Genomic DNA, 54,931 nt, shown 5'->3' on the forward strand with positions numbered 1-54,931 from the left:
CTGCGGCCTCAGACTGGCCGGCTGTTTCACCGCTCGAAGTGCGTGTTGGGGGCACTCATTCGGACGGAGCTTTCCTCGCTACGACGCCGGCCGTTTGGTCGGCCCACTCGGTCGCGAGCACGCCGGTGACGAGCAGGTCGACCAAACGGCCGGCGTCGTAGCGGACGTCGTTGCCGGCGCCGATGCAGAGGTTGCCGATGCCGCGCATGAGCATGAACCCGGAGATCTGCTTCATGCCGGTGTCGCCGAGGGCCGCCAGCAGGAGGGCGTCACAGACGGGCACCAGCTGGTCGAGGAAGAACCTGTGCAAATCGTCCGCGCCGTCGACGTCGGCCCCCATGGCGCCGGCGAGCCCGTGCTTGGTGACCAGGAAGTCCACGAACTCGGCCACCCATCGCCGCAGCGCCGCGCTTGGTTCCCCTTCCTCCCGCAGCAGGGCAGGCCCGGCCTTGGCAAGTGCTTCGACCTGGTGACGGTAGACCGCCGCGATCAGGGCCGGGCGCGTCGGGAAGTGCCGGTAGATCGTCCCCATCCCCACACCCGCTTGCGACGCGATCAGCCGCACCGGCGCGTCGACCCCATGCGTGACAAATACGGCTGCCGCCGCATCGAGCAGGACCTGCTCGTTGCGACGGGCGTCGGTGCGCTTGCCGCGCGGCGTCGCGGCAGAGGCGTTCGGGTCGGCGGTCATCGGGGGCGCTTTCGTTCGGAGGATTTGAGAAACGGAACATCGTTCCGTATTATACGGAACGTCGCTCCGCTTTCATTGTGGGCGGCGTCCCCCTTAAACGCAAAGGATCAGGTGCCCCCATGAGCAGCACTCCCACAGCAACCGACACTCCGATCGTGCACGCGCTGGACGAGGTCGTCGGCGCCGGCCACCGGGTCGTCTCCGTCGCCCCCATCGCGCTGGACGCCCCCGGCCGAGCCGTCCCCCTGGCGGTGCGGGTCTCCGCACCCGTGAGCGGTGACAACCTGCCGATCCTGCTGTTCTCGCACGGCAACGGCTGGTCGCTGGACGGCTACGCTCCGCTGACCGCGTTCTGGGCGTCGCAGGGCTTCGTCGTCGTGCAGCCGACCCACCTCGACTCCCGCCGCAACGGCATCGGATTCGACGACCCCGCATTCGGGCAGATCTGGACCGAACGGCACGCGGACCTGGTACGTGTCCTCGACCAGTTCGACACCTTGGAAACAGCTGTACCGGGGCTCGCCGGGCGAGTGAACCGGGACCAGGTCGTCGCCGCCGGCCACTCCTGGGGCGCACAGACGGTCCAGATGCTGCTCGGCGCCCGCATCCTCGATGCATCCGGCCAGGCGGGCAGGGACTATGCGGACGGGCGGATCAAGGCCGGTGTGCTGCTGGCCGCGACCGGGATTGGCGGCGAGGAACTGCACCCGTTCGCCAAGGAGCACTTCCCGTTCATGAACCCCTCCTTCGCCGAACTCACCACCCCAACCCTCGTGGTCGCCGGCGACCACGACCAGTCCAGGATGTCCAGCCGCGGCCCGGACTGGTTCACCGACGCCTACACTCACAGCCCGGGAGCCACCGACCTGCTCACCCTGTTCGGCGCGGAACACTCCCTGGGCGGCATCCCGAACTGGGAAGCCGCGGAGACCACCGACGAGAACCCGGAGCGCGTCGCCGTCCTGCAACGCCTGACCATTGCATATCTGCGCAGCGCGCTGGATTCGTCCGACGCCGGATGGGCCAAGGCCATCTCCGCCCTCGCCGAGGCCGGAACGGCGATCGGCCGCATCGACAGCAAGTAACTCTCCCCCGGGCAGTGCCCCCGTTGCACCACCCGCCATCGGCGGCACTGACGTCGAGCACGGGACACCGGCTCCGTCGAGTGCGTCACCTGTATCACCGGCGGTGGCGTACGGATCAGCTGCTGCCACGTCTCCCGTAAGCCGACCACAGTCAAGGATCAACCGCGATGAACAATTCCAGCCTGCCCTCCGCGACCTCCACCGGCCCGCCGTCCTCGCGCACCCTGGTTGTTGTTGCCCATCCCGACCTGGCCTCCTCCCGCATCACCGCCCGCCTGGCCGAGGCCGTGAGTGACCTCACACACGTCACCGTCCATGAGATCGGTCCCGCCTATCCCGATGGCCGCTTCGACATCGCCCGTGACCAGCAACTGTTGCGCGACCATGACCGGATCGTGTGGCAGTTCCCCTGGTACTGGTACTCCGTCCCGGCAGTGCTCAAGGCATGGATCGACCAGGTCCTCACCCACGGCTTCGCCTACGGCAGCAGCGGCTCCGCACTGCGCGGCAAGACCCTCCAGTTGGTCACCTCAACAGGCGGGCCGGAAGAGTCGTACGCTTCCGTCGATCCCACCTCCCGTTTCACGCTGACTCAGCTGCTGGCACCCATCGAGGCCACCGCCCGTCTGATCGGCATGCGTCTTGCCGAGCCGCTGGTTCTGCACGGGGCCCGCACCGTCTCCGACGAGGACCTCGCCGTGCATGCCACGCGATACCGCGAGCTTCTCAATTCCACCCGACGGGCCGACTGAGCCTCGGACACAAGGCGGTCCGGGCCGGAGTCATAGGGGTGACACCGGCCCGGACTGCTTTCGACTGTACGGGCGCGCGGCTACTCGTCGGGTGAAGGCGTAGCGGCCCAAGAAGTTGACGTGGTCGTACTGGAGTGGGGAGAGGCGAGCGAGTAGTTCATAGGTGGACGGCTTGGTGGATGGGTCCGATGCACTGTGACAGGGGCAGGCCTGTGGCGCCGTGTGTGCGGGCGATGATCTCGGCAGCGATCGAGATCGCTGTCTCCTCGGGCGTGCGGGCGCCGAGATCGAGGCCGATGGGAGAGTGCAGGCGCACGAGCCGGTCCTCCGGAACCGCGGCGTCACGCAAGCGCTTCAGGCGTTCCTCATGGGTGCGCCGCGCCCCCAGCGCACCGACGTAGCCCACCGGGAGAGCAAGGGCCTGTTGGAGCAGGGGCACGTCAAACTTGGAGTCGTGGGTCAGGGTGCAGATCACCGTGCGCGTGTCGACCTCGGTGCGCTCCAGGTAGCGGTGAGGCCAGTCGACAACTACCTGGTCGGCGTAGGGGAAACGGGCGGGTGAGGTGAAAACCGGGCGGGCATCGCAGACAGTGACGTGGTATCCGAGAAAGTGGCCGACCTGGCTGAGGGCAGCTGCGAAGTCGACAGCGCCGAAGATCAGCATGCGGGGGCGGGTGACGTGAGTATGGACCAGGATGGTCAATCGCTGTGGGCAGGTGGAGGCGTCAGGGCCGATCTCCACACTTGCCGTGCGGCCTGCCCGGAGCAGCGCGCGGGCCCTCGACGCGACGGCCTCGTCCACGCGCGTGCCACCGAGGGTCCCGTCGTGTTCCTCGCTGTCGCCGGCCACTGCGAGGGTGCGGCCGAGGAGGTGCTGGGGGCCGTCCACTACCTGGGCCACCGCCGCGGACCGTCCCTTAAGGACGTGATCGAGTGCTGTGCCGAGGTGCTGTTCGGCGGCAGGGTCGACGCGCTGCACGAGAACGTCTATTTCTCCGCCGCACGTCAGGCCGACGGCGAAGGCGTCGTCGTCGGAATAGCCGAACCGAAGGCGGCCGGGAGCGCCGCCGGTGGCCAGCAGATCCCGGCACTGGTCGTACACGGCCCCATCGACGCAGCCGCCGGAGACATTACCGACGGCGTTGCCGTGCCTGTCCACCGCCAGCGCGGTGCCACGAGGCAGGGGGGCGCTGCCGCTGACGTCGACGACGGTGGCCAGGGCAAATGGGCTTGTTTCGCGGCACCATTGGCGCAGTGTGTCCGCGATATTGAGCATGACGGGCTCCCCGTGCGGTGAAATTGTTGAAGTGGCGGGCCAGCGGCATGCCCCTCGGGGAGATGTCCGTGGCGGCGGCCTTCATGCCCGGGGCCGAGCCGTCGGCCCCGGGCGCTGAGGAAATCGGGTTGACCCACGGGAGAGGCATCCCCCGGAGGGTCAGAGCAGGAGCTCGGGGGTGATGGGCAACTGCCGGATGCGTCGGCCCGTGGCGTTGAAGACGGCGTTGGAAATGGCCGGGGTGACACCGATGCAGACGATCTCGGCGAGTCCCTTCACACCGATCGGGTCGGCTACGAGATCCTGGCCGTCCGCCAGGTAGATCGCCCTGATGTCGGGGATGTCGGCATGCGAGGGGACAAGGTAGTCGGCGAAGTTGGCGTTGACGATCCGGCCGTCGCGATGGTCGGTGACCGTGTGTTCGAGCAGGGCCGCGCCCAGTCCCCCGATCATGGCCCCCAGTGCCTGGCTGTCGGCGAGCGCGGGACTGATGATCCTACCGGTGTCGTAGACGCCCAGCATGCGCCGGACCCGCACCAGGCCGAGCCGGGCGTGCACGGCGACCTCCGCGAACGTGGCCGCGTAGGCGAACAGGGAGTACCGAGCGGCTCCCTCCGGCGGAGCCCATGAGCCGAGCGCTTCGAGGCAGGTGCGCTTGTTGCGGGACAACAGGCGCTGGTAGGTCTCCCCCCGCGCCGGGTCATCGGTTACGAACAGCCGGCCGCCACGCACCTCTACATGGGCAGGGTCTGCTCCGTACAGCGGAGAGCCCTCGTCGTTGACGGCAAGGGCGATGGCCTCCTTACGCAGCTTGTCACAACCGTCCTGCACGGCGGATCCGACGCTCGCCATGGTCTGCGATCCGAAGTGTCCCGCGGCCGCAGGCATGGTCGAGTCGCCGAGCCGGAAGATCACGTGGCGCATGGTCAGGCCCAGAGCGTCAGCGGCGACCTGCGTCATGGAGGTGGCGGTGCCGGGCCCCATGTCGCTGGTCCCGGACTGAACCAGGGCCGTGCCGTCGACGTTCAGTCGCACGGAAGCCTGTGATGCGGCGCGCTGGGTGTCGTATACGCCGGCGGCCATACCCATGCCGACGTACCAGTCGCCGTCGCGGGTGGAGCCGGGTCTCACGTTCCGCCGTTTCCATTCGAATTCGCGGACGCCGGTGGTGTAGCACTCCCGCAGGCGGCGAGTGGAGAACGGCAGTCCATTGGACTGATCGTCGGCGGGTTCGTTGCGCAGACGCAGTTCGATCGGGTCGATGCCCAGCTCATGGGCGAGTTCGTCCATCGCCGACTCGAGGGGGTAGGCGCCGGTGGAGTATCCCGGGCCACGCATCCATGTCGGTGTGTTGACGTCCAGAGGGACGGACCGGTGGGTCTGCTCGACGTTCGGCGTGCTGTAGAGCATCCGCCCGGGGACGAGGGTGTCCTCCAGGTGTGTTTCGTAGGTGGATGTCTCGGAGTCGACATCGTGCACGGCGGCGGTCAGGTGGCCCCGCCGGTCGCTGCCCATCCGCAGCCCGTATGAGTACGCGGGCCGGTAGCCGATCCCGAAGTACAACTGCCTACGGGTGAGTACGAGTTTGACGGGGTGTTTCACCTGGCGTGCGGCAATGGCCGCGATGACGGAGTGGACCCAGGTGCGGAAGGCGTTGCCGAAGGCCCCGCCGACCACCGGCGAGATGACGTGAACGTTCTGCGGCGGTATGCCGAATTCGGCAGCCATGCTGAACTGACTGTACTGAACCGCTTGGCTCTTCTCCCAGATGGTGAGTTTGTCCCCGTCCCAGCGGGCGACGATGCCGGCTGGTTCCATCGCGTTGTGGTGCTGGCGGGCCATCTGGAAGGTCAGGTCCAGCTTGACGTCGGCGGAGCCCAGTGCCCGGTCCGCGTCGCCCCGTGCATAGGTCACGGGGTTGTCGGCGGGAGGCGCCGCTCTCAGGTCGGTCGAGGGGCGCTCCGCGTCATAGGAGACCTGCACCAGGCCCGCGGCGTGCTGGGCGACCTCGAGTGTCGTAGCCACCACGACCGCGACGGGTTGGCCGAAGAAGCGCACCTTGTCATCCTGGAAGGCCCGCAGTGGCGTGCCGGGAGGGTAGCCGTTGCTCTGGACGGGCGGAAGCTTGGGCGCGTTGAGGTGGCTGATGACGGTGAGGACACCGGGTTGGGCGAGGGCGGCGACCGCGTCGACGCCGGTGATGCGGCCGAGGCCGACTCTGCTGTCGACGATGACTGCGTGAACGACGCCGCCGGGATTGTTGTCGCCTGCGTACTTCGCTTTCCCGGTGACTCGCAGCCGGGCGTCAACCCGGGCCACGGACGCGCCGACGGCGGCTTGTGGCTGGCTCATGAGGTGCCTCCGACGGTGCGCAACTGCTGCTCGACGGTGCGTTTGAGCAGTTCGACCTTGAAACCGTTGTGCGTGAGGGGGCGTGCGCCGTCGGCCGCATGGCTGGCGGCCTTGGACCACAGCCGACCGGAAGGACGTTCACCGATGAGGGCCTGCTCGATGGCCGGCATTCTCCAGGGCACTGTGCCCGCACCACCGGCGGCGACTTTCGCATCGCGGATCACTCCGCTGCGGATGTGAAGGGCCACCGCAGCCGAGGTGAGCGCGAACTCGTAGGACTGGCGGTCACGGACCTTCAGGTAGCCCGACTTCAGCGGACGGGGCATGGCAGGGATCTCCACCGCCGTGATCAACTCACCTGGCTGCAGTGCCTGCTCACGCTCAGGCGTGCTGCCCGGCTGAAGCAGGAAGTCCGTGAAGGCGATGGTGCGCCTGCTCCCGTCCGGGGCCGTCAGGTGGACGCTCGCCTCCAGCGCGGCGAGGGCTACGGCCAGGTCGGACGGGTGTGTGGCCACACAATGGTCGGAGGTGCCGAGGATGGCGTGGCCGCGGTTGAAGCCGTTGAGGGCCGCGCAGCCGGAACCCGGCTCACGTTTGTTGCAGTCGGCGGTCACGTCCCGGAAGTAGGTGCAGCGAGTGCGCTGCATGATGTTCCCGCCGATGGTGGCCATGTTACGGAGCTGGGCGGAGGCGCTCAGCTCCAGTGCCTGGGAGATGACCGGGTAGAGGTCGCGTACGAGTGGGTGTGCTGCGGCTTCCGTCATGCGGACCAGGGCGCCGATGCGTAAGCCGCCGTCCTTGGTGAGGGCCGTGTCACGCAACGGCAGGGCGGTGATGTCGACCAGGAGGCCAGGGCGCTCCACGGTCTCACGCATCAAGTCGACGAGGGTGGTGCCGCCGGCTATGTACCGGCCGCCGCGCCCACCGGCCTCGAGGGCTTCCGTGGTGCCGGTTGCCTTGGTGAGGGTGAAGGGGTACATCGTTCACCTTACTTCTGGCCAGTGGCCTGCTCGACCGCGCGAACGATCTTGACGTAACAGCCGCAGCGGCAGAGGTTCCCGCTCATCCATTCCCGGATCTCGTCGGGCGTTCGGGTGTGGCCTTCCTTGATGCAGCCGACGCCGGACATGATCTGGCCCGACGTGCAGAAGCCGCACTGATAGGCGTCCTGATCGATGAACGCCTGCTGCAGCGGATGGAGGTGGTCGCCGTCGGCCAGCCCCTCGATGGTGGTGACCTCGGCGTCCTCCAGCCGAACGGCCAGGGTCAGACATGAGTTGACGCGGTGGCCGTCGACCAGCACGGTGCAGGCACCGCAGGCTCCGGCATTGCAGCCCTTCTTGGAACCGGTCAAATCGAGGTGCTCGCGCAACAGGTCGAGAAGAGAGACGCGGTTGTCGACAGTGGCGGTGTGCCGGACGCCGTTGATCGTCAGGGAAACGGTGCTGGCAGGAGGCCCCTCGGCGGCCGCCGCCTCCGTTCCGCCGAGTGCGGCCGGTGCCGTGGCAAGGCCGCCCGCGACGACGGCCCCTGAGACGGCCGTGGCTGTAGCGATGAACGTGCGCCGAGAAGGTGCCGGAACGGCCTCGGCAGTAGCTGATCTATCAGACTCGGGGTCTGCGACGGACATGCCCGCTCTCCTTCGCATGCAGGGTGAGAGTTGCTGGTCGTTCGATGTAGGCGCGGGGGGACGATGGCTATGGGTGCGGTAGCGGAGGGGCACAAGCACCTCAACGAACAATGTGGCCAAGCATCGAGACACGGAGTGCAGGCAGCTTGCCCGTGCCTACGCGGACGGCCGGACCACTCCAGGTTGCATTGCGCTGCCCGCCGATCCACTCGAGCTGCTGCTGGTCCTCACGTTGCGCGAGGCAGGGGATGTTCATGGCCGCTCCTGGGGATGTGTGGGCGACGGCGCCATCCTCCTGCCAGCAACCCTGCACCGCGCCATTGCCCGATCTCCATGTCCTGGAGTGCTCAGTGGGGCCCAACACTGCCCGCACCGTGCGCTCACGAGGTCACGACCTGGGTGTAGGCGTGCTGGAAGTCTGCACAGGGCGCCGGTGCGTTCGGTGTTGCTGATGTAGGGCTCCGGCTGGAGAGGTCGGCCATACCGGCTTCGCCATCGCGCCGGTAGCGGTCGGACCATCGCCGAGCTGTCGTGGGCGAGACCTGCAAGCGTTCGGCGCCCGGCGCACGAGGGCCTTTCGGTAGGCGTAGACGTCGCAATCCACACCGAGCCGGAAGACCCTCACCCGTTCAAGATCCCTCAGCCGCGACCTGGCTCACCCGTCCACAACCTCCCGAGATAGAACACCTAGCCCCTGAGCTGCGGCCGTCAGCTGTTGAGGCCTGCGCCCAGGGCGAGGACAGGCTTCAGTTCCGTCGGCGTCGGCGGCCGCGGTGAGCCGACGGTTGTAGGGTGCGCTGATGCGCCACGAACCGTGAGTGGTGGTCACCTCGACGAAGAGGCCGGCGAGCCGGCGTTCGGGCGCGGTCACGCGGTCTGTCCGAGGTGGTGGGCACCGCCAGCGGACGCCTCGGGGAGTGCGGGGTAGTCGGTGTAGCCGCGGTGGTCGCCGCCGTAGAAGGTCGCCGGGTCGGCCTCGTTGAGCGGTGCGCCCGAGCGGAGGCGGGCCGGGAGGTCGGGGTTGGCCAGCGCCGTCGTGCCGACGGTGATGACGTCGGCCAGGCCGGCGTCGAGGTCGGTGACGCGCGCGTCGATGTCGGCGCCCGCGCGGTTGAGGAACAGAGCCGTCGGCCATTCCTGCCGCAGTTCCCGCAACAGCTCCTCGTCGCCGCCGTGGATCACGTGCAGGTAGGCGAGGTCCAACGGCGCCACAGCCGCGAGCAGCGCCGTGTACAGGTCGCGGGTGTCGTGCTCGGCGATGTCGTTGAAGGGGTTGGCCGGGGAGATGCGCAGGCCGGTGCGTTCGGCGCCGATCTCATCGGCCACCGCGGACGCGACCTCGGTGGCGAAGCGGATGCGGTTGGCGATCGGGCCGCCGTAGCGGTCGGTGCGCTGATTGGTGTTGCCGGCGAGGAACTGGTGGACGAGGTAGCCGTTGGCGCCGTGGATCTCGACGCCGTCGAAGCCGGCGGCGACGGCCGCCGACGCCGCGTGCCGGAACTCTTCCACCACGCCTTCGACCTCTCCAGTGGTCAGTTCCCGTGGGGTGGGCATGTCCTGCAGGCCGGAGGCGGTGTACATGCCGCCCTTGGGCCGTATGGCCGAGGGGGCGACCGGCTGGCGGCCGTGCGGGGTGTTGTCGGGGTGTGAGATGCGGCCGGTGTGCATGAGCTGGACGACGATGCGGCCGCCTGCGGCGTGCACGGCGCTGGTGACCTCCTGCCAGCCGGCGATGTGCGCCTCGGTGTGGATGCCGGGCGTCAGCAGGTAACCCTGACCGTCGGCGGAGGGCTGGGTGCCCTCGGTGATGATGAGGGCCATGGAGGCGCGCTGACGGTAGTACTCGCGGTTGAGGTCAGTGGGGACACCGTCCGCCCGCGAGCGGTCACGGGTCATCGGTGCCATCGCGAGGCGATGCGGAAGCTCGATCTTGCCGACGGTGATGGGGGTCCAGAGGGTCATGGTGTTCTTTCCGTGCAGTGGGTGGCTGGGTGGTCGCGGTTCAGATCGACTTGAGCACCCGGACCCGATCGGCGATGGCACGCCGGGCGACGTCGGAGGTGAAGGCGATGGAGTCGAACTCGTGCGGGGCGCCGGGGTGCAGGTGGAATTCCACGGACACCCCGGCCCGGCTGAGCTTGGTCGCGTAGGCGGTGTCTTCGTCACGGAAGACGTCGAGCTGGCCGACCTCGATGTAGGCCGGGGGCAGTCCGGTGGCGTCCTCGAGGCGGGCCGGGGCCGCCGTGGCCGGGACGTCGGGCCCGCCGGCGGCTTCGCCGAGCAGAGCCGGCCAGGCGGTGCGGCTGTCGTCATAGGACCACAACACGTAGGGCGCGATGTGCGGGTCGGGGGTGGTGGTGCGGTCGTCGAGCATGGGCATGATGAGGATCTGGCGGGCGATGAGCGGGCCGCCGCGGTCGCGGGCGAGGATCGACACGGCCGCGGCCATGCCGCCGCCGGCACTGTCCCCCATCACACCGATCCGGCCGGGGTCGACGCCCAGCTCGGACGCGTGCTCGTGCAACCAGCGCAGCGCGGTGTATGCGTCCTCGAGCGGGGCCGGGAAGGCGTGTTCGGGAGCGCGGCGGTACTCGACCGACAGCATCGGCACGCCGCTGGCGGACACGTAGCGGGAGACCGGCCCGTCGAACAGGTCGATGTGGCCGAAGATGTATCCGCCGCCGTGGAAGAACAGCACGGCCGGGCCTGGTGCGGCGCCGTCCTTGACGTACCAGCGCATTCTTATGTGTGTGCCGTCGTCGGCGGTCGCGTGGTGCTCGCTGGTGGTCACATCAGCCGGGAGGGGCTGGGCGGTTCCCGCAGCGCCGATGATCGGCTCCCACAGGGCGCGGCGGCCCGCGATGTCGCCCACCGCCAGTGGTGGCGCGTCCGCCATCGCGCCGGCCATCGGGGCCAGTACCTCGGCGATCTCGGGATCCAGCGAAAGTGACATGGTCTTTCCTAACCGTCCTGCTCTGGACTGTTCTGATAGGGGGTGACGGGATGTCAGGCAGCGGGGAGACGATGATGATCTTGCCGAGCAACGCACCCTTGGCGGCCTGGGTATGGACGGCCGGCAGCTCGGCCAGCGGCGCCCGCTGCGCCACGTCGACGCGCAGTTCGCTGGAGTCGACCAGTGCCGACAACCGCGACAACTGGTCGGCGTCGCTGTAGACGAACAGCTCCAGTGATCAGGGGTGGGACGCGGCCCATCGGTTGATGAGGTGATTGGTCTGCGGAGGGTGTGGTGCAGTGCCGGGTCGCGCGCCGCGTCCTTGATGAGTAGGGCGTCGACGCTGGGGCCGCGCCGAAGGGCCCCTTCTGATCGGGCACGAATTCTTCCGGGTCGTCACCTGCGTACAGGTAGTCGTGATCGCCGACGGCGAAGTACGGGAACCCGGACCGAGCCGGCGAAGGCCCGGGGGATCAGTTCGGCGGCGAAGCCGGGAACCTTTGCGGCGGTCGTGGTCGCCTTGGCGGCTTCGTCGGCTGCCGGTGTCTCACAGCCGGTGTTGGGCCGGTACTAGAAGAACGTGCGTGAGTTCGGCGCCGTTGTCAGGTATCCCGGGCGCAGGGCCTTGCCGGCGAGCACGGGATCGGTGTCAGCGGGCACCAGCTCCGGGAAGCCCCTCCAGCCCCTGGCGCTCGTGGAACCCGGTGCGACGACGTCCGGGCACGGGGCATGGACGTGGATGTTGTTCCGTGCCAGTTCGGCGTTCACGATCTGCCCGGCGCCGCGGGCCGCCATGCCCGGCGCGATCCGGGCCCCGTCGGTGGCGGTCGCGTGGTGCTCGCTCGTTTTTACGTCCGCCGGGACCGGCTGGGCCGTTCCGGCCGCGCCGATGCTCGGCTCCCACACGGCACGGCACGGTAGCCGAGGTATCGCCTACGGCCAGCGGTGTGGCGCTCGCATCGCGCTGGCCTTCGGGGTCGGCGCGGTGGCGATTTGGGTGTCCACGCTGAGGGCCATGGCCTTTTCCCTCGGTGGGGGTGGGGCGTCAGGTGGCGGACGGGACGACGATGGCTTTGCCGTGTACTGCGCCTTCGGCGGCCCGGGTGTGCAGCGCCGGCAGTTCGGCCAGCGGTACCCGTTCGGCGACGGTGATGTGCAGTTCGCCGCGGTCGGTCAGTGCCACCAGTTGTGCCAGTTGGTCGGCGTCGCTGCGGACGAACAGGTCGATGCCGCGTACGCCGCGCTCTTCGTCGCTGGGTGCGGGCATCCACACTGTCGTGTTGACCAGGACGCCGCCCGGGCGGAGGAGGGTGAGGAGCGTGGCCAGTTCGGCCGGGTCGACCGGTGCGAGGTTGAGTGCGAGGTCGACCGGTTCGGTCACGGCCGCGGTCAGGCTGGTGGTGGTGTGGTCGATGACCTCGTCGGCGCCGGCGGAGGTGACCGCTTCGTTGCTGCGCGGGCCGGCCGTGGCGGTGACGTGGGCGCCGGCGTTCTTGGCCAGTTGTACGGCGTAGCTGCCGACCGCTCCGCCGGCGCCGTTGATCAGCACGCGTTGCCCGGCCGTGAGCTTGCCGTGGTCGAACAGCGCCTGGTACGCGGTGAGGCCCACGAGAGGCAGGGCGGCGGCGTCGGGCAGTGGGACGCTCTTGGGAGCCGGCGTCAGGACCTCGGCGGGCGCGATCACGTATTCCGCGGCGGCGCCGTTGCCGTCCATCGGCAGGAAGCCGATGACGTCGTCGCCGACCGCTATGCCGTCCACGCCCTCGCCCAGCGTGTCGACCGTGCCGGCGACGTCGATGCCTGGGGTGTGGGGCAGGTTCACCGGGATGGGGCCGCGCATGAAGCCGCCGCGGATGTTGCCGTCGACGGGGTTGAAGGACGTGGCGGCGACGCGGATGCGGACCTCACCGGCCCCGGGGACGGGCTGCTCCACGTCCTCGTGGCGCAGGACGTCGGGGGTGCCGTACTCGTGGAAACGTACTGCCTTCATTTCGGTTCTCACCTTCACTGCGATCCAAGCTGGCTCAGTTGCTTCGAATTCGAAGTAACTGTTGAGGACTGTACATCTGCTTCGAATTCGAAGCAAGTGCTGTCGGTCACTGCCGGGGCGAGCGCATCGCCGCGGCGAGTTCGGCGGCGGCTTGGTCGATGCAGGCGCGCAGCCGCGCCGCGTCGCTGCGGGCCGCGGTCTGCCAGTCGGCGGGACCGGCGATGACGACCGTGGGTCCGGGGTCGGCGTGCATGTCGGTCAGGCGCCTGCGCATCATCTGTGCGAGGTCGGGTGGCTGCCGGCGGGTGCTGCTGTCGAGCGCCAGCAGCACCGGCATGCCGGAGAGGACTCCGTGCCCGAGGACGGTGAGGAACGAGTCGAACACCTCGCCCGGGGATGTGGCGAGCACCGGGGTCGCCGCCACCAGCCCGTCGGCCGCGGCGACCGCCGTGATCGCCTCGCGCAGGTCGAGGCTGGCGCGGCCCTGGATGGAGTGCTGGGCGAGGTCGGCCGTCAGTCGGTGCAGCTCCAGCACCTCCACCTCGGCGCGCGCGCCGCCGGCCGCCAGTGACCGGCACACAGCCTCCGCGATCCAGTCCGCGAGCCGGCGAGTCGGACTCGGACGGACCACACCGGCGCTCACCACGGCCAAGGACACCGGGCTCCAAGCGACGGTGCTCATCGTGGCATCGCGTTCATGGCTTCCTCCCTGCGGCCGGGCACCTCGCCCTTGCTGACGTCGCGGCAGCCGACGATCAGATGCCCACCGGTCACCTCGGCGTCGAGCAGGACGCTGAAAACGCTCCCGCCGATCCACTCGAGCTGCTGCTGGTCCTCACGCTGTGCGAGGTAGGGGATGGTCATGGCCGGTCCTCGGGATCCGTGGGCGGCGGCGCCGTCCTCCTGCTCGTAACCCTGCGCTGCAGCATGGCCCGATCTCCATGTTCTGGAGTGCTCAGTGGGGCCCAACACTGCCCACACCGTGCGCTCGCCGGGGCACGACATCGGGCCCGTGAGACCCTCGCGTCCGGCTCACTTCACCCGGGATGGCACCGGCATGCGCGGAGGAGTTCAGTTCCAGCTCCGTCTGCGGTGGCTGGAACGGGGGCACGCCACACGGCACACCATATTCTTCGAATTCGAAGCAGTAGACTGCGGTCATGCCTGATTCACCGCCGTCGCTCGACCCCGTGCAGCTCGGCGCCTACTTCGACCTCGTCGAAGTGACCAGCCTGCTCCGGCATGCGGTCGAGCAGCAGCTGCGCGAGGCCGGTGATCTCAGTTATGTGCAGTTCCAGCTGCTGGCCCGCCTCGGGGACTCGCCGACGGGCAGCCACCGCATGACCGACCTGGCCGACGGCGTCGTCTACAGCCGCAGCGGCCTGACCTACCAGGTAGGTCTGCTCGAAAAGGAGGGCCTGGTCGTCCGCGCCCCCTCACAGGACGACGAGCGGAGCATCACCGTCACCCTCACCGAGGAGGGACGTGAGCTGCTCGCGAAGGTGCTGCCAGGTCACATCGAGGTGGTCAACAACCTTCTGTTCGAACCGCTTTCGCGCGACGACGTCACAGCTCTCGCCGGCCTGCTGGCGCCGGTGCGCGACCACATGCGCTCGACGCCGCCCCGCTCGGCCGCCTCCCGCCGCCGCAAAGGCGGAGCGTAAGGACTCGACGGGCGTCGGAGCCCCCCGGCGACCGCAGCGGATCAGGACGCGGCAAGACGCCGGGCCGCAGTCGCCGGTGAACGGGAACGTGGGCGGAGGCACTGAGTCGTCAGGCCGGTCGGCGTGCGAACTGCGCTGGTGTCGCTCGGTACTGCTTCTTGAATGCGCGGATGAAGTGGCTGCTGTCGGTGAAGTGCCAGCGCGCGGCGGCCTCGGACACAGTGAGCCGTGACCCGGAGGCGGTCAGTGCCGCGGCGGCTTCCTCCAGGCGTCGGCGGCGGATGTAGGCGCTGAACGACTCGTCCAGACTCGCGAAGGCCCGCTGCAGGGTGCGCACCGAGACGTGCAGGCGCGCGGCGATCGCGGCCGGCGATAACTCGGCGTCGGTGAGCCGGGCATCGGCCAGATCCTTGGCCGCTTGTGCCAGCGCCGGGATGAAGGCGGGCTCACTGTCGTCGAAGTCGTCCAGGACCAGCCCCTTGGCCAGTTCGAGCAGGGCGTTGCGGGCCGCGTGCACGCCCGCCTGGCCGAGGTCGCTCACGGTCCGCTGGACCATGCTGGTGTGTGCCATGAGGATCTGCGCCGCGGGCGAGGTGGCCTGCCCGGCGCGTGGTTTCCCGGCGACCAGGGACCGCAGAGCGTCACCGGGGAAGAAGAAGACGCGCCTGCCGATCTCGGGCGTGGTGTGGAAGTGGTTCTCCGTCACGACGTGGTGCATGAAATAGGTGCCGGCCGAGACGTACGCGTCACCGCCCTGATCGTGCGGGTCCCGCAGGGTCGTCGCACCTCGCAGCCCGACATACAGCCTGACCTGGTCGTGCTCATGCGTACCGACCGCCTGGGTGCGCACGGATGAGGAGCCCCAGGTCTCGTTGACGACCGTGTCCTGCATAGTCACCGAGCGCATGGTTCCCCGGAAGCCGCCGACCGCGGAAGCGCTGAACACCGACATGGGATACAGGTCGCCCATGCGGGCGGTCCAGGTGTCGACGAACAACTCCCACGTTCCCCGCCCCGTACGGGTGGAGTCGACGGTGAACGCGCCCACCTTGGCGCTCGGTCTGCTGCTCATCTGCCCTCCGCGCGCATGGAGTTGTCGCCGGGATCCCATCTCGTGTCGCAAACGTACACGCTTTCTTCGCACGGCCGTTCCTACCCTTGGCCTTAGTTCAACCGTTGACGATCTTCCGTCCGCGAGTGCCGCCGTCCACGCCGGCGCCGCCTCCGCGGGCGCACTGCCCGCTGACGAAGTCGTGGTCCCGCCGACCACTGATCCCCACCTGACCGACCTTCGAGGAGGCAACCGCGATGATTCCCGATGACGATCCGTCCCGGTCCCTGACCGTGGCGCACCCGGACGACCCCGGCACGACGTACGTCTCACTGGTGGGCAACACATACGCCATGCTGGTCACCGGCGAGCAGACCGACGGCCGGTACTGCCTGATCGACATGCGCGTGCCCGACGGCGGCGGCCCGCCCCCGCACCGGCACGACTTCGAGGAGATGTTCACGATCCTCGAGGGCGAGATCGAATTCACCTTCCGCGGCGAGAAGCACACCGTTGGGGCCGGATCCACGATCAACGTTCCGGCCAACGCGCCGCACAACTTCCGCAACGTCTCGGGTGCGCCGGCCCGCATGCTGTGCATGTGCACCCCGGCAGGCCAGGACGAGTACTTCCTGCGCATCGGCGACGTCGTCGAGGGCAAGGACGCGCCGCCGCCGCAGCTGTCGGAGGACGAACTCATGGAGCGCCGCCGCCTTGCGGCCGAACTGGCCGCGACCTACCGGAGCGAGTTCCTCTAGCCCCGGGGACGGCGAGCAGGGACGGCCTACCTCCGACGTGACCGGGGACACGGCCGGTCCCGGACCCGCTCCGGTCACGGATGCGGCCGTGCTGTGTGGTGTGATCGCGATGGGCGGTCCGGCGACGTGACCGCCGACAGGCTGACTGCTACTGCTAATTCCGAGGAGCGCAGATTGCAAGGGGTGGGACTGGCGGACCGGCTGGCCTCGGCACGGGCCGGTGCGTTGGTGGGCAGGGAGCCGGAGCGAGCGGTGCTAGACCGGATGCTGTCGGGGGCGCCGGACGCTCCGCTCGTGGTGTACCTGCACGGTCCCGGCGGCATCGGCAAGTCCTCGCTGGTGCGCTACGCCGCCCGGCAGGCCGAACTCGCGGGCCGCCGCGTGGTGCACGTGGACGGACGGTTCCTCGACGCCGACCCGCGCAGGCTGGAGGAAGCCGCCGCCCCGGCGTGCACCGAACCCGGCGCGGTGCTGCTCATCGACACCTTCGAGCAGTGCCAGCCCCTTGAGGCGTGGCTGCGCGAGACCTTCCTGCCGCGGCTCGCCGACCATGCAATCGTGGTGGTGGCCGGCAGGACCGCCCCCGATGCCGAATGGTCACTGGACCCCGGGTGGGCGCAGCTGTTCACCGAACTGCCGATACGGCCGCTCGATCCCGCCGAGTCCGACGCCCTGCTCGCCGCCCGGGGTGTCCCCGCCGAGCAGCGCGGCGCCTTCGTCGCCTTCGCCGGAGGCAGCCCGCTCGCCCTCTCGCTGGCCGCCTCCGTGCCTCCGGCGGCACCCGGCGCACTGTGGGAGCCGACCGGCGACATCCTGACGACCCTGGTCAAGCGGCTGGTCGGTGACCTGCCCAGCGCCGTCCACCGACGCGCCCTCGAGGTCGTCGCGCAGACCTACGTCACCCGCGAGCCCTTGCTGCGCGCCGTACTGGGTGACGAGGATACTCATACGGTGTTCGCCTGGCTGCGCCAGCTGCCCTACATCGAGGTCACACCGGAAGGGCTGCACCCGCACGACGCGGTGCGGGCGACCCTCGAGGCCGACCTGCGCTGGCGGGACCCCGAGCGCTACGACGACATCCGCGCCCGCATCTCCCTCGCCGGCCTGCACGCCGTGCGCTCCGCCACCGCCGACGACGCGCTCTTACGAATCGCGGAATGGATGTTCCTCTTCCGCGACCACGACCGCCCGGACAACCTGTACGACCACCGGAAGCACCCCCACATCGAGGACGCTCCGCTGCGGCCCGAAGACGTGCCCGCCGTGCTGCGTATGGCCGAGGAGGCCGAGGGCCCGGCATCGGCAGCCGCGGTCGCGCACTGGCTGCGCCGCCAGCCGGAGGCCTTCCGCGTCCACCGCTACACGAGCTCCACCACACCCGTTGCATTTATGGCCATCCTGCGGCTGGACGCACCGCTGCCCGAGGACCGCGCCGCAGACCCGGTGATCGCGGCAGTCTGGGACCTCGTGGAGACGGCCGCTCCCCTGGGACCGGGCGAACACCTCGGCATCCGCCGCTTCGCGGTGCAACCCGGCGGGCGACAGCGGCCCTCACCCCTGATGGAACTCAGCAGCCGGCGCACCATCGCCGAGGAGATGAGGAGCCACGGACGCGCGGTGACCTTCACCGTCTTCGAAGACGCCGACCGGTGGGGACGCTACCTCGCCGAGGCCGGAATACCGGAAGTCGCGGCCGTGGACGTCGGCGGCCTGCGACAGCACGTCTTCGGCCGGGACTGGCGACGGCAGACGGTGGAAGAGTGGGTGCAACACTGGGCGCGCACCGCACTCACGCCCCTGACGACATGGCCCGCAACCGCCTCCGCGAGTGGCCCGGGCGACCAGCTGCCGCGACCCGCGTTCGTGGAAGGCGTACTCGAGGCGCTGCGCACCTGGCACACCCCGCGCGAATTCGCGACCAGCGCCCTGCTGCACTCCCATCTCGTGACGCCCGGCTCACCCGACCCGACCGCCGACCTGCGCGGTGCCATCACCACCGCCCTCGACGCGATACAGATCGACCCAGCGGGCGTCAAAGCCCACGAGGCCCTCACCACCACCTACATCACGGCCTCCCGCACTCACAGGGCCGCCGCCCGACGACTCGGGGTGCCCTATGGCACCTACCGGCGTCACCTTGCTCTGGCCAAGGAACGCCTCACCGAACAACTGCTGCGACAACCGGCCACGACACCCACACCGACGCCGCCACGCCGGTTGCCGAGGGAATGACCTGTGGGCACCGCTGAGCACGGCTGAGCAGCCCACATGTGTGCCTCGGGAGGCGCTGGCCGCGATGCTCGTGGCATGACCAAAACGAGTGTCCCGATCACCGTCTTCGCCCGTACAACGTCCAGCCCCGCCCACACCTACCAGGTCATCGTGCCGATCGACCTCGCCCAGGTGTTCAAGCCGTGGGGACCGCTGCCCGGCGTCGCGGAAGTGCGCGACCAGACCGGCACCTGGAACCGGCCGGGGACGTCGCGCCAGACCTGGTTCACCGACGGCTCCAAGGCCGACGAGCGTCTTACCGAGATCGCGGAGGGGCACGGGTTCGCCTACGAGCTGAGTGGCTTCACCAACGTGCTGGCCAAGCTGACCTCCGGGGTGCGCGGCGAGTGGTCGTTCCTGCCCGACGGCACCGGCACGTCGATCCGGTGGACCTACGACTTCCGGCCGCTGCCCGGCCGCCGCTGGATCGTCGCGGGGCCGTTCAAGCAGCTCTGGATCCGCTACATGCGCGCTGCACTCACCAGGATGGTGACCGTGGTGCAGGAAACGCCCAATGCCATCATGGAGGAGTGAGCGACCTGAGCTTCGGCGCCTTAGCCTCGATCTTTCGTAAGGGTCCACCGACGGAGTCGGTGGACCCTTACGTTTTCCGGAGCTGATGGTGGGCAGGTCGGCTGCCCGGCTGTCACGTCGCCTCGATGGCCCCGCGCACGATCGCGGCCAGGATGTCGGGTGGCAGGGCCTCGGCCTGGGTGGTGGCAGTGCCGGAGAACGAGCGCCGATCGGTCGCCTTCGGCAGGGCGGTCGGCAGGTTGTAGGGGCCGCGGCCTGTGACGTCGCCGTCTCCCCCACCGGTCGTTAACCGGGGAACACGCCCGCGAAGAGGAGAACCGATGCGCCTCCGTACCGCCCTGACTGCCCTGGCCGCCCTCGGCCTGGCCATGACGTCCACCACCGCTTACGCGGCCTCCTACCCGGCGGGCAGGCATTCTCTGGTCATCGACAAGATCCAGATTTACGACATCTCCCACACCGTCGACTCCCATGAATACTGCGCCGAGGTCTACGGCAGGGTCACCGTCACCCACGCGGGGAAAACCCTCGTCTTCTTCAACGCGACCCGGGACCACTACCAGCAGGTCTGCGAGCCGAACCGTCCCCTCAACTGGGGACTTCAGGCCGGGTACCTCCAGGGCAGCAGCGACCCCCTTACCGGCGACTTCACCGGCGACGAGAAGCGTGACGAGCCGTTCGTCTTCCACGTCAACCTGTGGGACGCCGACATCATCGGCGCGACCCCTCTGGTCAAACACCAGACTGTGAAGGTGTGGCCGGAGAGGGTCGGAATCATGCCCGAGAGGGTGGACTTCGAGGACGGCACCCGCCTGCCAGGACACCGCCTGCACCGGGACGGACACACCTACGTACGCGTCCAATACGACACGACCAACGACGACCAGTCCAGCATGGAGGATCTCCCGCCGCTCGTCGACTTTGGCGACTGAGCTGGAAACACAAGAAGCCCCCATCAGCCTTGTGGGCTGACTGGGGCCTCGGGGTGGGTCAGGTCAGGCTGCGGCATTCCCACTTCGACAGGGTCACCGGCGCCACCCTCTCGGCGAGAGCAAGTTGTAGATGACCTCCTCGCCGCCCGCAGAGCAGCCGCCACGATCCAGTCGCACCGGCCCGGCGTCGGCGGGGCTCGATGCTCTCGGCACGGCAGCGCGCCACCCGAATCTGCTCGGGCCTGCGTTCCTCGCCCAGGCACGCCGCGATGGACGTGTGCGTCATCGCGTCAGGGCTCCCGATCCGTCAGTCGTTGCCGTCGCTCTTGCGGGTGCCGCCGCCGTCCGAGGGGATGGCGTTGCGGCCCCGGGCGGCGACGATCGCCCGGCGGGAGCGGACCAGGCCGCCGGTCGACGGCCCGGACGTGGCGGGCGGGAGCTGGACGGGACTCTGCATGAGAACCCTCCTCCTGATCGGTCGGGCGGGCCCTGGACGGCACGGCCGCGAACACCAGCCAGTACAGCCACGGAAAGCACTGGCGGTAACCCCGTCATGGGGCCCCCACGGTGGGTATGGTCGTTGGGCTGGCGCTTCGTCATTCCACGAGAGCTCTGGGGGACTTGTGGACGACTTACCGCCGTCACCTGCCCAAGTGCCGCGCCATCTGCCGGCCGACCCCGTGTTCGTCCGGGCCCCTGCGCGAGCGAGACTTCGTGCCTGTTCCTGAGGCCGACATGACATGTGGGTGGTCGTAACGACCTGTCGAGTCATTCCCTGCAAGCGGGACGGGCGTCCAGCGCCGCGCACAGGCGCTTGGCGATGGGCTGGTACCGCTGGACGAAGCTGAGGTCCTTCAGCTGGTCGGGCTCGGGCAGCTGCCGGTGCGGAGAAGGCCAGCGCCCGGAGTGTGTCCATCCAAGGGGGCGTAGCCCGGCGCGGTTCATGTCCCGGTCGATCGTCGACTGCGCGCTAGGGGCGTCGCGTGGCAGCGGCCGGACCGACGGCACACCGGTGGCAGCAGGCGCGAACGCGTAGCCGCCCCGGACGCAGCGGTCGACCGAGCCTGTGCAGCTCCGGCGGAAGGCGTGGTGACGCGGGGACTCCGGGGCCAGTGCCGGATGGCGGGCAGCAGGCGGGCGGGCATGCTGCCCGTGTGGCGCCCAAGCCGTGCGATTACTGCGCCACTCACATCCTGGTCCATTACGGTCATCCGTTGTGATCGTCGTATGCCCGGTCTGACTCTCGATCGGGAAGCGGGGCTGGGGCTCGCCACGGCCGCGGGGCCGTGCCCCGGCCCGCCGGTGGTGGTGGTGAATGCCATCCTCGAACCCGGTGGCAGGACGGTGACAATCGGGACGGATCCGTAGCGGACGTACAGGGCAACCGTCACGGGCGGTGGTGGGTCGTACGGGGGGCAAGGGCACAAGCCCGCGCATTCGACGGGGGAACCAATGGGGGAGACCATGCAGATCCGTACCCGAGGCATCCGTACCACCGTGGCCGCGCTGGCGGCCGTGGCCGGTATCGCCGCAGCCGCTTTCCCGGCCGCCGCCGCCATCACGCCGGCCTCCGACACGCCCCGGTTCCTGGAGCCGACCGACCTGCCGCCCCACCCGGCCTCGCCGTGGTACGCCGGAGCGGTCACGGCCGGCCAGCCCGACCCGCTGCCGATGTGCGTGGGCGACGCGCTGCCGTCCACCACCTGGCACCGGGAGTACTGGACGGAGTACGACACGAACGCCCAGCAGCTCACGGTCGAGGGGCGCAGCGAACAGTGGGCGAAGGACTTCGCGGCGCTGCTGCGCAAGGACCTGGCCGGCTGCGCGAAGAAGCTCATGCAGCAGGACCCGGACATCACGGCGACGCAGAAGTACTACGGCCGGCTGAACGTCGAGGAGGGCGCCGACGTCTACGGCATCCACACAGCCTCTGCCTGGGGCTCCTCCGACATCGGCCTTTTCTCGGTCGGCCGCGACGGCGCCACCGTGACGGTCGTCCGGTGGGGCCAGATGGGCACCTTCCAGCACGCCCAGGTGGCCGACTTCAAGACCACCACCGTCACGGCGGTGAACAAGCTGTACTGAGTGCCGGTTCCGAACCCTGAACAAGCAGGTCAAGGGCCAGCGCAAGCGTTCGGGGAACGGTCACGGTGACCGTTCCCCGAACGAAACTGCGGAGGTTGGCGTGACGGAGCGAGAAACGGGCGAATCACCCTCCGGACATCTCGCACAGGGCCGCAGCCGAAGCCCTACAAGAATTGGGCTCCGCCCCCCTTGCTGTCCCACCAAGCCAAGACCGCCCCCGGCCTGGCCCCCCAAGTCAGCAGTAGTAGGACCGTCGAGGGAACCCAGCACCACCGACCGTTGTGGGTTCTACCGGTCGGTCCCGTGGTTCGAGGGAGTGCGCGGCATCCCGGCCCTCGTTGGTGGCTTAGGCGGGTGGGCACGCTCGTACTGACCGTGCCAAGCAGCGATCGTGAAAGACAGCGCAATGGCTGCCACGAGCAGTTGGACCGCTCCTGCGAACGGATGTGCCGAGTACAGGAAGATCACGGCGATCACGAGCACGCCCAACGTGAACCCGCCGAACCAGAGGACCGGAACCCAGTCCATCGCGGGTGCCACAATTTGCTCGTCCGCACGGCCCCATCCACGGATGACCGACGTCAGCCCCAGCAGAAAGGCGACCGGGGTTTCGACGAGCAGCACGATCAGGCTTATGCAACCACCCGCGAACCCGTCGCTTCGCGCCTCTGAAGGCCTTCCAGGCCGGCAATCGTTCCCCGGCAAGCGCGATATACGCGAAGTCGGCTCGAAGCGCATGGTCACATGCTCGTGCGTCACTCCGTGCACTGCATCACGGTTCACCAGGCCGAGACCGAGTCGTGGCCGAACTGAGCACTCCGCCGGGCCTCCTCGTCGCCTCCTGGAGGCCCGCGCGGCTGTCGTCCGAAAGGCCGAACATCGGCAGACAGGACGACAGCCCGACGATCGAGACCGGGACATGCTGGTGCATCTCCCAGCGGGCTCGCGTCAGCCTCAGCCGCCGCATGACCGCAGGCTGGCCACGCACCACATGCCGCTCGACACCGTCGAGTTCGTAACCGTGTTTCATGGATACGGTGAACGAGGAGGCGTTGTCCTCGAAGGCACCCGACATGGCCTCGAGTGCGTTCAGGCCGGCGAAGGCCAGGTGCAGCACTGCGGCACGCATCTCGGTACCGATCCCTTGCCGCTGGAACCGTGCCCCGAGCCAGGAGGCAGTGCTCACCTCCCGCAGCATGGCAAAGTCCCGGGCGGCGATGGTCTGCAGGCCGACGACCTGGTCATGGGCAAAGACAACGAGGTTCAGGGCCCAGTTCTCCGGTGACCAGTTCCCCCTGCGCAACCAGTGGTGCTGCACCACCGAGCGCGCTCGGTCCCCTGGAGGCAGGTCGGTCCACGGCACGAGGAAGGGCATGCGGTCCGGCTCGTGGATGCCTTCTGCCGCAAGCTCGCCCAACTCGGCCAGCTCATCCTCGCTGGGCAGTCGCAGCTCCAGGCGCGGGGTACTCAAACGCAGTCCCACCAGGGGCCAGTGGTCAATCAGCATGCGTCATTGTCGAAGACGAGAGCAGCCGCGGTCATCTGATTTCCACGCTCAGGCAGACACGAGGTTCGACCTGTGAGTCACGGGGGCGGCAGGCGACGCACAAACCCAAGTAGTCTCACTTCTGATGGACATTCCTGAGTGCGTTGATCAACAAGTGGTGTCCGAACTCATCGACAAGCGGTGTCCGCTGTCACCTACGAAGCCAAGCCAACGGATTGATGCCTCTGCGCCGCCCCGCGCCGCCCCGAACCACCGCCAAGCACACGACCTCGCCGACGAAAACTCCCGGCGCGTCGAGTTGGGCGTCGTGGGAGTCGCCGGGGCCGCCGAATCCGAGGTGGAGCAATGCGGCCAGGGCGGTACCGGGCACGGGCAACGCTCGTTCGCCAGGAACCGATTCAGCGGGCCAGCGCTTTGTGCGTGCTGCGGGGCACCGCCCGGTCGGGTGCGAGCGGGAGGCAGTTCGGTGACGGCAGTCCTGCGGGCGGTGCCCGTGGTGGGCGAGACAACGTGGTCGTTCCTCAACCGGGCGGCGGCCGCATACGGGATGGAAGCCGCAGGTGCTGAGGTGTTGCTCGATGCGGTGGCGCAGGAGCAGCTGGCCGGGTGGTGCGGGGTGCCGGCGGGGCATCTGGCGCGACCCAGAAGACCCTCGTCGACGAACTCATCGCCCTGGCCGGCACCGTGCCGGCGTGGCGGCCGCGGATCTCCGACAGCGCCTGGCACACCCTGTCCACCCTGCTACCCCCACTGCCCCGCTACGACAGCCGGTTCCGCAGTGAGCGCCGGTCAGCAAAGTGGAGTACCTCAGAGGAAGTCGATGGGAAGGCGGGGAGGGCTTGACTTCTGATCGTTTCACAATGAGACGTGCAGGACGGTTGGAGAGGAGGCACGTGACGTGGCAGGGAAAAGTCGGGCAGGGACGCTGGCCGCTGCTGTAGAACCATGGCTATGAGCTGGGTGGCTAACGTGATGATCTCGGTCGACTCGGCCGACAATGCAAGTGCGGAGGCGTTGAGCGAGTGGTTGCGGACGGATGCCCCTCGTCGTGCTCAATCAGAGGTTCACGGTGTCGGGTTCTTGAAACTGCTCACCAGCCCTGAGACCAACCAATGGGGTGGCTGGAAACACCCCGAGTGCGAGGTGTGGGCGGGTGCTCTGAACCATGCCGACCTCGACGCCCTCAAGCAGCGTGTGTTCGAGATGCCGTGGCGCGAGCCGAACCTGGTACAGCTCCTGATCATGGATCAGGAGGAGGGGTTCTTCCGCATGTGGATGATCCGGGACAGCGAACTGCGGCAGTTTGCACCGCTGCAGCCAAATGAGGAAGACGAGGGCTTCTACCTGGGCTGACGAGCTGGACGTGTGGCTCACGCCGAGCTTCTCATCGAACGTCATGTCCGGATGCTCTTGCACTCGATGATCTAGGTCGACAAGGTGTCAGATGTGCCTGCAGATCCCGTTCCTGATGACCTTTGGGAGCGCATCGCCCCGCTGCTGCCACCGGCACCCGAGCGGCGCCGCCGTCATCCAGGGCGGTTGCGCGTTCCCGACCGGACGGCGCTCGCGGGTGTGATGTACGTCTTGCGGACTGGTGTCGCCTGGCGGGACGTCCCGACGGAGACCGTGGGGTGCTCGGGAGTTGCGGCCTGGCGCCGACTGCGCGACTGGACCGAGGCCGGCGTCTGGCCCCGCCTGCATGCCGTCCTGTTGGACGAGTTGCGCCGCGCCGGCCAGCTGACCTCAACGACTGCGCCGTGGACGGCTCGCATGTCCGAGCGCTCAAAGGGGGATCATGTCGGTCCCTCGCCTGTCGATCGAGCCCCACCCGGCTCCAAGGCATCACCTGATCGTTGACCGGCACGGAACCCCGCTCGCTGTGACGCTCACCGGCGGCAACCGGCACGATGTCACCCAGCTTCTACCCTTGCTGGACGCGGTCCCGCCGATCCGGGGTCTGCGTGGACGGCCCCGCCACAAGCCCCAGCCGTTGTACGCCGACCAAGGCTACGACTTCGACAAGTACCGCCGCCTGCTGTGGAAGCGAGGCATCAAGCCCATGATCGCCCGACGCAGCGTCGCCCACGGCTCCGGCCTGGGCAAAACCCGATGGGTCGTCGAGCGCACCTTCGCCTGGCTCCACCAGTTCAAACGGCTCCGCATCCGCTACGAACGACGACGTCCATCAGAGCCTGCTCGAACTCGCCTGCAGCCTCATATGCCTCCGCCGCCTCCGAACCTCATTCTGAAACGATCAGTTAGAGGGTGTTTACATCGCAATTGCAGGCATTTTGATTGGTATGCGGATCGGCTGCATGGTGCTGGTGATGCTTGAGGGACTGGCGATGCCGAGGTGGCGATGAGGCGGGCGTCTCGCCTGCACTCCTCCTGTTTGCTCCAAAAAAACGGCGGGCCTCTCGAGGTCGGCATCAAGCGCGAGACGCAGGCCGGTCCCGTCCTGGTGGGCACCTGGGGGCCATTCGTCACGCGCTGCGAGCCAAGAGGATTGCAGCCGGCCTGTGGGTGCGATCAGTTCAGGCATGCGGCCGACGCTAGCAGTCGTTCGTCCCTCGTGATCACATTTTTTGCGCTGGTCGGCACTCACGGCTGCTCGCTGTCATACCGGGTGGGACGTGAGCATCTACGACCTTGATCCACTTTCGCAACAGGCCCTAGTGCTGATGTGCGTCCGTGCTGACGGCACGAAAGGGCTGATCGCCATGAACGATGGCTACCGCGAGTCCGCCGACTCCTGGGCCGACCTGCTGCGCGACTGCCAACGGCGCGGGATGCGCGCTCCCGTCCGCTCGGTCGGCGACGGCGCACTCGGCTTCTGGAAAGCCCTGTCCGAAGTGTTCCCCGAGACCCGGCACCAAAGGTGCTGGGTTCACAAGATCGCCAACCTTGCGAACGCCCTGCCGAAGTCCCCTCAGCCCGGCGCGAACAAGGCCCTGCAGGAGATCTACAACGCCGAGGACCGCGACCACGCGCTTTAGGCCGTCGCCGCGTTCGCCAAGAGCTACGGCGCGAAGTTCCCCAAGGCTGTCAAGAAGATCACCGACGACGTCGACGAACTGCTGGCGTTCTACGACTTTCCCGCCGAGCACTGGATCCACTTGCGCACAACGAACCCGATCGAGTCGACCTTCGCCACCGTCCGCTTGCGGACCAAGGCCACCCGAGGTGCCGGCAGCGCGGCCGCCGCCTTGGCCATGGTCTTCAAGCTCGTCGAGTCCGCCCAGGCCCGCTTGGCTGGCCGTGAACTCACCTCACCTCGTCGCCCTCGTCCGCGCCTGAGCCCGCTTTCGAACGCGGACAGCGCATCGAGCGCACGCAGCCCCTCTCGGCATGACAACCTTGCGGCCCCTGTCGTCGTGCCCCACCTGGGCCAAAATCAGGATGGGTGTCACAAAGGCGACAGCATCATGAGGACCTCATCGCGATCGTCGTCGGAGGCCAGCCGCAGAGCGCCGGGCCACCTGCCAATCTCTTTCCAGCCGAGTCGGCCATAGAACTCTTCGAGACCGACACCACCGCGGGCGGCAAGGTGCAGCTGCTCCAGGCCCATCTCGTCGCGGGCGACCTCACGGACCCGGTTCATCAATGCCGCGCCGATCCCCTGGCCCCGGACGCCGAGACGGGTTTGCAGGTGGTGAATCGTGCCCCAGTGCGCGACGGGCGGGTGGGGATCGCAACGGATGTTCAGCCAGCCCGCGACGGTGCCATCGGCCAGGGCGATCAGAAGGCGGCTGGTCGTTGGGGCAAGCATCTCGATGATGCGGTCAAGGACAGCGGTGACCTCGGCGGCATCCACCGGCGGAAAGGGGAACCCGGCCGCCCCACCCGCATTGCTCACCTCGGTCCAGCAGTCCACGAGGGTCTGCTTCAGCTCGTGAGTGATCTCCTGCGGGTCAACGATCTGGATGAAGCCAAGGGCGTTGCTGCTGGTCATGGGGACGAGTGTCACAAACGAGCTGCGCTCGTCGACACTCGGGGCACCCACCCGAATTTCGCTGGCGCAGACAATGATCCACAGGCTTTGACAATTACTCCGCGGGGTGTGCGTGGGCGCGACGGTGCCGCCGGAAGCGGATCCGCACGCCGGACGAGGGCGCTAAAACGATCTCCCTATCCCCGACAGCGTCAGGTACTCAGTAGCCGACGGTGAAGCGCCGGTTGAGGTGCGGGGGGTTTCGATCTCGTCAAGGAGAGCGGCGGCGTAGTCCTCGTAGGAGATGCGGGCCTGGCCGTCGTCGCCTACGACTGGCTGGTCAAGACCGGTGCGGTAGTGGCCGGTGCGCTCGCCGGGCGCGAAGTGCACCGGCGGCGGGGAGAGGTACGTCCAGGTGACGTCGTTACCGAGCGCCTGGTAGGCGTCGAGGGCCTGGATCTGGCCGATCGCGTAGGACTTGTACTCCGGCGGGAATCCGGGTGCGTCGAAGAAGCGCACGCCGTCCTCGTTCAGGAGGCTTGCCCCGCCGCCCATGTGCATGATGCGCGGCCCCTTGGGGCCGAGGCGCGGACAGCGGCGGCGGTGGCCACCGCGTCGGTGTACAGGCGCGCGTCGGGGCCGCCGACGGTCAGCACCAGCACGTCGGCCCCTTCGGCCAGGCTGGCGACCGTCTCGGTGTCGGTGGCGTCGCCCACCACCGGACGCACCCCCTCGGGGACCGCTTGGAAGGACCCGATCGCTCGGCCGAACTGCACCCGGTCCTTGGCATTGGCGACCGTGAGATCCAGACAACGCTGGGCAGCCCCCACCTGCTCGGCAGCCAGCGCCGTGCAGGCCTGGTCCATGACATGTCGCAGGACGCGTCCCGCGTCCCGCGTCACCGTCCTGGCCAAAGAGGCGTCCTTCAACTCCATCGAGTACCACGCGTGTCAGGTGCGGGTCTGGTCCATCGCCACGGTCGGCTCACAGCGAAGGCCGGTCTCGTCACGGCCACTTCGAAGAGGGACAGCCCGGCCGGCGTTTGGGCGGCTACCAGCAGGAGTTCGGCATCCGCACCGTCCAGGACGTACTCCTCGGTTCCCGTGATGCGCCAGGTCCCGCCGGAGACGGGGACAGCCTGAGCCGCGATCTGGTCGGGGTCCCAGGTTCCCCGCTCGGCCCAGGCCAAGGCCCCAACAGCTGTCCTGTCCCGAGAGGCGGCAGCAGGCGTTGGCATGTTTCCTCGTCGCCGGATGCCAGCAGTGCCTGCGTGGTGAGCACCGCCGAGCCGAGGTACGGCACGCGGCTGAGGACACGTCCCAGTTCTTCCATGACGACGTGCACTTCCTGGGCCCCGTAGCCCGCGCCACCGTACGCCTCGGGTACGGCCGGGCCTGCAACACCGATCTGCTCGGCCAGGGGCTGCCGGGCCCTCGTAGCGCGTGAGCAACGATCGCACGGCGGAACGTAGTTCTCCTTGTTCCTCCGTCGGTCTCATCTGTCTACTCCTTCCTCTGTCAGGCCAGGGACGGCACACCTGGTGGGGCTTCCCACACACGGCGTCGGGCACGACGCTGTGCTGCCGTCTGCCGCGCGTCTCTGGCTCCACCAGCTACACGTCGACCAGCACCCCAACCCTGTCGTCCTCGGTGATGCCGGCAGCCTCACGGAGCCGTGCACGCTCCGCCGGGGACGGGAGCTGCGGCTCCTGCACCACGTGCAGGGGAGAGACGGGATCGTCCGCGAGCAGCACCACCTACGAGATCCGCATCCCCGCCGAAACGAGGGACGCGCAAAAGCTCGGATTGGCAAACGCGGCGGCCCGGCGAGAGCGGTTGCGCCCCCGGGGCCCTTATCTGAGCGCGCCCGGCCTGATCCGGCGCCTCCACCATCGAATTGCACTCTCCCGTCAATGCAGGACCGCGCCCCTTCTCACCTTCCCCCGCGACGTAGGAACTCCGCCCGGTTCGTCCACTGGTCAAGATAGTGCGGACCCCGCTGGAGACCTGCGGCTCGACGTTGGATAGCTGTTGGCGATTGCCCGCCAGTCGGCGGATTTTCCCGAAAAATCCGAATTATCACCCAATTCCATCATGATCTCGTAATGGTCTCCCGGCCTTTCATTGGGCCCCTCTTGGCCATGGCCTTAAGGATCGCTGGGCTCGGTCACAGAGCGTTGTGCCATCCAGGCTCATTTCCGTTGGAGCGGCGACGAAGCGTGACTTGCTGACGACGCGTCACAGGTGCAACCCATATGCAAGCTTGAGGATTTCCCGAGCGCGCCAGGGGCGGAGGGCGGGGGGATGTCATGATCGCGCAGCTTGTACACGTGACATAAGAAGTGTCCGCATGTCTTCGGCGGCGAAAGGGAGTCGCGATGAGATCGCGCAGATGCGCGGGGCGGCTGAGACCCCCGCATGGAAGTAGTGGCACAGCGGTGGTGGTCGCTGGTGCGATGGTGTCGACGCTGCTGGGTGTGACTGTCGGTGCTTCGGCTGCCGAGGCAGCGCCCAGGAGGCACGCGGTGGCACCAGTGGCTTCGCGGCCGGACGCAGTGGCGGCGATGATGGCGGCGAAGTCCCAGCACTCGCCGGTGGAGGTGTTGGACGACCGGAATGACGCATCGCAGACTTTCGCCGACCCGAACGGGACGTTCACCTACAAAGTGTCGGCGCAGCCTCGCTGGGTCAAGCGTGGCAGTGAATGGGCGGCGCTGGACGCGCAGTTGGAGCGGACGAAGTCCGGCACGGTGGTTCCGCTTCGCTCGGAGTCGCCTCTGGTGCTGTCCGGGGGCGGCCGGGGGCCGCTGGCGATCATGACGGTGGACGGCCGGAAACTGTCGCTGTCGTGGCCTTCGGCATTGCCAAGGCCGGTGCTGTCAGGTGACACCGCGACGTATGCAAACGTGCTGCCGCATGGTGTGGACCTGCGGGTGACGGTCACGGCGGCGGGCGGAATCGAGGAGACGCTGGTCGTCAAGAACGCGCAGGCGGCGGCTGATCCGCAGCTCGCGGCCCTCGCGTTGAATACCGTGAACGGCTCCGGGACATCGCTGTCGCAGGACGCCGGCGGCAACGTGAAGATGACGGACAAGCACGGCCGGGAGCTGGTTACTTCGCCGGCCCCGGTGATGTGGGACTCCGCCACCGATGCACCGGCGACCGCCCCGTCTGCGGGCTCGGGCGCTAGCCGGCGGAGTGAACATCCGGAGGCCGACACGGTCTCGACGACGAAGGTTCCCGGTTCGCGGGCTCACACCGGCCGGGTGAAGTCCGCGCTGAAGGGCCGACGTCTGACGTTTTCCCCCGACCTGTCCATGTTGAAGGAGAGTTCTACCGCCTACCCGGTCTACATCGACCCGGCGTTCACCCCACACCCGGCGTCGGGCTCGACGCTGCACTACGACGAGGTGCAGCAGGCATATCCAACGGTCTCGAACTACGACACCGGCGGCAGCGGTGGCCTGGCGGTCGGCTACCAGGGCTTCTCGTCCCCGACAGGGATTGAGCGCACCTTCTACAACCTGAGCGTTCCGTCGGCGATCTACGGCGCCCACGTCATCTCTGCGACGCTGAACTCCAAGGTCGTGTACGCAGCAGCCTCGGGGTCGAACTCGACCACCGCGAACGTCTTCTCGATGGGGTCGATCAGTTCGTCGACGACGTGGAACAACCAGCCGGCGAAGGCGACGGGCTCCACGAACCCGAACTATCCGAGCCCCAACGTGTCGAAGGCGTTCACCACGACAAGTTCCAGCCCGAACCTGTCGGTGGCCTTCGACCTCACGGCGGGGATGCAGACCATCGCCAACATCCACAACAGCAACTGGACGCTGGGGCTGTACAACGCCAGCGAGACCAACGACATCGACCTCGTCCGCTTCACCGACAACCCGACGTTCTCCATCACGTACAACAACCCGCCGAGCACCCCGTCAAACCTCTCGATGACGCCGTCCGACGTCTCTGGCTCCACCAGCTACACGTCGACCAGCACCCCAACCCTGTCGTCCTCGGCGACCGACGCCAACAGCGACACGGTGCAGCTCGACTACCAGATCCTCTCGGGATCCACGGTCAAGGCATCCGGGAACACGGCCTTCGTCACGTCCGGGACGGCCGCGACGTGGAAGCCGTCGACGGCACTGCCGGACGGCTCGTACACCTGGCAGGTGCGGGCCTATGACGGTGAGGACTACTCGGCGTGGACCACGGCCAAGGCCTTCACCATCGACACCGCGACCCCGCCCGCGCCCAGCGTCAGCTGCACGGGCTACCCCAGCGGGCAGTGGACGGCGGCCATCAGCGGCGGCACCACCTGCTCGCTGACCGACTCCTCCAGCGACATCACCGGCTACGACTGGAGCCTGGACAGCGGCACAACGACCTACATCTCCGGCACCGCCCCCAGCATCTCGATCAACCCTGCCGCCGGCTATCACACACTGTCGGTGTACGTCGTGAGCAAGGCCAACAAGAACGGCACCACCACGAACTACTCCTTCGGTGTCGGTTCGGCGGGCATGACCTCGCCGGACGACCAAGGCACGACCTCCACCACGTTTCCGCTGCAGGCCGCGGCGCCGCCTGGCTCGGCACAGGTGACCTTCAAGTACCGCAAGGGCACCACGGGCTCGTTCATCACGATCCCGGCCGGCGACGTCACGAACAGCGGTTCGCCGGTGACCTGGCCAGTGGCGACTGCCTCGGCCACGGGCGAGGTGCAGTCGCCGGCGCTGACCTGGAACGTCGCCCACACCCTCAACGACGACGGGCTGCTGCAGATCGAGGCGGTCTTCACCGACTCCTCGGGCAACAGCCCGATCACCACCCCGCCGGTCAACGACACCCTCGACCGCATCGGCACCGGCGCCGACTTCGGCACCACCAAGGTCGGACCGGTCACCATCGGTCTGCAGTCCGGCAATGCCTCCGTCTCGGCGAACGACGTGTCCATCGCCAGCTTCGGCAGCGGACTGGGCGTCACTCGTACCTTCAACTCCCTCGCTCCGACGGCCTCCTCGATCTTCGGCTTTGGTTGGACCACCAGCCTCCCCGTCGAGGGCACCAGTGCAATGTGGTCGTCCGTCACCGAAGCCACCAGCTACGCGACCCTGACCGGCACCGACGGCTCCAAGCTGACCTTCGCCACCGGCGGCACCGACGGCACCGGCTTGACCACCTACGCTCCGCAGGGCCCCGCAGTCACGGCCGGGCTGACGCTGACCAAGAAGTCCGGCGCCTTCACGCTCACCGACATCAACGGCATCGTGACCGCCTTCTCCGTCCCCCAGGGCGGGGCAACAGGCGTCTACCTGCCGACCAGCGTGACCCAGCCCGGCGGCGGCAACACTTCGACCGGCTACGTCTACGACTCCACCGCCGGTGACCCCGGCTACGGCAAGCCCCTGCTGGTGATCGCCGCGGACGCCAACGCGGCCGCCGGCACCCCCAGCACGACCGCCTGCCCGAACCCGCCGTCGGCCGCCACCTGGGATGCCGGCTGCCGCGCGCTGAAGTTCTCCTATGACGCCACCACCGGCAACGTCTCGGAGATTGACTTCGTCACCTCCAACGGCAGCACCCTGACCCAGACCCCGGTCGCCGACTACACCTACGACGCCGCCGGTCGACTGAAGTACGAGTGGGACCCGCGCATCAGCACTCCGCTCAAGACGATGTACTCGTACGACGAGACCGACACCGACTCCGACTACGGCCGCATCACCGCCATCTACCCAGCCCAGAACCGGGGCCTGCCGGCCAACGTGCTGCAGCCGTGGACACTGGCCTACGACTTCACCCCCAGCGACGCCAATTTCGGCAAACTGGTATCGGTCACCCACACCCACAACGCGGCCAACGGCAGCGGCGTGGCAAAGAGCGTCGTCGTCTACAGCGTCCCGCTGACCACCGCGGCCGGCGGCCCGACGAACATGGACTCGGCCACCACGGCCACCTGGGGCCAGCAGGACAGCCCGGTCTCTGCCGTCGCGATCTTCCCAGCCGACCACGCGCCCAGCTCCAGCCCGCCCTCGGACTGGACCTACGCACAGGTCCTGTACTACGACGCCGACGGCCGCGAGGTCAACGAAGCCTCGTACACCAATGGCTGGAACATATCCACCACAGAGTACGACAGTAACGGCAACGACGTCCGCGAACTGACAGCGGGCAACCGGGCCACCGCCCTTGCCGCCAGTGGTTCCTCGGCGACCGTCGCCGGACAGCTCGACACCGAGAACCTGTACTCGGCCGACGGCACCGAACTGCTGGACTCCTACGGCCCGGCCCACCAGGCCGTGGCCGCCGGCAGCCTGCAGACCATCCGCACCCACACCCACGACGTCTACGACGTAGGCGCACCCAACAACGACCAGGACGCCAACGGCAACGCCTACGATCTGGTCACCAGTGAGACTGTCAGCGCAAGCCTTGGCACGAGTGTCCCGGGCAGCTCTGACGTGGACGGTCGCACTACTCAGAACGTCTACAACATCGGCTCCGACAATACGGGCTGGACACTGCGTACCCCGCTGCAGACAACCAACGATCCCGGGACCGGGCACCTTGATATCACCAACGCCGCCGCCTACAACGAGGACAGTTCGCTGTACGGCGGGGAGTCCCTGCCCATCGAAACCCGTATGCCAAGCAACACCGCGGGGGGCGGGGCCGGCACGACCAAAGCCATCTACTACACCGCCGGCGCCAACAGCGCTGACTCCGGCTGCGGCAACGAAGCGGCATGGGCCGACCTCGCCTGCAAGACCAAACCCGCAGCCCAGCCCGGCACGAGCGGCCTGGCAAGCCTGCCCGTCACCAGGTACACCTACAACGTGTACCTGGAGCCACTGACCAGGACCGAGACCTACACCGCGGCAGACGGCAGCACCTCCACCCGCACCACCACGACCACCTACGACAGCGCCGGCAGGTCCGTCGGAACCTCGATCACCACCAGTGGTTCTGGTATGGGCATCGCGGTCCCGGCCACGAAGACCGTCTACGACTCAGACACCGGACTGCCCAAGGACACCCAGAACGTCGCCTCTGACGGCACTGTCACGGCGGATCTGAACACCACGTATGACGACTTCGGCAACACCGCCAGCTACACCGACGCATCCGGAAACGTCGCCACGTACACCTACGACCTCGCCAACCGCATCATCGGCCGCGCCGACGGCAAGGGCAGCGCAACCCTCACTTACAACGGAGGGGGCGACCACAGTGGCGACATGACCAGCGAGACGGACTCGCTGGCGGGTACCTTCACCACCACCTACACCGCCGACGGTGACATTGCCACCCAGAACTACCCAGGCGGCACAGTCGGCACCTACACGTACGACCCCACCGAAACAGCCACCAACCTCACGTACAACAACGCCGCGTGGGCTGAGCCGATCAGCGACAGCATCGATACCAACACACACGGCGACTGGGCGCAGCGTAACGAGTTGAACGGCAGCAAGTCGTACACCTACGACGCTGCAGATCGACTGGTCTCCGTCGCCGACGCCCAAGCCGGACAGTGCACCACCCGCACCTATGGCTACGACGTCGACTCCAACCGGACGTCCACCGCCACCGCGGCACCTGCTTCGGACGGCAGCTGCCAAACCGCCACAGCGACGACGCGAGCCCTCCCCTACGACGCGGCCGACCGTCTGACGGACACCGGCTACACCTACGACACGCAGGGAGACATCACCACCACACCCGCCGTCGACGCCGGCGGCACAAACGCCCTGTCCGCCACGTACTTCGCCAACCACATGATCGCCAGCCAGACCCAGAACTCAGCGACGATGAGTTGGCAGTACGACCCCCAGGACAACAGGGTCGCCACCTACATCGACAGCAGCGGTATCACCCACACCAACCACTACGCGGACGGCAGCGACAATCCCGTCTGGACAAACGACTCGAGCGGCGGCTGGACCCGCAACATATCCACGCCCGCGGGTCTGGTAGCGCAGGTCACGTCGACAGGGACCGTCCTGGCCCTCGTCGACCTGCACCGCGACACCGTGGCCACCGTTGATCCGGCATCCGGTTCGGTGACTGGCACGTTCGCATACACCGAGTTCGGCGCAAGCGAATCCGGAGGGTCGACCGAATACGGCTGGAAGGGGGCGGACCAGAGGTCGAGCAATGCCCTGGGACAGCAAATACTCATGGGTGTCAGGGCTTACAACCCTGACACCGGGCGTTTCAGCCAAGTCGACTCGGTGGTCGGGGGTAGTGCCAACTCGTACGACTACTCCAACCAGAACCCGGTGACGGGATACGACCTCACCGGAACACGAGGCAACTCCAACGCGCAATGGTGCAGCGTCTCGGGACGCTGGAAGACGTGCCGGGCCTATGTCAGTGAATGGCGTACCCACGTAATCATCGACCTCCTCTACGCGGGTGCTGCGGTGTTCGGCGCACTCGCCATCGTCTGCGGATGGTTCTGTGCCTCCATAGGCGCAGGGCTGGGGCTCTTGGCCCCTACCATCCAGGTGATCGATGACTGGGGTGGAGACCGCGGAATCTACTTCCAGGTCTGGTTCTATCGCGTGTCCTGGTGGTGGTGGGGCTGGCACCACAGGTGGGTCTATTCCGGCGGCTACACCTGGCACCAATAGCAGGCTGTGAATGGCGGTGCGGAACCAGAATTCCGCACCGCCACCGCCGCCGGCTGAAGGAATACCTCTCAACTCGTGATCACGGAAGGAAAATAATGAGCCGTCTTTTGGACGTACTGACGTTCGTCAGCGTGTTGTGTATGGCCATCGTCTTGATCACTATCTGTGGTCTGCGTCTGGCGCGCCTCAGAAAGTCGGCCGAATCTGTTGCCGATGGCTCTGCGAAGGCTTGGGCCGGTATCGCACAGGGGGCGGGCCTGATCATTTTGCTGGGGTCGACCCTTCCGGATCACCATCGCCTTCTTTGGGACGGAGTGCTCGTACCGACGGGAATCGCCCTGCTGATGATCGGCCTCTACCTCTACCTCTACCGCAGGGCGCCGTAACCGGAGTGATGCGTCCACCGGCGGCATGGCTGCGGGCCAGTCTCAGACGGGGGTCAGAGGCGACCACCGCTGCGGCCTCGACCAAGTCCCGCGCATGGAATGTGGGAGGCATTGTGATGGTGATGGCAAGGTCGACAAGTCCCCGTCCGCCGGGTCGTCCGCCAGGTGGCCCCAGTACATCGGCCACATGGTGCTCAGCACCAGCACGGGCCCGCGCTGACCATCGTGAGGAGTCACCAGTCCTGTGCGCTGAGTAATTGGATGGAGACGCGGAAGGGCCCACCGGTCACCCGTTGGTGGTGGCGCGTCGTGCGGCCGGTAAGACGATGGAGGAACTCGTCTCCGGTATCCATGCCGCCGGCGCGCGGCGGCACTGCGCTCCGGGATCGACGAAGCACGGGTGCGCGAATGGCAGCGCGGCGTCCGCCCCAGCGATGAATCCCAGGTCTATCGCTAAAGCGCTCGGCTGGCCTGCGGACCGTCCGCGCTGACGACTGGCCGAACTGGCTGCCGTTCACGGCCAACGGAGTGGTCCCCCTCGGTCCGCACAGCTTCGTGCCCGCCCTGAGAGAGGCCCAGCGAACAGCGGGGGAACGCCGCACCTTCCTGACCATTTCCGACACGGCCCGCCCTGTCCGCCCTGGCCACGTACTGGGCCAGCCTCCCCGCCGGCGCGCGCTCGCCCAGGCCCACGACGGCAAACCCATCGGCGAAGAGCTCGTCGCCTTCCTGGAAGACTCCACCCGGCACCTGGCCGGCGTGCCCACCGAGCAGCGGCAGCACACCCCCGCACTCCTGGACGCACACCTCGCCACGGTGACCGAATTCCTCGAGACCGGCCGCTACCCGCCGGCCCTCGGACTGCGCCTGCACACCCTGGCGGCCTCCCTCTCCCAGACCGTCGCCTGGCACGCCTTCGATCTGCGCCGCCACACTCACGCGAGCCAGAGCTGGATCGCGGGCCTGCACAACACGCACGCGGCTGGGGACCGTGACATGGGCGCCGGGCTCCTGGGCGACCTCGCCTACCAAGCCGCCTGGCGCCGCCACCGCACCACCGCAGCCAGCATCCTCAACTACGCCCTGACCCGCGCCCAGAATCCCGCCGCCCCACTTGCACCTGGCACGCACCCTCGCCAAACGCGGCGACCGAAGTGACCGCGGCGCCGTGCTCCGATCCCTCGCCGGCCGAACACCACCTCAACGACATCGGCACCGACCGGCCCGCCTGGTGGGCCTGGGTGTCCGAGGCCGACCTCGCCGTCGACTCCGGACAGGCCCTCCTCGACCTCGGCGACACCAGCCGCGCCCACCAGCTCATCAGCTCATCAGCGAAGGCGAACGCCTGCTCACACCCGCCCGCGACAAGACCAAGGGCGTCTTCCTCGCCTACCGCGCCGCGAGCTACCTCGACCTGAAAGAACCCGAACCCGCCGCAGCCGCCGCAACCCAGTCCCTGCTCCTGGCCCGCCGTAACGGAGCGCCCCGCTGCGCCCGCCTCATCGATGACCTTCTCCCGCGCTTTGCGCCCTACGCCCGCGTGCACGGCGTACCGGAGCTCCTCCAACTCGCCGCCGGCTAGACGGAGATCCGACTCGGCCCGCGAAGGTCACAGGGTGCGGGAACCGAAGAGGATCCCGGCGAACGCGCCAGCCAGGAGGAACGGCCCGAACGGGATCGCCGATTTGCGTCCGACCCGCCGCATGAGGATGAGGCCGCTGCCGAACACGGCACTCGAACAGGAACCCGGCGAAGGTACCGATCAGCAGGATTCCCCAGCCGCACCACCCCAGGTCGGCCCCGAGCGCAGGGGCGAGTTTCACATCGCCGAAGCCGAAGCCCCTGGCGTTGATCAGGAACAGCACGAAGCAGCAGGCGCCGAGGGTGAGAGAACCGAGCAGCGCGGTGCGCCAACTGCCGCCGACACCGGGCAACAGCGCGGCCCCTGCGAGCCCGACGATCGCGGACACCGTCAGCGGCAGCGTGACGACGTCGGGCAGCCGGTGTACCGCGAAGTCGATGGTTCTACGGCGGCGCGGCCGGCTACACCGACTACTGAACCCACAGCGTCACCGCACAGACCTCACCCTCCGCAGATCAACAGCGCCGAGGGGTGAGACACCGGGCGTAGCGGGCCGGGTCCGCACTCACCGGTCGCCGCCAAGGGCCTTCGTTGCTTTCCCCGCCCTGGAGGAGACAGGGGCCCTGCAGGTCACGCTTGAGAAGGGGGCGCGGGGAAGAGCATGCAGCTACTGGTGGCATGGGCGAGCAGACGGTCGTCCGCGTCGACCAACTGCGCCTGAGCAAGGGCGGTTTGACGGCTCTTGCTGACAACTGTGCCGATGGCGCGCACTGTGCCCGTCTCCACGGTGATCCGCCGCAGGAACTTCACCGTCAGGTCGAGCGAGGTGTACCCAGTGCCATGCGGAAGGGTGGAGTGGACGGCCGCGCCCGCCGCCGAGTCGAGCAAGGTGGCAAAGATGCCGCCGTGCACACTGCCGATCGGGTTGTAATGCTCCTCACCCGGCGTCAGAGAGAAGACCACCCTGCCAGGCTCCACCTCGTCCAGGGTGTAATCGAGCGTGTAGTTGATGGGCGGCCCGGGCAGGTCGCCTGTCCGAAGCGCGCGCAGGAAGTCGATGCCGGCCATGCGTCCGGCGGCTTCCGCCAGGGTCGCAGGATCGTCCCATTGATACGTGCGTGTGCGTCCCACGGTCCAGCGCCTCCCGGTCTGACTTTATTTAGCGAAGCTAGCTTCTTGATCAGCTGACTGTCAACGACGAAGCCAGACCTTTACCATGGCGGGATGGAGTGGCTTGAGACGAGCACGGAGAACTGCCCCGTCCAGCGCACGCTCGACGTGGTCGGAGAGAAATGGATGCTGCTGATCCTGCGTGACGCCGTCAACGGAGTCCGCCGTTTCGACGACTTCCACCGGCACATCGGACTGTCGGAGGCTGTCCTCAGCGACCGCCTGAGGAAGCTGACCTCGGTCGGCATCCTGAAGACCGTCCCCTACCAGGAGCCCGGCCACCGCTCCCGCAACGAGTACCGCCTGACCCGCAAGGGCTGGGACCTGTGGCCCGTCCTGGCAGCACTGCAGCAGTGGGGCCAGACGCACGCTCCCGACCCGGAGGGCCTCGTCCTGGACGTACGCCATACCGACTGCGACGCTATGGTCCGCGTCGTCGTCGAGTGCTCAGCAGAACACGTCGCCCTCACCCCTGGGGAAGTCATCGCCAGGCCCGGGCCTGGCGCCCGGCTCCGGTCGTGAGCCACCTGCCTGGACGCGCAAGCCAGAGGATGGCGGGGCGTCATCCGGCTCTACCTTTCATAGATCACGGGTCCCCTGCCGTTCATAGGGGTTGCGGCGCCCAACAGAGTGGAATCGAAGGCCGGAGCTCAGGTAAACGCGGGGGCTAACCGCAGCCTTCGCATGGCGATGCGGGTCCGGATGGCTGCATACCGTCGCGCCAGCCGCCAAGTCGGACGACACGGCCAGCGCCTCGCAGACAGCAACGCGCCGCCCCGGCGCAGACGGCGGCATGCCCCTCTTCCACTTCGCGCCAGTGGAGACCGGCCTGGCCATCGCGGCACCTCGCAGGCGCGGCCAGACTGGACTGTCGGCTCTCGGAGCCAGTAGTACAACCTCCCCCAGGTGATGCCGGTTCCCGCATCGAGCGCGCACGCCGGCCGCTCCCCGGCCGCTTCACGGCCGCTTCACGGGCCGGGTGAGCGCATGCGGGTACGGGAGATGCTCACCTGTCTCGCGGCGGCGCTGCCCCGCCTCAACTCCCGGCCGCCCGTCTGCTTGCCCTGCAGTGCGCCCCGCGCCCCGATGGCAACGGTTATGTCCGGCTACCCCGCGGCCTGTTGCGTGGCACGCGGCTGTGCGTCCGCAGGAAACTGTGGGAGGAACTGGAGCATGCCGGCTGGCTGCGCCGCAGGGCCGGCAGGCATCCGCACGTGGAGGCCCAACTGCTCGATGCTGCGGTCCTCGCCCAGAAAGCCGGGCAGCGGATGCGGGCCCGGGCCGCCCAGTGGGCGCTGCGTCCCGCCTCACTGGCCCCGCCGACCGGGAGGCCGCCGTCCGTGCAATTGGCCGCCGTGGCCGTGGCCTCCTGCACGTCGGGCGAGGCCGGCAGTACCGACATGGAGGTGCTCGCCCGCCTGTGCGGGTACTCCCTACCCCACCAGACCGAGGGGCTTTTTGACCGGCTGGTCACCACACGCATGCTGACTGCCTGGCAGTACTACCTCGAGACCGACGAGGTCTCCTGGCACCTTCCGGCCCCGGCCAACGCGGGCCGCACACCTGTTCCGCAGTGACCTTGCCCCCGGCCAGCCGCCGCGCCCCGCACCCGGCGGGAGAGAGCGAGACATCACTCGACAGGAACATCCGGCTCTGCTCATGCGTATATGTTTCTAGGCAGTCGTAGTCCGCAGCGGTCGCGGCATGCGAGCTGCCCCGTTGTCGCAGACGAACACATGCCGCATCCTTCGCGGACTCGGCGCCTGCTAGTTCTCACCGCCACGGCCGCGAACTGAAGAAAGGCCCATGCCATGCCTGAAAATCCGACCCCCTCAACCGAACTTACATCGCAGTACAGCGCCCAGGTGGCGAGCGACCTCGAACGCAACACCAAGGAACAGGAACGTATCGGTGCGGAGATCGAGGCGCTGCAGAAGCAGTTGGGTGCCCTGCAGCACGACCACAGTGTGCTGGTGAGCATGCAGCAGGCCCTCGGCGGCGCAAGCCTCGCCAGGCCGGACACCACGACTGCGCCGTCAGTGCCTGAGCAGGCCTCTGTCGAACCCAAGCCGACCAAGGCCAAGAAAACAGGTGCCGCAGGCGCGAAGAAGACGGCATCCAAGAAGACCGCGACCAAGAAGACCGCAGCCAAAGCCTCATCCGCGACGGCCTCCACCACAGCCGCCTCGCCGACCCTCGTCGAACTGGTCCGCACTCACGTGGAGCAGCAGAGCGAGCCGCGCTCCGCGGCAGAAATCTCCTCCGCGCTGGGGCAGGCCCATCCTGAGCGCAACATCAAGACCACCGTCGTGCGCACCACCCTCGAAGGACTCGTGGCCAAGAATCACGTTCACCGCACCAAGCAGGGCTCATCCGTGTTCTACACCAGTGCGGCCGCCCCAAAGCCCGCTGCGGTCGAGGCGCAGCCGGAGACAGCGGCCGGCTGAAGCATCCGCCAGCCGGCCATCGCACTCCTGCGTCCCGCAATGCCGCACCAGCCGTAGATGACGGCTGGCCGGTGACGTCACGGCGGATGCCCGGTAAGTCAGGTGCGGTTACCGAAGTCGTCGCGCCGCGTGATGTGCAGGTCCTACCCCATGCACAGCAGCGTACGAGGGAGCACGACCAGAGCCGCCGATCACGAAATCCGCTCAAGCACTCACGCCGCAACAGCTACTCGAAGCCGCAGCCGTCTGCATCAGGAACTGACCGTCGGATGGTTGGGCTCTCGTCGGTCGACTGTGGTCATGCCTCTGGGCTCCGTGCCGCCTGCCTGTCGCTGTTGCTGTTGCTGTTGCTGTTGCTGTGAGCCAGCGATGCGAGAATTTCCTTGCGGCAGACATCAAGGATTTCGTCCGCCAGCGGAGAACCGTCGGGACATGCCCGCGACAACATGATCGCTCCGACCGAATGGGCGAGCATGTCGATCACCATGGTGCGGGCCGCGCGCTGGTCCGCATCCCCCTGCGTTTCGCTTGGGGCCTGAAGGGCCGTCAGCAGGTTCTCGATCCCGGCTGCGAACTCTGTCTTGATGTCCACCGGCTGACGTGCGGCATCGCCGCTGAGGGCCGCGATGGTGCAGCCGTCGCTGCGTCCGTCGCGATGCTCCCGTGAGACGTAGCTCTCGACGAACTCGGCGGGGTCCACACCTTCTGCCCGTGCCGCGGTCTGCGAGAGCCCGCTTGCGGACGCTTCGGCCATCAGGCCGGCCTTGGAGCGGAAGTGCTTGTAGAACCCGCCATGGGTGAACCCGGCGGCTGCCATCAGTTCCGCCACGCCGACGCCGTCATAGCCACGCTCGCGGAACAGTCTGGAGGCTGTCGCGACGATGTGCGCACGGTTGCGCTCTGCCTGTGCCTTGGTGACCCGCACGTACAGCCACCCCTTCTACGGTCGACGCTCGACGGGCAAGCATACATAGATGTCAATCGACATCAAAGTGATTGACTTTTTAGATGACGATCGTCATCGTATTGCCCGTCCCCTCCAGAAAGGCTCAGACCATGAGTGACACGCACGTGACCGCACCGACTCAACACATCGAGGTCGACGGCGACCGATTCGCCTACCGACGCTGGGGCAAGCCCTCCGGCGTCCCGATCTTCCTCGTGCAGCACTTCCGCGGGGGAATGGACAACTGGGACCCGACGCTCACCGACGGCCTGGCTGAAGGCCGTGAGGTCATCCTGTTCAACGGCCGCGGCATCGCCTCGTCGTCCGGCACGCCGCGCAACCGGATGGAGGACATGGCCGACGACATCGCCGCGGTCATCCGGGCGCTGGGGCTGGAGCAGGTCGATCTGCTCGGCTTCTCGATCGGCGGTTACCAGGCGCAGGAGGTCACGCTGCGCCACCCCCAGCTGGTGCGCAAGCTCCTCCTGCTCGGCACCGGCCTCCGAGGCGGGGACCCGACGAGCGACCCCAAGGTGCCTGAGTACGCACTGAATCCGGTCCCCACCCTGGATGACTTCCTCTTCCTGTTCTTCGGCCGCTCGGAAGCCGCGCGCAAAGCCGGCCAGGCCTTCTGGGAGCGACGCCACCAGCGGGCCGACCAGGACCCGCCGAGCTCCCCCGCGGTCGCACAGGCGCAGTTCGAAGCGACGATCGCCTACGCGGAACCGCTGCCGGGCGAGAACCCCTACGCCTTCCTGAACGCGATCACCCAGCCGACCCTGGTCCTCAACGGCGAGAACGACGTGATGATCGCCTCGATCAACTCCTGGCATCTCGCCCAGAACATCCCCAACGCCCAGCTGCTGATCTACCCCGACGCCGGGCACGGAGCGCAGTTCCAGTACCCCGAGCGGTTCCTGAAGCACGCCCTTCAGTTCCTCGACGAGTAGCACCTGCAAGGGCACTTGGTCGGGTCTCGGGGCTGAACCGCGACCCCATTAGCCGCGGTGGACAGGCCGGAGATCGAACTGGGCGAAGGGGTCTTCCGCCGGGATGCCTGCCTGGGCGGCCGGACCGAGGTAGTGGTAGTGGTTGGCGCTGTCGAACCAGCCCACCATGTACATGCCCCTAGGAGCGTGTCCCCGTAATCGTCAACCGGCTGGGTGTCCGTGGTCGGGGTGATCGATCCGACCTGCCGGAACGCAAGGTCCGATTGCCGCCAGCAGCGTTCGCTTGCTTCAGGGAGAGTCGGTGACGGCTCGTGCACCGCACGGCGAGTCTCTCCAGCTCACATCCCGCGAAAGGCGAACGAATGCACGTGGTCCCCGGGCTCAAGGTGCTGTACTTCGGGACGCCGGTGGTGCTGATCAGCTCACGCAACGAGGACGGCACCGCGAACCTCGCGCCGATGTCCTCCGCCTGGTGGCTGGGCCAGTCCTGCATGCTCGGTCTCGGCAACAGCGGTCAGACGACCGCGAACCTGCTGCGCGAACGCGAATGCGTGCTCAACCTGCCCTCATCCGCGATGGTCGACGCCGTTGACCGGATCGCGCTCACCACCGGGACATCGGCCGTGCCGGACCACAAGGTGAAGCAGGGCTACCGATACGAGCCGGACAAGTTCTCGGCCGCGCAGCTGACCGAGCAGGCATCGGAGCTGGTTCGGGCGCCCCGGGTCGCGGAATGTCCGGTCCAGATGGAGTGCAGGGTCGTCTCGGCGCACCCCTTCGGCGGTCCCACTCCTCATGCCACCGCCTTCCAGGTCGAAGTCCTTCGCGCCCACGTCGAGGAGGATCTGATCATCCCGGGGACGCACTACGTGGACCCGCTCGGATGGGACCCGCTCATCATGAAGTTCTGCGAGTTCTTCGGCGGTGGACACAACATCCATCCGTCGAAACTCGCCGAAGGCTGGAACATGCCGCATCAGCTCCAGCCAGCGGCCCTCTGAGCTGGTACCGCGTGACGGCATCCCGCGTGCGTTTCATGGTCATTCGTGCCGGATGATATCGGTATGCGTGGTGGGGATGGGCTGTTCGAGGTCGAGCCGGTCGAGAAGAGGCAGAGGCAGCGCCGTGGGGCGGGGGTGGACAAGCGGTTTCGGGCGTTCGACCCGCACCAGGTCCTGCTGCTGCCCCCGTCGCTGGACGACTGGCTGCCCGAGAACCACCTGGCCCGGTTCGTCGCCGACCCGGTGGACGAGGTCCTGGACCTGGGACCTGTCCTGGCGGACTACACCGAGAAGCGCGGCTATCCGCCCTACGACCCCAGACTGATGCTGCGTCTATTGATCTACGGCTAGACCACCGGGGTCCGCTCCTCACGGGCGATCGAGCGCAAGTGCGCCGACGACATCGCGTTCCGGTTCCTGGCCGCCGACCAAGCCCCGGACTTCCGCTCCCATCTCCCGGTTCCGCCGCCACCTGGACGCCTTCGCCGACCTGTTCACCCAGTCGCTGCACCTGGCGACCAAGCTCGGCATGGTCAAGATGGGCCGCGTCGCACTGGACGGCACCAAGCTCAAAGCGAACGCCTCCAAGCACAAGGCGATGAGCTACGGCCGCCTGGTAGACAAGGAGGAGCGGATCGAAGCCGAGATCGCCGCCCTGGAGGCCAAGGCCCAGGCTCTGCTGGCCGACGCCGAAGCCACCGACATCGCCGAGGACCAGAGCTTCGGCACGGACGGCAAGGACACCGGTCTTCCCGCCGGGCTCGACCGGCGCGAGAAGCGCCTGGCCAGGCTGCAGGCCCCCCGCGCGCAGATCGAGGCCGAAGCCACCGACAAGGCCCGCCGCCACGCCGAGGACAAGGAGCGCCGCCGCCAGGAGCGTGCGGGCACCAGCGACAAGCAGGCCGTCACCAACGCCGGGCACAAGGCCGCCGTTAAGGCGTGCCCAAGCCCAAGCCGCAGGCCAACTTCACCGACCCTGACTCACGGATCATGAAGAACAGCGACGGCGCCTACATCCAGGCACTTGCTGCGCACCCGGGCTGTGGCAACGGAGGCGGTGGTGCGGCGGGTGATGTGCCGGCTTGCGATGGATGCGAGGACGGATCGCGCAAGCCAGTGAGATTCGGGAGGAACTCTTCCGTCCAATAGATTGGATCGGCCGGCTCACCCCCGGGGCACTGTGCCGCGACGAGCGCGCCCGCGGCTACGGCTACGGCTACCTCGGATTCGGGTGCTTCGAGGTAAGCCGCGGTGTCGATCACACGTGTGAGAGCACTGCGGACGATGCCTTCACGTTCGCCTGCGGCTACCTCATCAAGGTCACCACCAAGGTCCGCTGCGGTGTCGTTGTCGAAGGGACCGACGTCCCAAGTGCCCATGGTCTCTCCTGATCACGATGTTGACCGGGGCATCCTGACAGAGGCCACTGACAGAAGCCGTGCAGTCCAGAGCGGGGAGCCAGCCGCATGTGCCTGGTGGAGACAGATGTCACCTGGCCTCGATATCCGTCATCCGCGTCGGTTCGGCGGGCTGCCATCATGCTCAGATGGCCCACGACATAGTGATCTTCCTCGCCCCCGACGACGAGACTGCCGCTGCGACGCGCCTGCGGGGACCTGCTGAGAGCTTTGAGTCCGTGACCTGCCATTTCATTGAGCCGGACACTGCCATCGCCGAGTGGGACATGTACTTCGAGGAGCCTTCGGCCGAGGCTCCGCCTCCTGAACAGATCTATGCGTGGCGGCCGTGGCCGGAGTGGGTCACTCCACCCTTGAACGATGGCGTTGAGGTGTTCGCTCTGCCACAGCGGTTGACCCGGGCGCTGGCCAACGCGACCTCGGCCGAACTAGAAGAGTTGGCAGGCCGCTGGACCACGCGGCTCCGGTCTGAGGACGGGGACGACATGACCGACGATGATCTATTGGCGGTCCTGCAAGGAGTTGCCCGGCTTGCGGCGTCTGCGGTCGACACGGGTGGCGGCCTCTACAGCTGGAGCTTCTGAGCGTTCCTGCGCGGGGGACGCTCGTTCTTGACACCGCTGCATGCCAGGAGCTCGGTCCCGGTGGCGTCGAAGTACAGGGTGAAAAACCAAGATCGGTCTGCTGCAACGATGTTGCCGGTACGCAGTTCCTCGTCGCGGTCCCGAGCGCGGAGAATCTCAACGGCCTCGTCGAGGCCGAGGGTCGTCAGTCCGATCCTCAACGACCACCTCAGCCTTGACGCGGCGATGCCGAAGACCATCCACTGTGGCGGCCGTACGTCGAAGAGCATTACCTCGCCGCCAACGGCGAGGGCGTCGCGTGCTGCCTTGCAGGCGCTGGTCTGCTTTTTGAGCATCCCGGCGATGTCGGGCGGACTCGGGCTCTCGTCCTCAGTGGCCATGTGGCGACTGTAGAGACCGAAAGCAGGCGTTGCTGCAGGATTCGGCGTGACCTGCGCCAACACTCTGGCGTCGTGCCGTGTGGCGGACCTGGCCTGATTCTGCGTTGCTGCCCAGCTGGCCAGGAGCTGCAATCGCAGGCCGTCAACTCCTGAACGCCGCACGAGATCGGCCGACGCGGGGAGCGGAGCTGTGCTGACACCTCGGAATGCCGCTGCACGGCATGGCTCATAGGCTCGGGCCGGGAGCCCTCGTGGCCGGTCGGGAGGTAGAGGCGCGACCACAGCCGGGCTCCCGGCTCCCGCTGCGCGCCGGCCCTGGGCGCAGGGAGCTCGAACCACTCCGGGGATGCGCAGGTCGACGGCGACTTCGTCGCCGGGACGGAGCAGTCCGAGGTCTTGGCGCATCCGGGCCTGATCGGCGATGACGCGGGCGTCCTTGGCATCGGTCCTGGCCTGACCGTGGTAGCCGGCCGAGGCGCGGTGGACCGCCAGGCCGGTGAGGTGGACCATCGGCTGTCCGGGTCAAGCAGGAGCCCAATAAGCAGGGTGGCACCGCCGTGGTTGGTGTCCACCTCCCACAGCGCCTCTCCCTCGCCGGTGAGGGCGAGGACCACCCGGATGAGCTCCAGCAGCTCTGGCTCGTCATTGCCCACGCGGCGCGACAGAAGTTGTTCACCCCGGGCGTCGAGTGCCACGCAGTGGTGATGCTCCTTGCCGATGTCGCCCCCGGCCCAGACCCTGAACATGGCCGCCTCCGCCAGCTGGTTGTTCTGCGGTCCCCCGGAGACGACGAGTAATCGTCAAGACCTGTGGATCGATGGCTATCTGCGGAGTCTGACCTTGGTGTCGTTGTGACCGCGCTGGGTTTCTCAGGCGAGGCCATCGAGGAAGTCCGAGAGCACGGTGTGCAGGGCTTCAGGCTGTTCCAGGTGCAGGTCGTGGCCGGTGCCGGGGATGCTCATGGCCATGGTGGCGGGCCGCTGGCGGAGCATTTCGTCGGCTTCCTGTGCAGGGACGAAGCTGGATTGGGCCAGGACGACCAGCGTGGGACATACGACCTGTGTCCATTCGTGCCAGAAGGAACGCTGGGCGTTCTCCGCCAGCGAGCGGACCATCACGTCCCGGTCGAAACGAGGCCACCATCCGCCGTCGCGTTCTTCCAGGCCGGCTGCCCAGCCTGCTCCGACCGGTCCGCCGCCGAGGAACGCGGCTGCCGCTTCGCGTGAGGGAAACGGTGTCGGCCACGAGTCGAGCCAACTGCCGATGTCCGCGGGGACGTTCGGGTTCGGACCGCCGCAGCCGGCCTCGACGAGCACGAGCGCGCGGACGAGTCCGGGGCGCGCGGCGGCGGTGAGCATGGCTGTGTGCCCGCCCAGGGACTGGCCGACCAGGACGGGCCGCTGCAGTGCCAGCTGGTCAACAACGGCGGTGACGTCGGCGACGTAGGCGGCGCGGGAGACGTCCTGCGGGTGGCGCTCGCTGGCGCCGTGCCCGCGCTGGTCGACCGCGACGACCCGGTATCTGGAGCTCAAACTCCGTGCCAGCATGTCCCATTCACCCGCATGACCGGCCAGGCCGTGCAGCAACACGATGGGCTGCTGTCCCGGGCCGCCCCAGTCCCGGCAGGCAAGACGGACACCGTCTCGCACCAGCACGTGTTCAGACCATGCCACGTCGGCTCCCAGGGAATCGGTGGCCTTGATCATGCCGCAACCACCTCGGGACGCTCGACGAGTTTGCCGCGTTCGAAGCGGGCTCCGGCTCGGACGAGGGCGACGAGGCGGGGTGCGTTCACGGCCCGCCACCGCTGCTGGGCGGACTCGACGAGTTTGAAGACCATCGCCAGGGCGGCGGTGCGGGAGCCAGCCCCGCGGGTGACCTTTGTGCGCAGGCGGACGGTGGAGAAGGTGGACTCGATCGGGTTGGTGGTGCGCAAGTGGATCCAGTGCTCGGCGGGGAAGTCGAAGAACGCCAGCAGCTCGGCCTCGTCGTCGGTGATCTTCTTGACGGCCTTGGCGAACTTCACGCCGTAGAGCTGAGCGAACGTCTTGATCGCCGCCTGCGCGTGCAACTTGTCCTCGGCGTTGTAGATGTCCTGGATGGCCTTCTTCGCGCCGGGCTGCGCGGACTTCGGCAGGGAGTCGAGGACGTTTGCGGTTTTATGAACCCAGCACCTTTGCTCGCGGGTTTCCGGGAACACCTCGGCCAGCGCCTTCCAGAAGCCCAGGGCACCGTCCCCGACCGCGAGCACGGGAGCGCGCATGCCCCGGCGGGCACAGTCGCGCATCAAGTCGGCCCAGGACTCGCCCGACTCGCGGTAGCCGTCCTTGAGCGCGACCAGTTCCTTGGAACCGTCGGCGCGGACCCCGACCAGGACCAGGACCAGGACACAGGCTTTGGCCTCCTCCAGGCGGACGTTGAGGTGGATGCCGTCGGCCCACACGTACACGTAGTCGACCTCCGCGAGGTCGCGGTCCATGAACGCGGCGTGGTCGGCCTGCCACTGCTGGGTGAGCCGGGTGACCGTGGCCGGGGAGAGCCCGGCCGAGCTGCCCAGGAACTGCTCCAGGGCGGGCACGGAGTCGCCGGAGGACAGGCCGTGCAGGTAGAGCAGCGGCAGCACCTCGCTGATCTTCGGGGACTTGCGGCACCACGGCGGCAGGATCGCCGAGGAGAACCGTCTGCGCTCGCCGGTCGCCTCATCGACACGCTTGTCGTTCACCCGCGGCGCCTTCACCTCGACCGCCGCGGCCGCCGTGGTCACCGTGCGCGGCTGGTGGTAGCCATTGCGCACGACTAGGCGATGGCCTGTGACGTCTCGCTGATCGGCCAACTCGGCTATATAGGCGTTGACTTCGGCCTCCAGCGCGGCGGCCAGCATCCGCCGTGCGCCCTCACGGACGATCTCGTCGATTAGGGAGGAGCCGTCGGCGGTGGTGCCGTCGGCCTTCAGTACGCTGAGCACGAGCGTGCCTTCCCGACCCGCGCGGCAACGCGGGCCCTACTCGATACCAGTCAATCGATCACTCGGGAAGGTACGCCCTTCGCGTGTGCCCTCCCGAGCCGATCCACAGGTAATGAGCATTGCTCCCGGACGGCCTCACCAGCGTTGTCCTACACAGCGATCATGTCGTATATCTCAATGAGCGGTTGTGACCTCACAGACTCCGAGCGGCCAAGTCTTTCAGCCACCAGACGGCGACAAGCTGGCTGCCGTACCCGGAGTCCTCGCGCTTCACCGATCCTACGAATGACCGACGTGAGCCCGCGCCAGAACCGTAGGACAAGCTCAACGGCCGTCGCACGGGTCGTCGCCCGCAGACATCGGCTTGGTGTCAGCCGCCATGCAGGAGGAGTACACCCGCGGGGGTGTGGGCTGCGGCTCCGGTTCCATCGCGGCGTTCACAGCGATGATCGCCACGGCACCGACGCAGATCAGCCCCGCCATCGTGGCGAGCCCGGTACGGCGGCTCACCGGTCGCCGCTGAAGTGGTCGAGGATTTCATCGCTGCAGTCGTCCGCGCCAACCCGGGTCCGCGTGAAGGCCAGCACGCCGTCGTCGTCGTCGTTGCCTTCCACCTTGGCCTTGGCCAGCTGCGTCTCGATGTCCGCGATGTACTCGGCGCACTCGGCACTGACAGGCTTCTCGGGCTGCGGGTCAGGCGCCGGGGAGGCGTTCAGTGCGGCGGTGGCGGCGATACCGGCCGCACACAGCACCGCCCATGCGCCAACCCACGTGCGGCGGCTCATCCGTAACGGCTTGGGCATCTTGGCATCCTACGAGTGATCTTGTTCGGGAGAACCGGCTCTGGTCCACTTCTTGTGGCCGTCTACACAGCGTGGCTGCTCGATTCACGGGCCCGTCTCGATGCCGCACGAACCAGCCTAGCCCGCTGTACGAGAGACGTAGCGGCCCTCTCCCACTCGGAATACGCGAAGGCGAACCCGGCAGCACGAAGCCGACCCGGCACCACCCGTCGGCTCTTGAGCAGCAGCTCCGTGTCCGAGCGCAGCGCGAACGCTCCCAACTCGGCCATCCAGCGCGTCGCCAGCAGGCCCAGCGGGACACCCCAGGCCGTCCGCAGCGCCCGCATGAAGTCACGGTGCGGGAGGGGGCCGGGCGAGGCAAGGTTGACCGGCCCCTCGATGTCGTCCCGGGCGATCAGGAACTCCACCGCTCGCACGAAGTCCTCGTCATGGATCCAGGAGACATACTGCGCGCCGCCGGCCACTGGACCGCCCAGCCCGAGTCGCGCGAGTCGCGACAATACGTCGAACACACCGCCCCGGTCCGGGCTCATGACCATCGCCGAGCGCAACGCCACCTTGTGGGTGGCGGGAGTCGGCGCCTCTGTCTGCGCCCGCTCCCAGTTCTTCGCGATCTCGACGCTGTACGCCCAGTAGTCCGGCACCCCGACCTCCGAGCCTCCGATCACCCCGGCCGCCTCGTCGTGTGCCGCGTCGAAGCGGTGGGCGTAGACCGTCGCCGTACTCATCTGCAGCCAAACACGCGGTGGCCGCGCGGCGGCGGCGATCGCCTCGCCGACCACCCGCGCCGAATCCACCCGGGAGTCCATCATGGCTTGCAGGTTCTCGGCGGTGTAACGGCAGGACACGCTGCGCCCAGCCAAGTTGATCACGACATCGCAGCCGTCGATTGCCGCGGCCCAGCGGCCGAGCGTGGCCCCGTCCCATCCGATGTCGTGTGTCCGTACGGGACGTCGGGTCACTACCGTGACCTCGTGGCCGGCCGCCGTCAGTGCACGGTCCAGGATCGTGCCCACCTGTCCGGTTCCCCCGGGCAGCACTACCTTCATCGAACCCCCTCGGCTTCGCTCGGCACAGCGTACCCCTCCTTTTTGAACGTGTTCAATACAGGAGTCTGCTGTACGTCAGGGCGAGGCAGCTCATCCAGCTGCATCCGTGCGTCGTTCACAGCGGAGCGCAGTCGGCCACACCAACCTTGAGCCGGACAATTTTCGAGCAACCTCAACCGCCATCACGCCCGGATCAACAGTCACACTGCGTACGTGATCACAAAGAGTGGATCAGCAGTGTTTGATTGCGAGATGCGATTTCCCGTGAGCCCGCGTATGCCTTGCCGTTGGACACTCGGGAGTGACGCTCTGTCAGGTCATTGGCTGTCTCCGCCGTAGCTGGCCGTGGTCGGTGACGGTGTTGGTCATGCCGACCGGTGGCCGAGCCTGTCTCTGTGTGCAGACTGACCAGCGCTTCCAACGATTGAATCGGACGACACCCGACACCCAACCGCCACCGCTCAACCCGGTGAACCTATGGCGGTCAGAGCACCAGCTGTCCCGCACCTACCCTGTTCGGGCGTCCACCGCCCCAAATCCTGAGCAGACTGATCTGCGCGTTAGCCTCAGCGGATGATTCCTGAGCCGCCACCGAAGGTCATCACGCGTCACCGCGACGGGCGGATCCACGCCTACGCCGTGGGCGCCGGCGTCTACGGGACGCTGGAGCCCGCAGCGGTGTTCCAGGTTCGGGACGGCGACGAGGTCGTAGCGTCGGTGGTCCGGCAGGATCTGGAGCGGGTCGTGTACACGACGCTGAACGGAGTCGTCTGCCTCACGCGTGCCGGCGACCTCATGTGGGCCTCGGACTTCGAGCCGTACTCTGACGTACGCCATGGCCACCAGCCTGGCTGTGCGCTGTCTCTGGACGGCCGGACGGTGTGGGTCTACCGGCCGGCCGCGATGGCGGGACGCGGGGGCGGGGACCAGTGGGTCGTGCACGACGCCGATAGTGGTGTGGTCCTCGCTCGTCGGGAGCTGGAGACGGTCGGGCACGGTGCCTTCCACTACGTGCATCCCGTGGACGGCAGCGTCTACCTCGACATCGGTGAGGGCCAGGACGGCTCCGTCATTCTCCGGGGCACGGGAGGGCCGGACGGAGAGCCGGAGTTCGTGGCGTATCCGTGGTCGGACCGCTGCCTGATCGACCTGGCGCCGTCAGGGCAGCAGTTCATGACTGTAGACCACGGGCAGGCGGACGTTGCCTTCCACGATCACCCCGACGGGGGTGTGCTCTTCACCCTCCCCGTCGAAGCCTTTGGGTACGACCCGGAGGATTCCTTCGTGGAATGGAGCGGGGGCTACCTGACCGAGGACACGGCCATCGTCACCCTGGGTGGTGAGAGTCAGGACGAGGAGGAGTGGTTCCGCTACTACCTGGTCGACGTACGCACGGGCACGCTCAGCGGCGAAATCACCGTCGAGGTGAGCAACCCATACGAGCTGGTGCCCCTGGGAGACGGTTCCTGGCTCACCGGCGGCTCTGGCGGCGACCCCGTCCGTTGGTCCCGCGCTCCGCAGCCGTCCGCACCGCCGCGCCCGGCCGAATCAACCTTTCCCTGCGAAAGGCAGAAGCAGTGACGGCGGACACCCGAGTGCCACTGATCCCTCAGGCGCCCGAAGGCCTGAGCCGACGAGCTCGCTACTTCGTCGAGGGGCACGGGCTGCGTGTTCCCCGCCGCGACCTCACGCTCTGTCGGGAGGTATGGCTCCAACACGGGATACCACCTGCCGAGATCGACCGGGCCGTGGCCTTCCAAGAGTGCTGGGGGGGCATCGCTCTGCCCCCTGCCCCCGAATACGAGGGCGGCCCGCGGGTTCTGGAAGCCGATGTACCCGAAGGCTCGGCCGTGGACGGATGGCGGTTCTCGGCCGGCGACTGTCGTGTCTCGATGGCCCACGGGTTCATGATCGGGCCGGGAGGCGAGTTCGGCATCGACGCCGACCACTGGACACCCCTGCACGCCAGCACAGAAGGGTGGGTGGAAGCCCTGGCTCTGGCCAACCATGCGGGTTACTGGGCCAAAACGATCACGAAGATCAAGGGTGGCGCCGTTGAGGAGCTGGACCTCGACGGATTTCAACCGGTACCTGAAGTTCAGGGACTTGCTGACACCTGGTGGCGGGGCAAGGACTCACTGATCGCCGTCTACCGCGGCGAAGCCTCGGGCTTTGACGCTCCCCACAGCCTCAGGGCCCATATCTACGGCGGACTCGATGCGTGGGGCCTGGGAGGCACGTGACTCCCGAAGGCCAAGCTCGTCGGTCCCGCCGCTGAGCGCTCTGCTTGGCCCTGTAGCCGTCGGTCCCGCCGCTGAGCGCTCTGCTTGGCCCTGTAGCGGTCTACCTGGCCGCCTGAGCGTTCCAGGTGGCCCGTAGCACGACAGAAGCCCATCTGACCTGCGTTGAGTCTTTGCCGAGGGCGGGGGCCCGCCCAGCACAAGGCAGTGTCCTGCGACGATGTCCGGGCTGGATGGTTGGCACGCACGTCGGCAAGCGCGCGATCGAAGCCCGTCGCGCTACGGGCTGACGAAAGAAACGGGTTGGAATGCAAACGCTGGTGGAGGGGGCTGTCGCGGAGGCACTGCGCGACAGCGGCGGCGAGGTGATCCGTCTGTACGTAGCCGCCTGCGCCGAGCGCATGGCGCCGCTGTTCATAGGGCTGCGGGCGGGGGTGCCAGGGCGGGAGGCCGACCTGGACTTTTGCGTGCGGTCGGTACGCGATCTCTGGCATACCGGCCAGCCGCTGGCCGACGCTGCTGAGCGAGTAAGCATGCTGGAGTGGTTCCCCGAACTTCAGCCGAGCGAGGAGGGGATCACCGATGTCGCTGACACCTACGCCTTCTTCGGCGCCCTCGCCTTGCGGTATGCCCTGTTGGCCAACGGCACCGGAGATGCCCGTGACGCGGTGGCCTGTGGCCACGCGGCGCTCACGGCGATGGGGATGCTGGACCAGAACCTCGCGGGCGCCGGCTTCAGTGCCGAGGAGCAGCGGCTTCAGTCCCGCTCGGCGACCGGCGACGCCGCAGGTCTTTGGGAGGCCAGCGTGACAGCGGGACGGGAGCGGTTCCGGGCCGTGCTGGGTCGTACCGGGGACGGCGGAGTCTGAGCGCCGTAGTTGACGGCACGGGCCAAGTAGGCGGTTGTGAT

The 54,931-nt window shown here is 67.8% G+C and carries 56 protein-coding genes and 4 pseudogenes (1 of these 60 cut by a window edge); 26 read left to right on the forward strand and 34 right to left on the reverse strand.

Annotated elements, in window-relative coordinates; genetic code table 11:
- Positions 1–55: 55 nt before the first annotated feature.
- Complete coding sequence (locus tag ABZT93_RS35315; protein ID WP_356112377.1) at positions 56–691, reverse strand: TetR/AcrR family transcriptional regulator; 636 nt, start codon at positions 689–691, stop codon at positions 56–58.
- A gap of 119 nt (positions 692–810) precedes the next feature.
- Between ABZT93_RS35315 and ABZT93_RS35320 the strand changes: the two genes are divergently transcribed.
- Both ABZT93_RS35320 and ABZT93_RS35325 read left to right on the forward strand, forming a co-directional pair.
- Positions 811–1,776 carry a chlorophyllase gene (locus ABZT93_RS35320; RefSeq protein WP_356112378.1) on the forward strand — a complete coding sequence of 322 codons (966 nt, stop codon included), beginning with the start codon at positions 811–813 and terminating at the stop codon, positions 1,774–1,776.
- Positions 1,777–1,943: 167 nt separating this feature from the next.
- Positions 1,944–2,528, forward strand: a complete 585-nt coding sequence (locus ABZT93_RS35325) for an NAD(P)H-dependent oxidoreductase (protein ID WP_356112380.1) — start codon at positions 1,944–1,946, stop codon at positions 2,526–2,528.
- 157 nt (positions 2,529–2,685) lie between these two features.
- Here ABZT93_RS35325 and ABZT93_RS35330 read toward each other — a convergent pair whose 3' ends face one another.
- From ABZT93_RS35330 to ABZT93_RS35360, 7 genes are all read right to left on the reverse strand, one after another.
- Positions 2,686–3,804, reverse strand: coding sequence for an XdhC/CoxI family protein (locus tag ABZT93_RS35330; RefSeq protein WP_356112382.1), 1,119 nt, complete (start codon positions 3,802–3,804; stop codon positions 2,686–2,688).
- 159 nt (positions 3,805–3,963) lie between these two features.
- A complete protein-coding gene (locus ABZT93_RS35335; RefSeq protein WP_356112383.1) occupies positions 3,964–6,156 on the reverse strand; it encodes a xanthine dehydrogenase family protein molybdopterin-binding subunit in 2,193 nt (730 codons plus the stop codon).
- Entirely contained in the window at positions 6,153–7,136 is a 984-nt protein-coding gene (locus ABZT93_RS35340) for a xanthine dehydrogenase family protein subunit M (RefSeq protein ID WP_356112386.1), read from the reverse strand. Before ABZT93_RS35340 ends, ABZT93_RS35335 begins: the two co-directional genes overlap by 4 nt.
- A gap of 8 nt (positions 7,137–7,144) precedes the next feature.
- Entirely contained in the window at positions 7,145–7,786 is a 642-nt protein-coding gene (locus ABZT93_RS35345) for a (2Fe-2S)-binding protein (RefSeq protein WP_356112388.1), read from the reverse strand.
- 380 nt (positions 7,787–8,166) lie between these two features.
- Entirely contained in the window at positions 8,167–8,385 is a 219-nt protein-coding gene (locus ABZT93_RS35350; protein WP_356112390.1) for a helix-turn-helix domain-containing protein, read from the reverse strand.
- A 268-nt stretch (positions 8,386–8,653) separates the two neighbouring features.
- Positions 8,654–9,748, reverse strand: a complete 1,095-nt coding sequence (locus tag ABZT93_RS35355; protein ID WP_356112392.1) for an alkene reductase — start codon at positions 9,746–9,748, stop codon at positions 8,654–8,656.
- 40 nt (positions 9,749–9,788) lie between these two features.
- Positions 9,789–10,739: an alpha/beta hydrolase gene (locus tag ABZT93_RS35360; protein ID WP_356112394.1), complete on the reverse strand. Its 951-nt coding sequence runs from the start codon at positions 10,737–10,739 to the stop codon at positions 9,789–9,791.
- An 80-nt stretch (positions 10,740–10,819) separates the two neighbouring features.
- On the opposite strand from ABZT93_RS35360, the gene ABZT93_RS35365 reads away from it, so the two are divergent.
- On the forward strand, positions 10,820–10,960 hold the full coding sequence (locus tag ABZT93_RS35365) for a hypothetical protein (protein ID WP_356112395.1): 141 nt from the start codon (positions 10,820–10,822) through the stop codon (positions 10,958–10,960).
- A 349-nt stretch (positions 10,961–11,309) separates the two neighbouring features.
- Here the strand turns inward: ABZT93_RS35365 and ABZT93_RS35370 are convergent, their stop codons facing one another.
- The 4 genes from ABZT93_RS35370 to ABZT93_RS35385 form a co-directional block, all read right to left on the reverse strand.
- On the reverse strand, positions 11,310–11,645 hold the full coding sequence (locus tag ABZT93_RS35370; RefSeq protein ID WP_356112397.1) for a hypothetical protein: 336 nt from the start codon (positions 11,643–11,645) through the stop codon (positions 11,310–11,312).
- Between the two features lie 139 nt (positions 11,646–11,784).
- Positions 11,785–12,729, reverse strand: coding sequence for an NADP-dependent oxidoreductase (locus tag ABZT93_RS35375; RefSeq protein WP_356112399.1), 945 nt, complete (start codon positions 12,727–12,729; stop codon positions 11,785–11,787).
- 106 nt (positions 12,730–12,835) lie between these two features.
- Positions 12,836–13,411 carry an NAD(P)H-dependent oxidoreductase gene (locus tag ABZT93_RS35380; protein ID WP_356112401.1) on the reverse strand — a complete coding sequence of 192 codons (576 nt, stop codon included), beginning with the start codon at positions 13,409–13,411 and terminating at the stop codon, positions 12,836–12,838.
- Positions 13,408–13,593, reverse strand: a complete 186-nt coding sequence (locus tag ABZT93_RS35385) for a hypothetical protein (RefSeq protein WP_356112403.1) — start codon at positions 13,591–13,593, stop codon at positions 13,408–13,410. Before ABZT93_RS35385 ends, ABZT93_RS35380 begins: the two co-directional genes overlap by 4 nt.
- Before the next feature lie 296 nt (positions 13,594–13,889).
- On the opposite strand from ABZT93_RS35385, the gene ABZT93_RS35390 reads away from it, so the two are divergent.
- Positions 13,890–14,393, forward strand: coding sequence for a MarR family transcriptional regulator (locus ABZT93_RS35390; RefSeq protein WP_356112405.1), 504 nt, complete (start codon positions 13,890–13,892; stop codon positions 14,391–14,393).
- 109 nt (positions 14,394–14,502) lie between these two features.
- Here the strand turns inward: ABZT93_RS35390 and ABZT93_RS35395 are convergent, their stop codons facing one another.
- A complete protein-coding gene (locus ABZT93_RS35395) occupies positions 14,503–15,465 on the reverse strand; it encodes a helix-turn-helix domain-containing protein (protein WP_356112407.1) in 963 nt (320 codons plus the stop codon).
- Between the two features lie 236 nt (positions 15,466–15,701).
- Between ABZT93_RS35395 and ABZT93_RS35400 the strand changes: the two genes are divergently transcribed.
- From ABZT93_RS35400 to ABZT93_RS35415, 4 genes are all read left to right on the forward strand, one after another.
- Positions 15,702–16,202, forward strand: coding sequence for a cupin domain-containing protein (locus ABZT93_RS35400; RefSeq protein ID WP_356112408.1), 501 nt, complete (start codon positions 15,702–15,704; stop codon positions 16,200–16,202).
- A gap of 183 nt (positions 16,203–16,385) precedes the next feature.
- Positions 16,386–18,434: an ATP-binding protein gene (locus tag ABZT93_RS35405; RefSeq protein ID WP_356112410.1), complete on the forward strand. Its 2,049-nt coding sequence runs from the start codon at positions 16,386–16,388 to the stop codon at positions 18,432–18,434.
- 75 nt (positions 18,435–18,509) lie between these two features.
- Entirely contained in the window at positions 18,510–19,007 is a 498-nt protein-coding gene (locus ABZT93_RS35410) for an SRPBCC family protein (protein ID WP_356112412.1), read from the forward strand.
- Between the two features lie 320 nt (positions 19,008–19,327).
- Positions 19,328–19,939 (forward strand): hypothetical protein, encoded by a 612-nt coding sequence (locus tag ABZT93_RS35415; RefSeq protein ID WP_356112414.1) that lies wholly within the window; start codon positions 19,328–19,330, stop codon positions 19,937–19,939.
- A 307-nt stretch (positions 19,940–20,246) separates the two neighbouring features.
- On the opposite strand, the gene ABZT93_RS35420 is transcribed toward ABZT93_RS35415, so the two are convergent.
- Complete coding sequence (locus ABZT93_RS35420) at positions 20,247–20,396, reverse strand: hypothetical protein (RefSeq protein WP_356112416.1); 150 nt, start codon at positions 20,394–20,396, stop codon at positions 20,247–20,249.
- 995 nt (positions 20,397–21,391) lie between these two features.
- Here ABZT93_RS35420 and ABZT93_RS35425 point away from each other — a divergent pair.
- A complete protein-coding gene (locus tag ABZT93_RS35425) occupies positions 21,392–22,024 on the forward strand; it encodes a hypothetical protein (protein WP_356112417.1) in 633 nt (210 codons plus the stop codon).
- Between the two features lie 288 nt (positions 22,025–22,312).
- Here the strand turns inward: ABZT93_RS35425 and ABZT93_RS35430 are convergent, their stop codons facing one another.
- The gene (locus ABZT93_RS35430; protein WP_356112419.1) at positions 22,313–22,762 is read right to left on the reverse strand and encodes a DUF6234 family protein; all 450 of its coding nucleotides are present in this window, start codon (positions 22,760–22,762) and stop codon (positions 22,313–22,315) included.
- 34 nt (positions 22,763–22,796) lie between these two features.
- Entirely contained in the window at positions 22,797–23,531 is a 735-nt protein-coding gene (locus tag ABZT93_RS35435) for a GNAT family N-acetyltransferase (protein ID WP_356112421.1), read from the reverse strand.
- 951 nt (positions 23,532–24,482) lie between these two features.
- On the opposite strand from ABZT93_RS35435, the gene ABZT93_RS35440 reads away from it, so the two are divergent.
- Together ABZT93_RS35440 and ABZT93_RS35445 are read left to right on the forward strand one after the other, a co-directional pair.
- Positions 24,483–24,884, forward strand: coding sequence for a squamosa promoter-binding protein 15 (locus ABZT93_RS35440; protein ID WP_356112423.1), 402 nt, complete (start codon positions 24,483–24,485; stop codon positions 24,882–24,884).
- A 93-nt stretch (positions 24,885–24,977) separates the two neighbouring features.
- Positions 24,978–25,780: pseudogene (locus ABZT93_RS35445) on the forward strand (IS5 family transposase).
- A 20-nt stretch (positions 25,781–25,800) separates the two neighbouring features.
- Here the strand turns inward: ABZT93_RS35445 and ABZT93_RS35450 are convergent.
- Entirely contained in the window at positions 25,801–26,073 is a 273-nt protein-coding gene (locus ABZT93_RS35450; RefSeq protein ID WP_356112425.1) for a hypothetical protein, read from the reverse strand.
- Positions 26,074–26,203: 130 nt separating this feature from the next.
- On the opposite strand from ABZT93_RS35450, the pseudogene ABZT93_RS35455 reads away from it, so the two are divergent.
- A pseudogene (locus tag ABZT93_RS35455) lies at positions 26,204–26,828 on the forward strand (IS256 family transposase); the annotation flags it as partial.
- Between the two features lie 109 nt (positions 26,829–26,937).
- Here the strand turns inward: ABZT93_RS35455 and ABZT93_RS35460 are convergent.
- The 4 genes from ABZT93_RS35460 to ABZT93_RS35475 form a co-directional block, all read right to left on the reverse strand.
- On the reverse strand, positions 26,938–27,483 hold the full coding sequence (locus ABZT93_RS35460) for a GNAT family N-acetyltransferase (protein ID WP_356112427.1): 546 nt from the start codon (positions 27,481–27,483) through the stop codon (positions 26,938–26,940).
- 162 nt (positions 27,484–27,645) lie between these two features.
- Positions 27,646–28,017, reverse strand: coding sequence for a hypothetical protein (locus ABZT93_RS35465; RefSeq protein WP_356112493.1), 372 nt, complete (start codon positions 28,015–28,017; stop codon positions 27,646–27,648).
- Positions 27,993–28,397 carry an acyl-CoA dehydrogenase family protein gene (locus tag ABZT93_RS35470; protein ID WP_356112429.1) on the reverse strand — a complete coding sequence of 135 codons (405 nt, stop codon included), beginning with the start codon at positions 28,395–28,397 and terminating at the stop codon, positions 27,993–27,995. Before ABZT93_RS35470 ends, ABZT93_RS35465 begins: the two co-directional genes overlap by 25 nt.
- A 115-nt stretch (positions 28,398–28,512) precedes the next feature.
- A complete protein-coding gene (locus tag ABZT93_RS35475) occupies positions 28,513–28,881 on the reverse strand; it encodes an acyl-CoA dehydrogenase family protein (protein ID WP_356112489.1) in 369 nt (122 codons plus the stop codon).
- A gap of 1,105 nt (positions 28,882–29,986) precedes the next feature.
- On the opposite strand from ABZT93_RS35475, the gene ABZT93_RS35480 reads away from it, so the two are divergent.
- The 4 genes from ABZT93_RS35480 (at position 29,987) to ABZT93_RS35495 (ending at position 37,904) form a co-directional block, all read left to right on the forward strand.
- The gene (locus tag ABZT93_RS35480) at positions 29,987–36,100 is read left to right on the forward strand and encodes an RHS repeat-associated core domain-containing protein (RefSeq protein ID WP_356112430.1); all 6,114 of its coding nucleotides are present in this window, start codon (positions 29,987–29,989) and stop codon (positions 36,098–36,100) included.
- A gap of 95 nt (positions 36,101–36,195) precedes the next feature.
- Positions 36,196–36,486, forward strand: a complete 291-nt coding sequence (locus tag ABZT93_RS35485) for a hypothetical protein (protein ID WP_356112432.1) — start codon at positions 36,196–36,198, stop codon at positions 36,484–36,486.
- 555 nt (positions 36,487–37,041) lie between these two features.
- Positions 37,042–37,644 carry a hypothetical protein gene (locus ABZT93_RS35490; protein WP_356112434.1) on the forward strand — a complete coding sequence of 201 codons (603 nt, stop codon included), beginning with the start codon at positions 37,042–37,044 and terminating at the stop codon, positions 37,642–37,644.
- A complete protein-coding gene (locus ABZT93_RS35495) occupies positions 37,641–37,904 on the forward strand; it encodes a hypothetical protein (protein WP_356112436.1) in 264 nt (87 codons plus the stop codon). The genes ABZT93_RS35490 and ABZT93_RS35495 overlap by 4 nt, the downstream gene beginning before the upstream one ends.
- Positions 37,905–37,985: 81 nt before the next feature.
- Here ABZT93_RS35495 and ABZT93_RS35500 read toward each other — a convergent pair whose 3' ends face one another.
- Positions 37,986–38,456, reverse strand: coding sequence for an A24 family peptidase (locus ABZT93_RS35500; protein WP_356112438.1), 471 nt, complete (start codon positions 38,454–38,456; stop codon positions 37,986–37,988).
- A 242-nt stretch (positions 38,457–38,698) separates the two neighbouring features.
- Positions 38,699–39,199 carry a PaaI family thioesterase gene (locus tag ABZT93_RS35505; RefSeq protein WP_356112440.1) on the reverse strand — a complete coding sequence of 167 codons (501 nt, stop codon included), beginning with the start codon at positions 39,197–39,199 and terminating at the stop codon, positions 38,699–38,701.
- Positions 39,200–39,292: 93 nt separating this feature from the next.
- On the opposite strand from ABZT93_RS35505, the gene ABZT93_RS35510 reads away from it, so the two are divergent.
- The 3 genes from ABZT93_RS35510 to ABZT93_RS35520 all read left to right on the forward strand — a co-directional run bounded on the left by ABZT93_RS35510 (position 39,293) and on the right by ABZT93_RS35520 (position 41,685).
- The gene (locus tag ABZT93_RS35510; RefSeq protein WP_356112442.1) at positions 39,293–39,760 is read left to right on the forward strand and encodes a helix-turn-helix domain-containing protein; all 468 of its coding nucleotides are present in this window, start codon (positions 39,293–39,295) and stop codon (positions 39,758–39,760) included.
- Positions 39,761–40,359: 599 nt separating this feature from the next.
- Positions 40,360–40,815, forward strand: a complete 456-nt coding sequence (locus ABZT93_RS35515; protein ID WP_356112444.1) for a hypothetical protein — start codon at positions 40,360–40,362, stop codon at positions 40,813–40,815.
- A gap of 288 nt (positions 40,816–41,103) precedes the next feature.
- On the forward strand, positions 41,104–41,685 hold the full coding sequence (locus ABZT93_RS35520) for a hypothetical protein (RefSeq protein ID WP_356112445.1): 582 nt from the start codon (positions 41,104–41,106) through the stop codon (positions 41,683–41,685).
- A gap of 298 nt (positions 41,686–41,983) precedes the next feature.
- On the opposite strand, the gene ABZT93_RS35525 is transcribed toward ABZT93_RS35520, so the two are convergent.
- Positions 41,984–42,610 (reverse strand): TetR family transcriptional regulator, encoded by a 627-nt coding sequence (locus ABZT93_RS35525; protein ID WP_356112448.1) that lies wholly within the window; start codon positions 42,608–42,610, stop codon positions 41,984–41,986.
- Positions 42,611–42,741: 131 nt separating this feature from the next.
- On the opposite strand from ABZT93_RS35525, the gene ABZT93_RS35530 reads away from it, so the two are divergent.
- Positions 42,742–43,581 carry an alpha/beta hydrolase gene (locus ABZT93_RS35530; RefSeq protein ID WP_356112449.1) on the forward strand — a complete coding sequence of 280 codons (840 nt, stop codon included), beginning with the start codon at positions 42,742–42,744 and terminating at the stop codon, positions 43,579–43,581.
- 48 nt (positions 43,582–43,629) lie between these two features.
- Here ABZT93_RS35530 and ABZT93_RS35535 read toward each other — a convergent pair whose 3' ends face one another.
- On the reverse strand, positions 43,630–43,755 hold the full coding sequence (locus tag ABZT93_RS35535; protein WP_356112452.1) for a hypothetical protein: 126 nt from the start codon (positions 43,753–43,755) through the stop codon (positions 43,630–43,632).
- A 188-nt stretch (positions 43,756–43,943) separates the two neighbouring features.
- Between ABZT93_RS35535 and ABZT93_RS35540 the strand changes: the two genes are divergently transcribed.
- Both ABZT93_RS35540 and ABZT93_RS35545 read left to right on the forward strand, forming a co-directional pair.
- Positions 43,944–44,582: a flavin reductase family protein gene (locus ABZT93_RS35540; RefSeq protein ID WP_356112454.1), complete on the forward strand. Its 639-nt coding sequence runs from the start codon at positions 43,944–43,946 to the stop codon at positions 44,580–44,582.
- Between the two features lie 81 nt (positions 44,583–44,663).
- Positions 44,664–45,605 (forward strand): annotated as a pseudogene (locus ABZT93_RS35545) (transposase); the annotation flags it as partial.
- On the opposite strand, the gene ABZT93_RS35550 reads toward ABZT93_RS35545, so the two are convergent.
- Complete coding sequence (locus tag ABZT93_RS35550; RefSeq protein WP_356112455.1) at positions 45,593–45,961, reverse strand: DUF4259 domain-containing protein; 369 nt, start codon at positions 45,959–45,961, stop codon at positions 45,593–45,595. The pseudogene ABZT93_RS35545 and the gene ABZT93_RS35550 overlap by 13 nt on opposite strands.
- A gap of 167 nt (positions 45,962–46,128) precedes the next feature.
- Here ABZT93_RS35550 and ABZT93_RS35555 point away from each other — a divergent pair, with 167 nt between their 5' ends.
- Positions 46,129–46,584, forward strand: a complete 456-nt coding sequence (locus ABZT93_RS35555; RefSeq protein ID WP_356112457.1) for a hypothetical protein — start codon at positions 46,129–46,131, stop codon at positions 46,582–46,584.
- Here ABZT93_RS35555 and ABZT93_RS35560 read toward each other — a convergent pair.
- From ABZT93_RS35560 to ABZT93_RS35590, 7 genes and pseudogenes are all read right to left on the reverse strand, one after another.
- Complete coding sequence (locus ABZT93_RS35560; RefSeq protein WP_356112491.1) at positions 46,566–46,964, reverse strand: hypothetical protein; 399 nt, start codon at positions 46,962–46,964, stop codon at positions 46,566–46,568. The two genes, ABZT93_RS35555 and ABZT93_RS35560, sit on opposite strands and share 19 nt — an antisense overlap.
- A 348-nt stretch (positions 46,965–47,312) precedes the next feature.
- Positions 47,313–47,710 (reverse strand): annotated as a pseudogene (locus ABZT93_RS35565) (transposase); the annotation flags it as partial.
- 123 nt (positions 47,711–47,833) lie between these two features.
- Positions 47,834–48,670 (reverse strand): alpha/beta hydrolase, encoded by an 837-nt coding sequence (locus ABZT93_RS35570; RefSeq protein ID WP_356112459.1) that lies wholly within the window; start codon positions 48,668–48,670, stop codon positions 47,834–47,836.
- Positions 48,667–49,929, reverse strand: a complete 1,263-nt coding sequence (locus tag ABZT93_RS35575; RefSeq protein ID WP_356112460.1) for an IS256 family transposase — start codon at positions 49,927–49,929, stop codon at positions 48,667–48,669. The genes ABZT93_RS35570 and ABZT93_RS35575 overlap by 4 nt, the downstream gene beginning before the upstream one ends.
- Before the next feature lie 324 nt (positions 49,930–50,253).
- On the reverse strand, positions 50,254–50,439 hold the full coding sequence (locus ABZT93_RS35580) for a hypothetical protein (protein WP_356112461.1): 186 nt from the start codon (positions 50,437–50,439) through the stop codon (positions 50,254–50,256).
- Positions 50,436–50,732 (reverse strand): hypothetical protein, encoded by a 297-nt coding sequence (locus ABZT93_RS35585; RefSeq protein ID WP_356112463.1) that lies wholly within the window; start codon positions 50,730–50,732, stop codon positions 50,436–50,438. The genes ABZT93_RS35580 and ABZT93_RS35585 overlap by 4 nt, the downstream gene beginning before the upstream one ends.
- 62 nt (positions 50,733–50,794) lie before the next feature.
- Positions 50,795–51,781, reverse strand: coding sequence for a DUF1731 domain-containing protein (locus ABZT93_RS35590; protein WP_356112465.1), 987 nt, complete (start codon positions 51,779–51,781; stop codon positions 50,795–50,797).
- A 573-nt stretch (positions 51,782–52,354) separates the two neighbouring features.
- Between ABZT93_RS35590 and ABZT93_RS35595 the strand changes: the two genes are divergently transcribed.
- From ABZT93_RS35595 to ABZT93_RS35605, 3 genes are all read left to right on the forward strand, one after another.
- Entirely contained in the window at positions 52,355–53,362 is a 1,008-nt protein-coding gene (locus ABZT93_RS35595; protein WP_356112467.1) for a hypothetical protein, read from the forward strand.
- The gene (locus ABZT93_RS35600) at positions 53,359–54,024 is read left to right on the forward strand and encodes a hypothetical protein (protein ID WP_356112469.1); all 666 of its coding nucleotides are present in this window, start codon (positions 53,359–53,361) and stop codon (positions 54,022–54,024) included. The genes ABZT93_RS35595 and ABZT93_RS35600 overlap by 4 nt, the downstream gene beginning before the upstream one ends.
- Before the next feature lie 305 nt (positions 54,025–54,329).
- Complete coding sequence (locus tag ABZT93_RS35605) at positions 54,330–54,890, forward strand: hypothetical protein (RefSeq protein ID WP_356112471.1); 561 nt, start codon at positions 54,330–54,332, stop codon at positions 54,888–54,890.
- Here the strand turns inward: ABZT93_RS35605 and ABZT93_RS35610 are convergent.
- A protein-coding gene (locus ABZT93_RS35610; protein WP_356112473.1) for a transposase family protein crosses the window boundary here: on the reverse strand, positions 54,779–54,931 show its 3' portion. 540 nt of this gene lie beyond the right edge of the window; 153 of the gene's 693 nt are visible here — the last part of the coding sequence; the start codon falls outside the window, past its right edge; it ends in the stop codon at positions 54,779–54,781. The genes ABZT93_RS35605 and ABZT93_RS35610 overlap by 112 nt on opposite strands.

This window comes from Streptomyces sp. NPDC005303, assembly GCF_040607335.1.
Taxonomy (GTDB): Bacteria; Actinomycetota; Actinomycetes; order Streptomycetales; family Streptomycetaceae; genus Streptomyces.

Excerpts from the sequence above, each read along its gene's own strand:
- ABZT93_RS35315 (WP_356112377.1), bottom strand. The coding sequence starts at position 691 with ATGACCGCCGACCCGAACGCCTCTGCCGCGACGCCGCGCGGCAAGCGC.
- ABZT93_RS35320 (WP_356112378.1), top strand. The coding sequence starts at position 811 with ATGAGCAGCACTCCCACAGCAACCGACACTCCGATCGTGCACGCGCTG.
- ABZT93_RS35325 (WP_356112380.1), top strand. The coding sequence starts at position 1,944 with ATGAACAATTCCAGCCTGCCCTCCGCGACCTCCACCGGCCCGCCGTCC.
- ABZT93_RS35330 (WP_356112382.1), bottom strand. The coding sequence starts at position 3,804 with ATGCTCAATATCGCGGACACACTGCGCCAATGGTGCCGCGAAACAAGC.
- ABZT93_RS35335 (WP_356112383.1), bottom strand. The coding sequence starts at position 6,156 with ATGAGCCAGCCACAAGCCGCCGTCGGCGCGTCCGTGGCCCGGGTTGAC.
- ABZT93_RS35340 (WP_356112386.1), bottom strand. The coding sequence starts at position 7,136 with ATGTACCCCTTCACCCTCACCAAGGCAACCGGCACCACGGAAGCCCTC.
- ABZT93_RS35345 (WP_356112388.1), bottom strand. The coding sequence starts at position 7,786 with ATGTCCGTCGCAGACCCCGAGTCTGATAGATCAGCTACTGCCGAGGCC.
- ABZT93_RS35355 (WP_356112392.1), bottom strand. The coding sequence starts at position 9,748 with ATGACCCTCTGGACCCCCATCACCGTCGGCAAGATCGAGCTTCCGCAT.
- ABZT93_RS35360 (WP_356112394.1), bottom strand. The coding sequence starts at position 10,739 with ATGTCACTTTCGCTGGATCCCGAGATCGCCGAGGTACTGGCCCCGATG.
- ABZT93_RS35375 (WP_356112399.1), bottom strand. The coding sequence starts at position 12,729 with ATGAAGGCAGTACGTTTCCACGAGTACGGCACCCCCGACGTCCTGCGC.
- ABZT93_RS35380 (WP_356112401.1), bottom strand. The coding sequence starts at position 13,411 with ATGAGCACCGTCGCTTGGAGCCCGGTGTCCTTGGCCGTGGTGAGCGCC.
- ABZT93_RS35385 (WP_356112403.1), bottom strand. The coding sequence starts at position 13,593 with ATGACCATCCCCTACCTCGCACAGCGTGAGGACCAGCAGCAGCTCGAG.
- ABZT93_RS35390 (WP_356112405.1), top strand. The coding sequence starts at position 13,890 with ATGCCTGATTCACCGCCGTCGCTCGACCCCGTGCAGCTCGGCGCCTAC.
- ABZT93_RS35395 (WP_356112407.1), bottom strand. The coding sequence starts at position 15,465 with ATGAGCAGCAGACCGAGCGCCAAGGTGGGCGCGTTCACCGTCGACTCC.
- ABZT93_RS35400 (WP_356112408.1), top strand. The coding sequence starts at position 15,702 with ATGATTCCCGATGACGATCCGTCCCGGTCCCTGACCGTGGCGCACCCG.
- ABZT93_RS35410 (WP_356112412.1), top strand. The coding sequence starts at position 18,510 with ATGACCAAAACGAGTGTCCCGATCACCGTCTTCGCCCGTACAACGTCC.
- ABZT93_RS35415 (WP_356112414.1), top strand. The coding sequence starts at position 19,328 with ATGCGCCTCCGTACCGCCCTGACTGCCCTGGCCGCCCTCGGCCTGGCC.
- ABZT93_RS35420 (WP_356112416.1), bottom strand. The coding sequence starts at position 20,396 with ATGCAGAGTCCCGTCCAGCTCCCGCCCGCCACGTCCGGGCCGTCGACC.
- ABZT93_RS35425 (WP_356112417.1), top strand. The coding sequence starts at position 21,392 with ATGGGGGAGACCATGCAGATCCGTACCCGAGGCATCCGTACCACCGTG.
- ABZT93_RS35430 (WP_356112419.1), bottom strand. The coding sequence starts at position 22,762 with ATGCGCTTCGAGCCGACTTCGCGTATATCGCGCTTGCCGGGGAACGAT.
- ABZT93_RS35435 (WP_356112421.1), bottom strand. The coding sequence starts at position 23,531 with ATGCTGATTGACCACTGGCCCCTGGTGGGACTGCGTTTGAGTACCCCG.
- ABZT93_RS35440 (WP_356112423.1), top strand. The coding sequence starts at position 24,483 with ATGAGCTGGGTGGCTAACGTGATGATCTCGGTCGACTCGGCCGACAAT.
- ABZT93_RS35450 (WP_356112425.1), bottom strand. The coding sequence starts at position 26,073 with ATGCCTGAACTGATCGCACCCACAGGCCGGCTGCAATCCTCTTGGCTC.
- ABZT93_RS35460 (WP_356112427.1), bottom strand. The coding sequence starts at position 27,483 with ATGACCAGCAGCAACGCCCTTGGCTTCATCCAGATCGTTGACCCGCAG.
- ABZT93_RS35465 (WP_356112493.1), bottom strand. The coding sequence starts at position 28,017 with ATGGGCGGCGGGGCAAGCCTCCTGAACGAGGACGGCGTGCGCTTCTTC.
- ABZT93_RS35470 (WP_356112429.1), bottom strand. The coding sequence starts at position 28,397 with ATGGAGTTGAAGGACGCCTCTTTGGCCAGGACGGTGACGCGGGACGCG.
- ABZT93_RS35485 (WP_356112432.1), top strand. The coding sequence starts at position 36,196 with ATGAGCCGTCTTTTGGACGTACTGACGTTCGTCAGCGTGTTGTGTATG.
- ABZT93_RS35510 (WP_356112442.1), top strand. The coding sequence starts at position 39,293 with ATGGAGTGGCTTGAGACGAGCACGGAGAACTGCCCCGTCCAGCGCACG.
- ABZT93_RS35530 (WP_356112449.1), top strand. The coding sequence starts at position 42,742 with ATGAGTGACACGCACGTGACCGCACCGACTCAACACATCGAGGTCGAC.
- ABZT93_RS35535 (WP_356112452.1), bottom strand. The coding sequence starts at position 43,755 with ATGTACATGGTGGGCTGGTTCGACAGCGCCAACCACTACCACTACCTC.
- ABZT93_RS35540 (WP_356112454.1), top strand. The coding sequence starts at position 43,944 with ATGCACGTGGTCCCCGGGCTCAAGGTGCTGTACTTCGGGACGCCGGTG.
- ABZT93_RS35550 (WP_356112455.1), bottom strand. The coding sequence starts at position 45,961 with ATGGGCACTTGGGACGTCGGTCCCTTCGACAACGACACCGCAGCGGAC.
- ABZT93_RS35555 (WP_356112457.1), top strand. The coding sequence starts at position 46,129 with ATGGCCCACGACATAGTGATCTTCCTCGCCCCCGACGACGAGACTGCC.
- ABZT93_RS35560 (WP_356112491.1), bottom strand. The coding sequence starts at position 46,964 with ATGGCCACTGAGGACGAGAGCCCGAGTCCGCCCGACATCGCCGGGATG.
- ABZT93_RS35570 (WP_356112459.1), bottom strand. The coding sequence starts at position 48,670 with ATGATCAAGGCCACCGATTCCCTGGGAGCCGACGTGGCATGGTCTGAA.
- ABZT93_RS35585 (WP_356112463.1), bottom strand. The coding sequence starts at position 50,732 with ATGCCCAAGCCGTTACGGATGAGCCGCCGCACGTGGGTTGGCGCATGG.
- ABZT93_RS35590 (WP_356112465.1), bottom strand. The coding sequence starts at position 51,781 with ATGAAGGTAGTGCTGCCCGGGGGAACCGGACAGGTGGGCACGATCCTG.
- ABZT93_RS35595 (WP_356112467.1), top strand. The coding sequence starts at position 52,355 with ATGATTCCTGAGCCGCCACCGAAGGTCATCACGCGTCACCGCGACGGG.
- ABZT93_RS35605 (WP_356112471.1), top strand. The coding sequence starts at position 54,330 with ATGCAAACGCTGGTGGAGGGGGCTGTCGCGGAGGCACTGCGCGACAGC.